This window comes from Streptomyces sp. NPDC001933, from assembly GCF_042890955.1.
GTDB lineage: Bacteria > Actinomycetota > Actinomycetes > Streptomycetales > Streptomycetaceae > Streptomyces.
In genome coordinates this window covers 53,265-107,500 of sequence record NZ_JBIASS010000006.1, presented here as the reverse complement: position 1 = coordinate 107,500, position 54,236 = coordinate 53,265, and the positions used below count along the sequence as shown (strand labels likewise).

At 71.7% G+C, this 54,236-nt stretch carries 59 protein-coding genes (2 of these 59 cut by a window edge); 22 read left to right on the top strand and 37 right to left on the bottom strand.

Translation table 11 applies throughout. The annotated features are described in order from the left end of the window. From ACFYY7_RS16910 to ACFYY7_RS16895, 4 genes are all read right to left on the bottom strand, one after another. Nucleotides 1-1,940 carry the 5' portion of an FUSC family protein gene (locus ACFYY7_RS16910; RefSeq protein WP_388662223.1) on the bottom strand. The gene continues 37 nt to the left of window position 1, outside the view, so 1,940 of the gene's 1,977 nt are visible here — the first part of the coding sequence; its start codon is at nt 1,938-1,940; the stop codon falls past the left edge of the window. A gap of 23 nt (nt 1,941-1,963) precedes the next feature. Further along, nucleotides 1,964-2,215: a DUF2630 family protein gene (locus ACFYY7_RS16905; protein WP_266731475.1), complete on the bottom strand. Its 252-nt coding sequence runs from the start codon at nt 2,213-2,215 to the stop codon at nt 1,964-1,966. A 40-nt stretch (nt 2,216-2,255) separates the two neighbouring features. Beyond that, nucleotides 2,256-3,206, bottom strand: coding sequence for an NADP-dependent oxidoreductase (locus tag ACFYY7_RS16900; protein WP_388662221.1), 951 nt, complete (start codon nt 3,204-3,206; stop codon nt 2,256-2,258). Between the two features lie 113 nt (nt 3,207-3,319). After that, nucleotides 3,320-4,264, bottom strand: coding sequence for a hypothetical protein (locus ACFYY7_RS16895; RefSeq protein ID WP_388662219.1), 945 nt, complete (start codon nt 4,262-4,264; stop codon nt 3,320-3,322). A 118-nt stretch (nt 4,265-4,382) separates the two neighbouring features. On the opposite strand from ACFYY7_RS16895, the gene ACFYY7_RS16890 reads away from it, so the two are divergent. Further along, nucleotides 4,383-4,793: a hypothetical protein gene (locus ACFYY7_RS16890; RefSeq protein ID WP_388662217.1), complete on the top strand. Its 411-nt coding sequence runs from the start codon at nt 4,383-4,385 to the stop codon at nt 4,791-4,793. A 110-nt stretch (nt 4,794-4,903) separates the two neighbouring features. On the opposite strand, the gene ACFYY7_RS16885 is transcribed toward ACFYY7_RS16890, so the two are convergent. The 3 genes from ACFYY7_RS16885 to ACFYY7_RS16875 all read right to left on the bottom strand — a co-directional run bounded on the left by ACFYY7_RS16885 (nt 4,904) and on the right by ACFYY7_RS16875 (nt 7,251). Further along, the gene (locus ACFYY7_RS16885; protein WP_266731481.1) at nt 4,904-5,329 is read right to left on the bottom strand and encodes a universal stress protein; all 426 of its coding nucleotides are present in this window, start codon (nt 5,327-5,329) and stop codon (nt 4,904-4,906) included. Between the two features lie 120 nt (nt 5,330-5,449). Next, a complete protein-coding gene (locus ACFYY7_RS16880) occupies nt 5,450-6,121 on the bottom strand; it encodes an FMN reductase (protein ID WP_388662215.1) in 672 nt (223 codons plus the stop codon). A 5-nt stretch (nt 6,122-6,126) separates the two neighbouring features. Next, nucleotides 6,127-7,251: an LLM class flavin-dependent oxidoreductase gene (locus ACFYY7_RS16875; RefSeq protein WP_388662213.1), complete on the bottom strand. Its 1,125-nt coding sequence runs from the start codon at nt 7,249-7,251 to the stop codon at nt 6,127-6,129. A gap of 172 nt (nt 7,252-7,423) precedes the next feature. Here ACFYY7_RS16875 and ACFYY7_RS16870 point away from each other — a divergent pair, with 172 nt between their 5' ends. From ACFYY7_RS16870 to ACFYY7_RS16855, 4 genes are all read left to right on the top strand, one after another. Next, complete coding sequence (locus tag ACFYY7_RS16870) at nt 7,424-7,564, top strand: DUF6126 family protein (protein WP_388662658.1); 141 nt, start codon at nt 7,424-7,426, stop codon at nt 7,562-7,564. Between the two features lie 9 nt (nt 7,565-7,573). Then, nucleotides 7,574-9,244, top strand: a complete 1,671-nt coding sequence (locus tag ACFYY7_RS16865) for a hypothetical protein (RefSeq protein WP_388662211.1) — start codon at nt 7,574-7,576, stop codon at nt 9,242-9,244. A 113-nt stretch (nt 9,245-9,357) separates the two neighbouring features. Then, the gene (locus ACFYY7_RS16860) at nt 9,358-9,768 is read left to right on the top strand and encodes a VOC family protein (RefSeq protein ID WP_388662209.1); all 411 of its coding nucleotides are present in this window, start codon (nt 9,358-9,360) and stop codon (nt 9,766-9,768) included. A gap of 139 nt (nt 9,769-9,907) precedes the next feature. Beyond that, a complete protein-coding gene (locus ACFYY7_RS16855; protein WP_388662207.1) occupies nt 9,908-10,384 on the top strand; it encodes a nuclear transport factor 2 family protein in 477 nt (158 codons plus the stop codon). A gap of 155 nt (nt 10,385-10,539) precedes the next feature. Here ACFYY7_RS16855 and ACFYY7_RS16850 read toward each other — a convergent pair whose 3' ends face one another. Both ACFYY7_RS16850 and ACFYY7_RS16845 read right to left on the bottom strand, forming a co-directional pair. Then, a complete protein-coding gene (locus ACFYY7_RS16850) occupies nt 10,540-11,595 on the bottom strand; it encodes an NAD(P)-dependent alcohol dehydrogenase (RefSeq protein WP_388662205.1) in 1,056 nt (351 codons plus the stop codon). A gap of 288 nt (nt 11,596-11,883) precedes the next feature. Then, nucleotides 11,884-12,390: a DUF6624 domain-containing protein gene (locus tag ACFYY7_RS16845; RefSeq protein ID WP_388662203.1), complete on the bottom strand. Its 507-nt coding sequence runs from the start codon at nt 12,388-12,390 to the stop codon at nt 11,884-11,886. A 413-nt stretch (nt 12,391-12,803) separates the two neighbouring features. Here ACFYY7_RS16845 and trpS point away from each other — a divergent pair, with 413 nt between their 5' ends. Next, nucleotides 12,804-13,865 carry a tryptophan--tRNA ligase gene (gene trpS, locus ACFYY7_RS16840; protein ID WP_388662201.1) on the top strand — a complete coding sequence of 354 codons (1,062 nt, stop codon included), beginning with the start codon at nt 12,804-12,806 and terminating at the stop codon, nt 13,863-13,865. Here trpS and ACFYY7_RS16835 read toward each other — a convergent pair. Further along, nucleotides 13,859-14,449, bottom strand: coding sequence for an exonuclease domain-containing protein (locus ACFYY7_RS16835; RefSeq protein ID WP_388662199.1), 591 nt, complete (start codon nt 14,447-14,449; stop codon nt 13,859-13,861). The genes trpS and ACFYY7_RS16835 overlap by 7 nt on opposite strands. Nucleotides 14,450-14,617: 168 nt before the next feature. Here ACFYY7_RS16835 and ACFYY7_RS16830 point away from each other — a divergent pair, with 168 nt between their 5' ends. Further along, a complete protein-coding gene (locus ACFYY7_RS16830; protein WP_388662197.1) occupies nt 14,618-14,857 on the top strand; it encodes a hypothetical protein in 240 nt (79 codons plus the stop codon). 15 nt (nt 14,858-14,872) lie between these two features. Here ACFYY7_RS16830 and ACFYY7_RS16825 read toward each other — a convergent pair whose 3' ends face one another. The 5 genes from ACFYY7_RS16825 to ACFYY7_RS16805 all read right to left on the bottom strand — a co-directional run bounded on the left by ACFYY7_RS16825 (nt 14,873) and on the right by ACFYY7_RS16805 (nt 25,039). Next, a complete protein-coding gene (locus ACFYY7_RS16825) occupies nt 14,873-16,861 on the bottom strand; it encodes a potassium channel family protein (RefSeq protein ID WP_388662195.1) in 1,989 nt (662 codons plus the stop codon). 28 nt (nt 16,862-16,889) lie between these two features. Further along, complete coding sequence (locus ACFYY7_RS16820) at nt 16,890-21,866, bottom strand: DNA repair ATPase (RefSeq protein ID WP_388662193.1); 4,977 nt, start codon at nt 21,864-21,866, stop codon at nt 16,890-16,892. Between the two features lie 113 nt (nt 21,867-21,979). Then, nucleotides 21,980-24,130 carry a flotillin family protein gene (locus ACFYY7_RS16815; RefSeq protein ID WP_388662191.1) on the bottom strand — a complete coding sequence of 717 codons (2,151 nt, stop codon included), beginning with the start codon at nt 24,128-24,130 and terminating at the stop codon, nt 21,980-21,982. 92 nt (nt 24,131-24,222) lie between these two features. Continuing rightward, nucleotides 24,223-24,405 carry a hypothetical protein gene (locus ACFYY7_RS16810; RefSeq protein WP_388662189.1) on the bottom strand — a complete coding sequence of 61 codons (183 nt, stop codon included), beginning with the start codon at nt 24,403-24,405 and terminating at the stop codon, nt 24,223-24,225. After that, nucleotides 24,374-25,039: a hypothetical protein gene (locus ACFYY7_RS16805; protein ID WP_388662187.1), complete on the bottom strand. Its 666-nt coding sequence runs from the start codon at nt 25,037-25,039 to the stop codon at nt 24,374-24,376. The genes ACFYY7_RS16810 and ACFYY7_RS16805 overlap by 32 nt, the downstream gene beginning before the upstream one ends. Before the next feature lie 264 nt (nt 25,040-25,303). On the opposite strand from ACFYY7_RS16805, the gene ACFYY7_RS16800 reads away from it, so the two are divergent. After that, the gene (locus tag ACFYY7_RS16800) at nt 25,304-26,374 is read left to right on the top strand and encodes a PucR family transcriptional regulator (RefSeq protein ID WP_388662186.1); all 1,071 of its coding nucleotides are present in this window, start codon (nt 25,304-25,306) and stop codon (nt 26,372-26,374) included. A 300-nt stretch (nt 26,375-26,674) separates the two neighbouring features. Here ACFYY7_RS16800 and ACFYY7_RS16795 read toward each other — a convergent pair whose 3' ends face one another. Then, entirely contained in the window at nt 26,675-27,130 is a 456-nt protein-coding gene (locus ACFYY7_RS16795) for a tellurite resistance TerB family protein (protein WP_388662185.1), read from the bottom strand. Nucleotides 27,131-27,291: 161 nt separating this feature from the next. Between ACFYY7_RS16795 and ACFYY7_RS16790 the strand changes: the two genes are divergently transcribed. Together ACFYY7_RS16790 and ACFYY7_RS16785 are read left to right on the top strand one after the other, a co-directional pair. After that, nucleotides 27,292-27,786 carry a BlaI/MecI/CopY family transcriptional regulator gene (locus ACFYY7_RS16790; RefSeq protein ID WP_388662183.1) on the top strand — a complete coding sequence of 165 codons (495 nt, stop codon included), beginning with the start codon at nt 27,292-27,294 and terminating at the stop codon, nt 27,784-27,786. Between the two features lie 7 nt (nt 27,787-27,793). Beyond that, nucleotides 27,794-28,741, top strand: a complete 948-nt coding sequence (locus ACFYY7_RS16785) for a M56 family metallopeptidase (RefSeq protein ID WP_388662182.1) — start codon at nt 27,794-27,796, stop codon at nt 28,739-28,741. Here the strand turns inward: ACFYY7_RS16785 and ACFYY7_RS16780 are convergent. Further along, nucleotides 28,689-29,231 carry a nitroreductase family deazaflavin-dependent oxidoreductase gene (locus tag ACFYY7_RS16780; RefSeq protein WP_388662180.1) on the bottom strand — a complete coding sequence of 181 codons (543 nt, stop codon included), beginning with the start codon at nt 29,229-29,231 and terminating at the stop codon, nt 28,689-28,691. The genes ACFYY7_RS16785 and ACFYY7_RS16780 overlap by 53 nt on opposite strands. 118 nt (nt 29,232-29,349) lie before the next feature. Here ACFYY7_RS16780 and ACFYY7_RS16775 point away from each other — a divergent pair, with 118 nt between their 5' ends. Next, complete coding sequence (locus ACFYY7_RS16775) at nt 29,350-29,886, top strand: MarR family winged helix-turn-helix transcriptional regulator (protein WP_388662178.1); 537 nt, start codon at nt 29,350-29,352, stop codon at nt 29,884-29,886. Between the two features lie 7 nt (nt 29,887-29,893). Here ACFYY7_RS16775 and ACFYY7_RS16770 read toward each other — a convergent pair whose 3' ends face one another. From ACFYY7_RS16770 to ACFYY7_RS16750, 5 genes are all read right to left on the bottom strand, one after another. Beyond that, the gene (locus tag ACFYY7_RS16770; protein ID WP_388662176.1) at nt 29,894-31,159 is read right to left on the bottom strand and encodes a cation:proton antiporter; all 1,266 of its coding nucleotides are present in this window, start codon (nt 31,157-31,159) and stop codon (nt 29,894-29,896) included. Between the two features lie 2 nt (nt 31,160-31,161). Then, a complete protein-coding gene (locus ACFYY7_RS16765) occupies nt 31,162-31,632 on the bottom strand; it encodes a TrkA C-terminal domain-containing protein (protein WP_329820196.1) in 471 nt (156 codons plus the stop codon). A 209-nt stretch (nt 31,633-31,841) separates the two neighbouring features. Next, the gene (locus ACFYY7_RS16760; RefSeq protein WP_388662174.1) at nt 31,842-32,204 is read right to left on the bottom strand and encodes a hypothetical protein; all 363 of its coding nucleotides are present in this window, start codon (nt 32,202-32,204) and stop codon (nt 31,842-31,844) included. A gap of 303 nt (nt 32,205-32,507) precedes the next feature. Continuing rightward, nucleotides 32,508-33,044, bottom strand: coding sequence for a hypothetical protein (locus ACFYY7_RS16755; protein WP_388662172.1), 537 nt, complete (start codon nt 33,042-33,044; stop codon nt 32,508-32,510). Nucleotides 33,045-33,236: 192 nt separating this feature from the next. Next, on the bottom strand, nt 33,237-34,019 hold the full coding sequence (locus tag ACFYY7_RS16750) for a polysaccharide deacetylase family protein (protein ID WP_388662170.1): 783 nt from the start codon (nt 34,017-34,019) through the stop codon (nt 33,237-33,239). A gap of 337 nt (nt 34,020-34,356) precedes the next feature. On the opposite strand from ACFYY7_RS16750, the gene ACFYY7_RS16745 reads away from it, so the two are divergent. Further along, complete coding sequence (locus ACFYY7_RS16745; protein ID WP_388662168.1) at nt 34,357-35,403, top strand: hypothetical protein; 1,047 nt, start codon at nt 34,357-34,359, stop codon at nt 35,401-35,403. Between the two features lie 62 nt (nt 35,404-35,465). Beyond that, nucleotides 35,466-35,861 carry a nitroreductase/quinone reductase family protein gene (locus ACFYY7_RS16740; RefSeq protein ID WP_358942156.1) on the top strand — a complete coding sequence of 132 codons (396 nt, stop codon included), beginning with the start codon at nt 35,466-35,468 and terminating at the stop codon, nt 35,859-35,861. A gap of 59 nt (nt 35,862-35,920) precedes the next feature. Here ACFYY7_RS16740 and ACFYY7_RS16735 read toward each other — a convergent pair whose 3' ends face one another. The 3 genes from ACFYY7_RS16735 to ACFYY7_RS16725 all read right to left on the bottom strand — a co-directional run bounded on the left by ACFYY7_RS16735 (nt 35,921) and on the right by ACFYY7_RS16725 (nt 38,621). Further along, on the bottom strand, nt 35,921-37,381 hold the full coding sequence (locus ACFYY7_RS16735; protein ID WP_388662166.1) for a flotillin family protein: 1,461 nt from the start codon (nt 37,379-37,381) through the stop codon (nt 35,921-35,923). Between the two features lie 90 nt (nt 37,382-37,471). Then, a complete protein-coding gene (locus ACFYY7_RS16730) occupies nt 37,472-37,981 on the bottom strand; it encodes a hypothetical protein (protein WP_388662164.1) in 510 nt (169 codons plus the stop codon). A gap of 145 nt (nt 37,982-38,126) precedes the next feature. Beyond that, nucleotides 38,127-38,621 (bottom strand): peroxiredoxin family protein, encoded by a 495-nt coding sequence (locus ACFYY7_RS16725; RefSeq protein WP_388662162.1) that lies wholly within the window; start codon nt 38,619-38,621, stop codon nt 38,127-38,129. A gap of 98 nt (nt 38,622-38,719) precedes the next feature. Here ACFYY7_RS16725 and ACFYY7_RS16720 point away from each other — a divergent pair, with 98 nt between their 5' ends. From ACFYY7_RS16720 to ACFYY7_RS16710, 3 genes are all read left to right on the top strand, one after another. Then, the gene (locus ACFYY7_RS16720; protein ID WP_388662160.1) at nt 38,720-39,430 is read left to right on the top strand and encodes an alpha/beta hydrolase; all 711 of its coding nucleotides are present in this window, start codon (nt 38,720-38,722) and stop codon (nt 39,428-39,430) included. Nucleotides 39,431-39,512: 82 nt separating this feature from the next. After that, the gene (locus ACFYY7_RS16715) at nt 39,513-39,785 is read left to right on the top strand and encodes a DUF1876 domain-containing protein (protein WP_388662158.1); all 273 of its coding nucleotides are present in this window, start codon (nt 39,513-39,515) and stop codon (nt 39,783-39,785) included. Nucleotides 39,786-39,951: 166 nt separating this feature from the next. Further along, nucleotides 39,952-41,748 (top strand): SpoIIE family protein phosphatase, encoded by a 1,797-nt coding sequence (locus tag ACFYY7_RS16710; RefSeq protein ID WP_388662156.1) that lies wholly within the window; start codon nt 39,952-39,954, stop codon nt 41,746-41,748. Nucleotides 41,749-41,768: 20 nt separating this feature from the next. On the opposite strand, the gene ACFYY7_RS16705 is transcribed toward ACFYY7_RS16710, so the two are convergent. From ACFYY7_RS16705 to ACFYY7_RS16685, 5 genes are read right to left on the bottom strand one after another with little or no spacing between them, the layout of a single operon-like run. Beyond that, on the bottom strand, nt 41,769-42,617 hold the full coding sequence (locus ACFYY7_RS16705) for a GNAT family N-acetyltransferase (RefSeq protein WP_388662155.1): 849 nt from the start codon (nt 42,615-42,617) through the stop codon (nt 41,769-41,771). Nucleotides 42,618-42,659: 42 nt separating this feature from the next. Beyond that, nucleotides 42,660-43,283, bottom strand: a complete 624-nt coding sequence (locus ACFYY7_RS16700) for a hypothetical protein (RefSeq protein WP_388662153.1) — start codon at nt 43,281-43,283, stop codon at nt 42,660-42,662. Continuing rightward, a complete protein-coding gene (locus ACFYY7_RS16695; protein ID WP_388662151.1) occupies nt 43,280-44,590 on the bottom strand; it encodes an MAB_1171c family putative transporter in 1,311 nt (436 codons plus the stop codon). The genes ACFYY7_RS16700 and ACFYY7_RS16695 overlap by 4 nt, the downstream gene beginning before the upstream one ends. Nucleotides 44,591-44,642: 52 nt before the next feature. Beyond that, nucleotides 44,643-45,263 (bottom strand): toxin, encoded by a 621-nt coding sequence (locus ACFYY7_RS16690; RefSeq protein WP_388662149.1) that lies wholly within the window; start codon nt 45,261-45,263, stop codon nt 44,643-44,645. Nucleotides 45,264-45,269: 6 nt separating this feature from the next. Beyond that, complete coding sequence (locus ACFYY7_RS16685; protein WP_388662147.1) at nt 45,270-45,731, bottom strand: hypothetical protein; 462 nt, start codon at nt 45,729-45,731, stop codon at nt 45,270-45,272. 724 nt (nt 45,732-46,455) lie between these two features. Between ACFYY7_RS16685 and ACFYY7_RS16680 the strand changes: the two genes are divergently transcribed. Together ACFYY7_RS16680 and ACFYY7_RS16675 are read left to right on the top strand one after the other, a co-directional pair. Next, nucleotides 46,456-46,659, top strand: coding sequence for a cold-shock protein (locus ACFYY7_RS16680; protein ID WP_093547863.1), 204 nt, complete (start codon nt 46,456-46,458; stop codon nt 46,657-46,659). 265 nt (nt 46,660-46,924) lie between these two features. Further along, nucleotides 46,925-48,379 carry a DEAD/DEAH box helicase gene (locus ACFYY7_RS16675; RefSeq protein WP_388662145.1) on the top strand — a complete coding sequence of 485 codons (1,455 nt, stop codon included), beginning with the start codon at nt 46,925-46,927 and terminating at the stop codon, nt 48,377-48,379. A gap of 62 nt (nt 48,380-48,441) precedes the next feature. On the opposite strand, the gene ACFYY7_RS16670 is transcribed toward ACFYY7_RS16675, so the two are convergent. The 5 genes from ACFYY7_RS16670 to ACFYY7_RS16650 form a co-directional block, all read right to left on the bottom strand. Further along, nucleotides 48,442-49,206: an SDR family oxidoreductase gene (locus ACFYY7_RS16670; RefSeq protein ID WP_388662143.1), complete on the bottom strand. Its 765-nt coding sequence runs from the start codon at nt 49,204-49,206 to the stop codon at nt 48,442-48,444. 355 nt (nt 49,207-49,561) lie between these two features. Then, complete coding sequence (crcB, locus tag ACFYY7_RS16665) at nt 49,562-49,936, bottom strand: fluoride efflux transporter CrcB (protein ID WP_388662142.1); 375 nt, start codon at nt 49,934-49,936, stop codon at nt 49,562-49,564. Continuing rightward, complete coding sequence (locus ACFYY7_RS16660) at nt 49,933-50,301, bottom strand: DUF190 domain-containing protein (RefSeq protein ID WP_388662140.1); 369 nt, start codon at nt 50,299-50,301, stop codon at nt 49,933-49,935. The genes crcB (ACFYY7_RS16665) and ACFYY7_RS16660 overlap by 4 nt, the downstream gene beginning before the upstream one ends. Then, nucleotides 50,298-50,708 carry a fluoride efflux transporter CrcB gene (gene crcB, locus ACFYY7_RS16655; RefSeq protein ID WP_388662139.1) on the bottom strand — a complete coding sequence of 137 codons (411 nt, stop codon included), beginning with the start codon at nt 50,706-50,708 and terminating at the stop codon, nt 50,298-50,300. Before crcB (ACFYY7_RS16655) ends, ACFYY7_RS16660 begins: the two co-directional genes overlap by 4 nt. Nucleotides 50,709-51,028: 320 nt before the next feature. Beyond that, entirely contained in the window at nt 51,029-51,484 is a 456-nt protein-coding gene (locus tag ACFYY7_RS16650; RefSeq protein WP_376418727.1) for a carboxymuconolactone decarboxylase family protein, read from the bottom strand. Nucleotides 51,485-51,720: 236 nt separating this feature from the next. Here ACFYY7_RS16650 and ACFYY7_RS16645 point away from each other — a divergent pair, with 236 nt between their 5' ends. Continuing rightward, nucleotides 51,721-52,116, top strand: a complete 396-nt coding sequence (locus ACFYY7_RS16645) for a hypothetical protein (protein ID WP_388662136.1) — start codon at nt 51,721-51,723, stop codon at nt 52,114-52,116. Between the two features lie 61 nt (nt 52,117-52,177). Here the strand turns inward: ACFYY7_RS16645 and ACFYY7_RS16640 are convergent, their stop codons facing one another. Then, entirely contained in the window at nt 52,178-52,369 is a 192-nt protein-coding gene (locus ACFYY7_RS16640; protein ID WP_388662134.1) for a hypothetical protein, read from the bottom strand. Then, nucleotides 52,366-52,539, bottom strand: coding sequence for a hypothetical protein (locus tag ACFYY7_RS16635; protein WP_388662133.1), 174 nt, complete (start codon nt 52,537-52,539; stop codon nt 52,366-52,368). The genes ACFYY7_RS16640 and ACFYY7_RS16635 overlap by 4 nt, the downstream gene beginning before the upstream one ends. Before the next feature lie 106 nt (nt 52,540-52,645). Between ACFYY7_RS16635 and ACFYY7_RS16630 the strand changes: the two genes are divergently transcribed. The 3 genes from ACFYY7_RS16630 to ACFYY7_RS16620 all read left to right on the top strand — a co-directional run. Next, nucleotides 52,646-53,482 carry a helix-turn-helix domain-containing protein gene (locus tag ACFYY7_RS16630; RefSeq protein ID WP_388662131.1) on the top strand — a complete coding sequence of 279 codons (837 nt, stop codon included), beginning with the start codon at nt 52,646-52,648 and terminating at the stop codon, nt 53,480-53,482. Then, nucleotides 53,479-53,694, top strand: a complete 216-nt coding sequence (locus tag ACFYY7_RS16625) for a DUF397 domain-containing protein (RefSeq protein WP_388662129.1) — start codon at nt 53,479-53,481, stop codon at nt 53,692-53,694. Before ACFYY7_RS16630 ends, ACFYY7_RS16625 begins: the two co-directional genes overlap by 4 nt. Nucleotides 53,695-53,758: 64 nt before the next feature. Beyond that, nucleotides 53,759-54,236, top strand: the 5' end (the start) of a protein-coding gene (locus tag ACFYY7_RS16620; RefSeq protein WP_388662127.1) for an alpha/beta hydrolase. Its footprint extends 1,028 nt past the window's final position; only the first 478 of its 1,506 coding nucleotides appear in the window; the start codon lies at nt 53,759-53,761; its stop codon lies beyond the right edge, outside the window.

Genomic DNA, 54,236 nt, shown 5'->3' with positions numbered 1-54,236 from the left:
ACCTCCTGGCGCAGCGGAGCGAGTACGCCTTCCTCGTCGCCCGGAAGTTCGGTGCGCACCTCCACCAGGACCTCGCTGGCCCGTATCCCCTCGGCCAGCTCCCGCAGCTGCCGCTGGACCTCGGCGACCTCGGCCGGTGGCGGCTCGGGTGCTCCGTGGTTGACCCGGACCCGGGCCGCCGTCGTCGCGTCCACGATGCGTTCGACCGCGACGACCAGCGGCCACCAGGCGGCGGCCCGGGTGCCGACCGGGGGCGGTTCGGTCAGGGCCCGCTGGAATTCGGAACGTACGACCGACAGGTCGCGGTAGATCCGGCGCCGGGCCCGCACCCGTTCCGCCCGGTCGCCGGAGCCGCCCGGCTCGAACGCGCACGCCACGTAGTCGGCGATGTCCGCCACCGCGTCCGCGAGCCGGTGGCCGACCCGTACGTGCCAGCTCTCCGGCCACAGCAGATAGCCCGCCACCAGCACGATCGCGCAGCCGATCAGGCTGTCCAGGAAGCGCGGCCAGACCAGGTGGAAGCCCTGGTGGTTCAGCAGGTCGGACAGGAGCAGGATGACCGGGGTGATGGCCGCGGTCTGGAAGGCGTAGCCCTTCGCGGTGAGCGCCGGGATCAGCGCGGCGAGCACCACCATCACCGGCACGTCCCACCAGCCCACCGGCACCGCGGCGAGCACCGGTGCGGCGATCACGAGCCCGGCAGCCGTGCCCACCGATCGCAGCACGGCCCGCGAGAACACCGAGCCGAAGTCCGGCTTGAGGACGAACGTGACGGTCAGCGCCACCCAGTACGAGCGCGGCACCGGGATCAGCGAGGTCAGCGCCTGGGCCAGGCCGATGCAGAGGGCGAGGCGCAGCCCGTACCGCCAGGAGGCCCCGGAGAACAGCACGTCGCGGGTGGCCCGCCGGATCCGTACCCCGAGCACGGCGGGGCGGCCGAGCCGGTCGTCGACGTTGTACGGGTCGGGGTCGGCCTTGTGCACCACGACCGCCGCGTGCCGCAGGGCGCTGTCCACCGCACGGGTGGCGGGTGAGTCCGGTGCGGGCAGGGTGAGTTCGGGGCGGCCGGTGCGGCTCTCCTCGACGGCGACGGCCAGTTCGCGTACCGCCGCCGGGATCTCGTCCGGGAGCCTGAGCCGGCGGACATGGACGGCGGGGGCCGCCTCGACGAGCGGGATGACGACGTTGAGCTGGGCGAGCAGCCGCACCATGGCGTTGCTGCGGCCGTGGTAGCGGGCCCGGCGGGCCAGGATCAGGTCGTATGACGTGTTGAGGGACTGGGTGACGGCCTGGCGGCGCTCCTCGTACGCGTCGGTGCCCGCGGCGGCGAGCAGGTCGGCGACCGTGAGGTAGGTGTCCGCGACCGCGACCCGCTCCGGGAGCTTCCGGCGCAGCGGCCAGGCCAGCAGGGTCAGGGTGAGTACGAACAGGCCGCCGACCGTGAGCAGCAGCGGCGCCACCCACCAGGGCTGCGGCATCGGGAGTCCGGCACCGACCACCGCGTTGAGCAGGAGCAGCAGCCCGGACACCGAGGCGACCGCGCCGATCGTCGACATCATCCCGGAGACCAGGCCGACCAAGGTCAGCGCGGCGACGGCCCCCCAGCCGGTTCCGTACACCAGCGTGCCGAGCATGATGCCGAGCGCGCCGAAGAGCTGCGGCACGGCGATGTTGAGTATTCGCATCCGGTACGCGTCGGCGGTGTCGCCGATGACGCCGGAGAGCGCGCCCATGGAGACGAGCGCGCCGTACGCGGGGCGGTCCAGCGCGAAGCCGACGGCGAGCGGTGCGGCCAGGGAGACGGAGGCGCGGGCGACGCCCGCCCAGGCGATGGGCGTGGACGGCTTCGGGCGCAGTCCGCTCAGCAGCCAGGGGGGTGGCGCCAGCCATGGGGGTGGCGCCGTCCGCCGCCGTCCGGATCCGGTCTCCGTGTCGGTCAACGCGTCCCCCCTCGGTCGTGCGTTCAGCTCCGGTAGCCCTCGACCTCGTCGGCGGGCCGGACCCGCGCCTCGGACGGATCTTCGCCGTACTCGCTCAGCGCCCGGCGCTGTCGCATCAGATCCCAGCACTGGTCGAGCCGTACTTCAACGGTACGCAGCCGTGCTTTCTCTTCCTCGCTGAGGCCCATTTCGCGGGTGGAGCGGTCGCGCAGGCTCCGTTCCTCGGAGATGAGTCCGCCGATCTCGTCGATGATGTCGTGTTCCCGGTCGTCCATGACGTCTCCTTCGTGGCGGGGGGAGAGGGGGCGCAGGGGGTCAGAGCACGATGACGGTCTTGCCGCGTGCGCCGCCCGTCCGGTTCCGGTTGAGGGCCTGCGGGGCCTTCTCCAGGGGGAGCTCGATGTCGACGGGCACCCGCAGTACGCCTTCGGCGGCGCCCGCGGCCAGGACGTCGAGCAGGACCGGGGTGGGTTCGAGCCGGAAGTCGATACCGGTCACGCCGGGGGGCAGGGCGGCCCCGGAGGCGATGCCGCGCGTGGTGAGGGCGATGCCGCCGCCGCGTACCAGGGCGGCGTGTCCGGCGAAGGAATCGGGGGTGGTGGAGACCAGGTCGACCAGTGCGTCGACACCGTCCGGGCAGTTCTCCCGTACCGCCGCCTCCAGCGGCCGGTCGGTGATGTCGATCGTGACGGCGGCGCCCAGCCCCGTCATCCGGGTGTGCTCGTCGCCGCGCACGGCGGCGATCACCCGTATGTCGCGGGCGGAGGCGAGCTGGGTCAGATAGCTGCCGACGCCGCCCGCCGCACCGATGACCAGCAGGGTCTCGTGGCCCCGGAACACCGCGATCTCCAGGATCTGGGCGGCCGCCATCCCGGCGGAGGGAAGCGCGGCCGCGGCCCGCAGGGGGAGGCCGGGCGGTACGACGGTGATGGCGGAGTCCTGAGGCACGGACACGTAGTCGCAGTACGTGCCGCTGCCCGCCGCGTTCGGCCGGGCGACCCGGCCGAAGACCTGGTCGCCGACCCGGAACCGGTTCTCGCCGCTGCCGATCATGTCGACCCGGCCCGCGAAGTCCACCCCGACGACCACCGGGAACACGCGCGGTGCCGGTCCGTCGTCCGGGGAGCCCTGCGCGGCCTGCCAGTCGGACGGGTTGAGTGCGGCGTACTCGATCCTGACCCGTACCTCTCCGGCCTCCGGTTCGGGCTTGGGCATCTCCACCAGTGCGGGGTCGGCCCGGAACGCGCCGACGGCTATGGCTCGCATGCGGAAGACCTCTCAGTCGCCCCCGATCCGGCAGTCACGAGAACCACTCTTCCCCGGCCCGCCCGCCGCCGCATGTCGAGCGGAAAAGACCCCGCGGAGCCCCGCGGACCGGGTCATTCCGGACCCGGCCGCCCCAGCTTTCCCGGCCGTCCCACCTCGCCCCGGCCCACCCGCTCCCGTCCCCGCATCCGCACCCACCCCCGCACCAGCCCCGTGCACAGGGCCACCGCCAGTCCCACGGCGAACACCGCCCACACCGTCGTGCGCAGCGAGCCCGTCAGCGCGTCGTACACCGCCGCCGCCGCCCCCTCCGTCTCGCTGTCCGGCAACTCGGACAGCACCCGGTCGCGGGTGTACGCGAGCACCGCGCGCAGTACCAGCGCCCCGAGCGCGAAGCCGAGCCCTGCCACGGCGGTGGCCGAGAGCGCGGCGGGCCAGGAGCGCCTGTGCCCCGGTCCGCCGCCGCGCAGCCAGGCCACGGCCACGGCCAGGACGGCGACCACGAGCGTGGCCACGGCAGGCCAGATGCTGCCGGTCCGCAGCAGACGGAAGGTCTGGCGCAGTTGGTCGGCGCGGTCGGCGGAGATGAGCGTGATGTCGGTGTGCTGGACCGGGATCCGGTCGGCGAACGGCACCCCGTTCTCCTCCAGGTTCTGCTTGACCCGCTCGGTCACGGGGGCCAGATCGATGGTCACGGCCTCGCCGGTGTTGCCGTTCAGGGCGGCGGTGACGGCCTCGTGGGCGGTGCGGTTGGCGGCGTTCCAGGCGTCCTGGAAGGCGTCGGTGGTGGTGAAGGACAGCACCGCCTGGCGCAGGAACTCCCGCACGGTGTCCTGGAGCGGCCCGGCGTCGATCTGTTTCATCGCCCCGTCGGTGATGAGGTCGGTGACGGTGCTCTGCACATCGGGGTCGGAGGCGAGCGGGGCCACCGCGTCGACGTAGCGGTCCGTGTTGTCGATCTCCAGGTCCACCCAGGCGGACAGCGCGGCGACCGGTACCAGGACGGCGAGCAGCACCACCAGTACCACCGAGAGAGCCGCCGAGAGATACGTCCGCACCCGTCCAGGGAATCCCGTGCCGGGGCGGCGCGCCCCGGGCCGTACGCCATCCGAGTTGCCGGGTGGCGCGGCCGGGTGTGCCCTGGAAGGAAAAGGAGCCACGGAAGGAGACCCCCGCATGTCCACACACGCGGCAATGCCGGCCGGCGGACGGACCCGGCCGAGGTCACACGCACGCGGGCACAGCAGGAGCTCCTGGGCCGTTCCCGTCACGCTGGGCGCGGCGTACGGCCTCTACGCCTCGTTCATCCTCCGCAACAACGGCGCGAGTGCCGGCCGGCAGTTCTGGTACGGCCTGATCACCGCGGTGGCGCTCGCCGCCCTGTGCTTCGTGCTGGGCCGGATCCAGCACACCATGCTGCCCCTGGTGCGGGCGGCGGCCTACGGCGCGCTGACCGCGGCGGCGATCGGCCTGCTGGTCGGACTGACCGATTCGAGCGTGCTGCGGTCCGCGGCGCTGGGGCTGTCGGTCGGCCTCGGGATGTTCATCAGCACCTTCTACATCTACTACACGCACGAGAAGACGTGAGTCCGTACGGTCCCGTACGGACACGAGGGCGGGCCCGCACACGTTCGTGCGGGCCCGCCCTTTCGCGTTCTCACGCCCGACCGGAGACGGTCACGCGTCACGTACGACGGTCACGCGTCGCGTACGACCGTCACCGGGCACGGTGCGTGCTGGGTGACATGGAGGCTGACCGAGCCGAGCAGGGTCGCCTTGAAGCCGCTGTAGCCGCGCGCCCCGACGACCAGCAGGTTCGCGCCCTTGGCGCGGTCCAGCAGGGACTGGGCCGGGTTGCCGATCACCACGATCTTGCTGACCGCCGCCGCGCCCTCGGCGCCCAGGGCCTCCTCCAGTGTCTCGTTGAGGGCCACGGTCGCCACGGCCTGCGGGTCGAAGTCCTCCGGCATGCCGGGCATCATCGACGCCCAGCTCGTCGCGGGGTACTCCCAGCTGTTGACCGCCTCCACCGTGTCGCCGGTCAGCTCCGCCTGGCGTACGGCCCAGTGCAGCGCCTTGACCGACGACTCGGAGCCGTCCACGCCCACCACGATCCTGCCCATCCCTGCCTCCAGCTCGGTTCGGCTCAGTGCGCAGAGGCGCCGTACGTACCGGAAACCCCGCACGGCGCATCTTTCGTGCCAACTCTAATCAAACCGGACAGGGACGCAGGAGGTGGGGCCTCAGTCCAGGCGGAGGTCGGCGAGCTGCTGCTCGAACGGCACGACCTCGTCGTCCAGCCCGAGGGTCCGCCGCGCCCCGGACGCCGCCCGGCCGCCCGTGATCATGGCCGCGAGCTCGCCGCCCGCCCGCCGGATGCGGGACGGCAGCCCGTCGGTGTACTCGTCGCCGGACGAGCCCCAGTCCTCCGACGCCGCGTACACGGACGTCGGTACGACGGTGGCCCGCAGGTAGGCGAAGAGCGGGCGCATCGCGTGTTCCAGGACCAGCGAGTGGCGGGCGGTGCCGCCGGTCGCCGCTATGACGACCGGCTTGCCGGTCAGCGCCGTGTTGTCGATCAGGTCGAAGAACGACTTGAACAGCCCGCTGTACGAGGCGGTGAACACGGGCGAGACGGCGATCAGTCCGTCCGCCTCCGTCACCTCCTTGACCGCCTCGTCCAGGGCGGCCGGCGGGAAGCCGGTGACCAGGTGGTTGGCGATGTCGACGGCCAGGTCGCGCAGTTCGATCACCCGGACCTCGACCGTGCGGTCCTGCTCGGTCAGCAGCCGCTCACGGGCGGCGCCGGCCAGCCGCTCGGCCAGCAGCCGGGTCGAGGACGGGCTGCTCAGCCCGGCCGATACGGCGACGATGCGCAGGGGCTCGGTGGCGAAGACGTTGGACGTGTTGGACACGGCGGTCAGGCCTCCTTCGTGGCGGCAGTGGCGGCAGTGGCAGAACTGGCGGCATCGGCGGTGCGGGCGGCGACGGCCGGGTGGACGGGCGCGGAGTCCGGGACCCCGGCCGGGCGCAGCGCGGCGAACTCCTTGCGCAGCACCGGGACGACCTCCTCGCCGAGGATGTCGAGCTGCTCCAGGACCGTCTTCAGCGGCAGCCCCGCGTGGTCCATCAGGAACAGCTGGCGCTGGTAGTCACCGACGGCGTCCCGGAAGGACAGGGTCCGCTCGATGACCTCCTGCGGGGAGCCGACGGTCAGCGGGGTCTGCCGGGTGAAGTCCTCCATCGAGGGTCCGTGCCCGTAGACCGGCGCGTTGTCGAAGTACGGGCGGAACTCCCGTACCGCGTCCTGCGAGTTCTTCCGCATGAACACCTGGCCGCCGAGGCCGACGATGGCCTGCTCGGCGGTGCCGTGCCCGTAGTGCGCGTACCGCTGCCGGTACAGGTTCACCATCTTCGCGGTGTGCTCGATGGGCCAGAAGATGTTGTTGTGGAAGAAGCCGTCGCCGTAGTACGCGGCCTGCTCGGCGATCTCCGGCGAGCGGATCGAGCCGTGCCAGACGAACGGCGGGACGCCGTCCAGCGGGCGCGGGGTCGCGGTGAAGGACTGCAGCGGCGTACGGAACTTGCCCTCCCAGTCGACGACGTCCTCGCGCCACAGCTTGTGCAGCAGGGCGTAGTTCTCGATGGCGAGCGGGATGCCCTGCCGGATGTCCTTGCCGAACCACGGGTAGACCGGACCGGTGTTGCCGCGGCCCATCATCAGGTCGACGCGGCCGTCCGCGAGGTGCTGGAGCGTCGCGTAGTCCTCGGCGATCTTCACCGGGTCGTTGGTGGTGATCAGCGTCGTGGACGTGGACAGGATCAGGTTCTCGGTGCGGGCGGCGATGTAGCCGAGCGTGGTCGTCGGCGAGGACGGGACGAACGGCGGGTTGTGGTGCTCGCCGGTCGCGAAGACGTCCAGGCCGACCTCTTCCGCCTTCTGCGCGATGGCGAGGGTCGCCTTGATCCGCTCGTTCTCGCTCGGCGTCCGGCCGGTCGTGGGGTCGGTGGTGACGTCTCCGACGGTGAAGATCCCGAACTGCATGGCGCCCGCCTCCAGAACTAGATTTGTTGAACGTTGAACTATGTGAACACACCCTACAACGGAGCACCCCCCTGACCTATTCCGCGCTCCCCGAAGGAGCTCCGGACCGGTGCGTACCCTGGACGCGGCGCGCGGACCAGGCACGGACCGTGCCCGGACGGAGAGCGGGACTGTGAGCGGGAGCGGCGGCGAGAGCGAGCGCTGGAAGGAGCGCGGCGTGGCCCTGCGCGTCTTCGTCTACGCATTCGCCACGCACCTCTTCGCGGGCTTCATCTGGATCCTGTTCTACGTCGGCGAGCACGCGAAGAAGTAGTGAAGTGAAGTGAGCGGGGCAGGGGTGGGGGCGGGGAACATGGGCGGCGTGGACGGCGTGGACGGCGTGGACGGCACGGACAGCACGGCACCGGCGCGCCTGGAGGCGGTGCTCGCGGCGGACGACATCTGGAGCGCGCTGTTCGCACTGGCCGAGGACGCCCCGGCGGGCCTGCCCGACGCGATCGGGGCCCGCTACGGCCGGGCGGCACCGGCCGAGCGGCACCACCTCACCTGGCTGCTGGGGGCCCTCGGCGAACCGGCCGTCCCGGTGTTGCTGCGCCTGCTGGCCGAGAGCGGCGGCGACGGCGCGAAGGAGCTGCTGGGCACGGCGGTGCAGCGCAGGCTGCGTATTCCGGCGGCCGAGCTGCACCGGCTCGCCGAGGAGCTCGGCGCGGTGGAACCGCTGGTGGACGCGATGGGGCTGTCCGAGGACGCGGGCTTCGCACCGTTCCTCGGCGGGCTGCTGGACCACGAGCGCCTGAGCGGGCGCGCGGCCATGGCGCTGGGGCGGCTCGACGCCCGGGAGTGGACGGTGCCGGTCGCGGAACGGCTCCCCGGCCTGACCGGACTGCGGCACGGCGCCTTCGTCGTGGCCCTGGAACTGCTGGACGACCCGGCCGCGATACCCCACCTCCTGCGGGAGCTGGAGACGAACCGGGAGCCCGCGGGCGACGTGCACCACGCCCTGGTCGCCCTGACCGGCCGGCACCCGCTGCTCCCCCTGGATCCTCCTGACGGCGACCACGGCAGGCTGTTGCACGGCATCTGGTCCGAGCGCCGGCCGGACAGCCCGGTCCCGCCGTCGGTCGGCCCGTTCGCGCTCGACTCCCCGCGCCACGCGCGCTTCACCGTCGAGGACGGTCGGGGCAGGATCCGTATCGACTACGACCCGCCCGCGCCCGGTACGTCCTGGCCCCGCTGGGACAAGTCCCTCCGGATCGACGGCGAGCGTGTCTATCACGTCGGCTCGGACTGCGGTACGTGCGAGACGACGATGACCCTCCTCGGCTGGCCGCCCCGGACGGCCCGGGAGGGCGCGGACCGCCTGCGCACCGCACTCGCCGACGTGGACGGCCTGGGCTCCGGCGTCCTCGACGCGGCCGCCCCCCTCATCGCGGAGCTCCCGACCGGCCACTACCGCGCCCACCTGACCGACCTCGCCCTGGAGCGGGTGACCGACCCGGCGGCGTCGTGGTGGGTCCGGCGCCGCGAACTGCGCGAGGACGCCGAGCCGTACGCCACGGAGGCCCCCCTCGACGACGACTGGCCGGGCACCGCCCACTTCCAGCTGCGCGACCCCGTCCCCGGCGAGACCCCGACGTACGGCGCACTGCTCCCGTCCCAGCCCCTGGACGCACTCGACGCGGCCACGGTGACCCGGTACGCCTCGGCCATCACGGCAGGCCGCCGCCCCGCCGCCCTGGCCCTCGCCTGGGTGGAGGACGTCTACGTGCAGGCCGAGTACCCCGAACGCTTCCTGGCGGCCGCGGTCCTGGACGGCCACCACAAGCTCGCCGCCTACGCGGCGGCCGGTGTACCAGCCAGGGTCCTGCTCCTGTCGAGGGCGGAGGACAACTGGGGCCCGGAGACGGGCTGGAGCAAGGCGTTCGACGAGGTGCTGGGGCAGTTGCAGGACGGTGGGCAGAGGCGCGGCGCACCGCGGGACGGACCGATGTAGGACAGCCGAAGGAGGCGCGGCCCGCCCCGGGACCGATGCCGCCCGGCCCCCGTCCGCCTACGCTGCGGGCCGGGCACGCGCAGGGCGTGCCGCCGCCAGGCAGGAGCCCCGCCGTGCCGTTCACCGGACAGACCCACATCCGCATCGCCCGCCCGTCCCGGGACCTGGCCGCCGCCGAACGCTTCTGGGCGGACGGCCTCGGGCTGAACGTCCTGTACCGCGCCGACGCGGAACGGGAACCCGGCACGCACGACCTCCTGATGCTGGGCCACCCGGACGCCCCCTGGCATCTCGAACTCGTCCACGGCGGCGACCGCCCCGCCGACCCCCGCCCCACCGACGAGGACCTGCTCGTCCTCTACCTCGACGGTCCGGTACCGGAGGAGATGGTGGACCGCCTGGAGGCGCACGGCGGAAAGCGGGTCCCGTCGCCGAATCCGTACTGGAACGAGTGGGGTGTCACCGTGGAGGACCCGGACGGGTACCGCCTCGTCCTGTGCCGGCGCGGGTGGAGCAACGCCTGACGGTTTCGCGTTCCGGGCCGCGGTCGCCGCCGAGCCCGGTCTTGCCGCGCCCGGCTCCGACGTGCCTGGTCTCTGTGCACAGGACGCGCAGGGCCAAGTGCCTTGACCTCAAGTGTGCTTGAGGCAGGAGCCTTCTTTCATGAACACCACAGAGATGCAGCGACAGTTGCGCGCCCTGACCGACCGGGCCGAGATCACCGACCTGATGGACCGCTACCTGCGTTCCCTGGACGACGGCGTCTTCGACGAGGAGTGGGCGCGGGCGTTCCACACCGAGGACGTCACCGCGGAGATGCCCATCGGCGCAGTCCACGGCCGTGACGCCCTGCTCGCGCACATCCGGCGAGGAATGGCGTTGTTCGACCGAACGGTGCACCTGGGCACCAATGCCGTCATCGAGATCGACGGGGACCGGGCCACCGCCCGGGGCGCCCAGTTGAGCACCCACGTCCTGGCGGACGGCTCGGGCGGCCTCTTCATCTCCGCCGGTCATGCCGACAACGAACTGGTCCGGACGGCCGACGGCTGGAGGATCTCCGCCTCGGCGCTGCGCGTGGTGTGGATCCGGGGCGCTCCGCCACGGCTGCCGGAGGAACTCGCGGCGGCTGTCGCCTAGTTGAAATGCCCTGGCCGAGAGGGCTCACCGCTTCGCGCCGCATGTTCCCGCACGCGGGTGACGCGGCTTCGCCACTGGGCCCCGGGCACAAGACCCGGCGCCGGGTTTGACGACACGATTACGTGCCCCGTGCCCCGTGCACTGCACTGCCTGGTTCAGGCGTCGAAGGTGACGACGGCGCGGCCGCGGAGGGTGCCGTCGTGCAGTGCCTTGTACGCTTCCTCGACCTTGGCGAAGGGGAAGAGTTCCACGTTGTTCTGGATGCGTCCGGTCTCGGCGAGCGTCAGCACCTCCTGGACATCGGCGATGCTGCTGCCCTGGAAGTTGAAGACTTCGCCGTCTCGGGGCAGTCCGCCGTACCAGGGGGCTTGGAGGCGGCCCATGGCGGCGCCGATGAGGCCGTACGCGCCTGCGGGACGGACGGCGGCGGTGCCGGTGGCGATGGTGGCGTCCACACCGACGAAGTCCAGCACCGCGTCGGCTCCGTACCCGTCCGTGAGCGCGCGGATCTGGTCGGCGGTCTGCTCGTTGGTGCCGACCAGCGTGTTGTGCGCACCCAGCTCTCGGGCCAGCTTCAGACGGGCCTCGTCGGCGTCGACGGCGATCACGTTGGCGCCGGTGAGCAGGCGAAGGTACTGCACCGCGAATGCGCCGAGGCCGCCCGCGCCGATGACGACGGCGGTACCACCAGGGCGGATGCGCGGCGCCGCGCGGCGCACGGCGTGGTAGGAGGTGGCTCCGGCGTCGGTGAGCGGGCCCGCGGTGCGCGGGTCGAGGCCGTGCAGCGGCAGGAGCGCGCGCAGGTCTTCGACGAGGACGTATTCGGCGAGGCCGCCGTCGCGGCCGAAGCCGCGCCCGGCGGTTGCGTCGGGGCAGTTGTTGTCCTGGCCGCGGACGCAGAACGAGCACGTGCCGCAGGAGGCGGGAGAGACCAGTGCCACCGCGTCCCCGGGGGCGAAACCGGTGACGCCGGGACCGAGTTCGGCGATGTGGCCAGAGGTCTCGTGGCCGAGGGCGAAGGGCATGCTCCAGCCGATGGCGCGGCCGGTCTCGGCGGGCATGGCCAGCATGGTGAAGTCGGAGTGGCACAGCCCGCACCCGGCCACCTTGACCAGGACCTGGCCCGGCCCCGGTGTCGGTACGGGAACCTCGACGACTTCGGCGGGGTGTTCCCATTCAGGAATGCGGTAGGCCTGCATGGTGCGGCTCACGGCGGTCACCGTCCTCATTCGCCATTTGTTCGCTGCTGTCTGAATCGATTCGACCGTAGCCCAGGTCTCCGCGAGCAGTACCCGCTGCCGAGGGTGAGAAATACGGTGTGGCAGGACCCCGCGGCCGGAGGTATAGCGCCCCTTTCCGCCGCTCCGGCCTCGGGGTGACCGCCATCGTCCCGGATGCAGATGCGTTGGCACCCGTTGCGCCACCCGCCACACTGATGCGATGGGGAGACAGCGCCAACCAGTTCCTATGGCCACTACCGATTCACCGATGACGGGGCGTCAGGGCGTCGCGAACTTGGCGACGTACTCGTCGAAGGGCTCGATGCCGACTTCTGCACGGAGTTCGTCCATGCGCTCGGGCTCTTCGCAGGGCCACGGAACGGGTGCCCCGCCCGTCACACCGGCGATCTGAGTGCCGTAGACCTGCTTGCGGCCCTCGTTGACCAGCGTGCGGTCGCGCAGAAAGGCCAGCTCGCGCGGACCTGCCGACCCTGCCGCCACCGCCTGCTCCATCAAACGGAGGGCGCGCCGTTGGACGTCGAGCTGCCGGTCGGCGTGCTGAGCGATCAGCCACGCCGCGCGTGCGGCCTCCTCGCCGACCAGTTCCGCCGTCGGCCAGCCGTACTCGTGCATGATCTCGCCGAGCCGGTCGCCGTGCAGTGCGGTGAGCCGACGCCATGCCAACTGCTCGGCCGGGTCGTCGCTGTTCGCGCGGATCGAGCACTGGTGATCGGCCGCAGCCATGTCCGCGAGTTCCGCAGCCAGCGCGGCAACATCGTGCGCCATTCTCGACTCCCTTGAGACGTCGGTCCGTTGTGCTTCTAGACCGCAACCCTAGAGGCGCATATCAGGCGTAAAGATCATTCCGGAGAACGGTGACAGGCGCCTCCCCGCGCCCGGATAATGGATATGTGCCCGGAGCCGGCGGGTCGCCTGCCCTGGCTTTTGGGGGTACGGGGCGCGGCGCGGAGCCGGAAAGGTCGTGTGGGCGGAGTTCGGTTCGGTTACGCTCGGGTCATGACCTCCGTACTGTGCCGAAACTGGTGGCGCTCCTTCTAGGAGCGGCCGCCTCCCCTCTGCACGGAATCAGGGCCGTTCGATATGGACGGCCCTTTTCTCTGCCCTCGTACGGGTGCGGATGCCGGTGATCACGGCGGGCCGTCCTCCACGCAACCAGCACTCGCGAGGAGACAAGACCGATGAGCACAGCCACAGCCACAGCCTCAGCCGCAATCGCCGCAAGCACCGCCGAGCTGGAGGCGCGGATCCGGCAGGCCCCGCAGAAGTTCCGGGTGATGACCGGGGACCGGCCCACCGGGCCCCTGCACCTCGGGCACTACTTCGGCACCCTCCACAACCGCGTCCGGCTCCAGGAGCTGGGGGTGGACGTGTTCGTGATCATCGCCGACTACCAGGTGCTCACCGACCGGGACGTCGCCGACCGGCTCGGCGAGCACATGGAAGGGATGCTGCTGGACTACCTGGCCGTCGGGATCGACCCGGCACGTTCGACGGTCTTCAACCACAGCGCCGTGCCCGCGCTCAATCAGCTGATGCTGCCGTTCCTGAGCCTGGTCTCCGTCGCCGAGCTGAACCGCAATCCCACGGTAAAGGACGAGATCGCGCACTCCCGGCAGTCGGCCGTCAGCGGGCTGATGTTCACGTACCCCGTGCACCAGGCCGCCGACATCCTGTTCTGCAAGGGGAACCTGGTGCCGGTCGGGCAGGACCAGCTGCCGCACCTCGAAGTCACGCGGACCGTCGCCCGGCGCTTCAACGAGCGGTACGGGGCGGTCTTCCCGGAACCGGAGGCGCTGCTCTCCGACGCGCCGCTCCTCCTCGGCACCGACGGCACCAAGATGAGCAAGAGCCGGGGCAACTCCATCGCGCTGGGCGCCGACGCGGACGAGACCGCCCGGCTGATCAAGGGTGCGAAGACGGATGCCGAGCGGCACATCACGTACGACCCGGAGAACCGGCCCGGGGTGTCCTCGCTGGTGCTGCTGGCGGCGCTCTGCCTGGGACGGGAACCGCACGCCGTGGCGGAGGAGATCAGCGGGGGCGGTGCGGCCGCGCTCAAGCGGACCGTGACCGAGGCCGTCAACAGCCGGATGGCGCCGATCCGGGCCCGGCGGGCGGAGTACGCGCGGGACATGGGGTACGTACGGTCGGTGCTCCGCGCCGGGAACGAGCGCGCCAACGAGATCGCGACGGCGACGCTGGAGGAAGTGCGGGGGGTGATGGGCGGCGCGCTTCAGTAGTGCGTCTGCCCGTCAGCGGTGGCCTCCGGCCAGGCGCCCCGGGCCGCCACGTCCAGGATCAGCGCCGCGATGTTCCAGGCGTCGTCCGCGCCGCTGTGGTGGCGGCCCTCCAGGGGGAGGCCCGCCACCTTCAGGGCCTGGGCCATGCCGGGGCGTTTGCGCAGGCCGTGGGCGGCGGTGAAGGGGAGCTTGGCGTTGGTGTGGCGGCGGCCGAAGGGGTACCGGGTGCCGGTGGCCCGGCACTGGCGGGTGAACTGGTTGCGGTCGTAGTCGCCCCAGCTGGCCCAGGGCCGGGTGCCCGACCGGTGCTCGGAGGCCAGCAGGCGGCAGGCCTCGGCGAAGGACACCCCTGTGTTCACCTCGGCCTGGGTGAGGCCGGTCAGCTCGGTGCAGAAGGCGCTGACCGTGGACCGGGCGGGCCGGACCAGGATCCGGTGGCGGGCGAGCCTCTCGGCCGCGCGCAGGTCGACGACTGTCAGGCCGATCTCGATGATCTCGCTCACCGCCCCCGGGGGCGGTTGCCCGTCCCAACAGGTCGCCTCGATGTCGATCACGTTGAGGAGGTCGGGGGCGTCGGTGTCCATGGGGGCAGGGTAGGGGGGAGGGGAGCGCAGGGCATGCGGATTTCGGTCGTCGGCCGGACCTGTGCCGGCACGGTCGGGTGAAGGGCGGGCGGGCCGTGGTGTGCCGCCCCGCCGAGGACCGGGCGGCGGCATAACGTGCCTGGCTCCGACGAGACCTGGAGATTCCCTGTGCGGCACGTTCTTCTTGCCGGTGCCTGCCTCGCGGCCGGCGGCATTCTGCTCCTCGCGCCCTCCGCGCAGGCGGTGGGCGACGACACCGGAGGAGAGCCGCAGCACCACACCGTCATCATGTCGAACGAGGAGTTCGAGCAGCTGTACGGACATGAGGCGGCACGGGCGCCGGAACCCGTGGATGGGGTTGCATTTGTCCTGCCCGCATCCGGCTGGGGCGCCGTCGCCTTCCGGTGAGGCCGTGCGGGGGCCTCACGTCCCCGGGGTCACCCGGCGCCGTCCCCGTAGCAGTTCGGCCAGGCCTCGGCGGGTCGCGGCGATGACCACGCGGTCCTCGGGGCGCAGTACGTACCCGGGGTGCAGGTCCCAGACCAGGCCGGACTGGTTGTCCGGGGAGAGCGGGGCCAGGTCCGGGCGGCGGTCGCCGGGTGGGGTGGCGTCCAGGGCGAGGACCCGCCAGGCGCCCGCCCGGAACGCCTGCTCCACCGTGTGGCCCTCCAGCTGCCGGTGGCCCGCCACCTCGACCGCGGCGAACAGCATCACCTTGCGCTCGACCGGGATCGCGCCCAGGATCTGGCGGCCCATCATGGCGACCGCGAAGGCGGGGGCGGCCAGATGGGAGACGGAGCGGGAGCGGGTCACGGCCTGGGGGTGGGCGGTGCGCAGGGTGCGGTAGACGGCGGTGGCGAACTCGTCGTCGTACAGCCGCAGTGCCACCCGCAGGTCCGGCTTGACCGAACGGGCGTAGAGGGCCGCCTCCAGGTTGGTGGTGTCGGCGCTGGTCAGGGCGAGGAGGGCGCGGGAGCGCTGGATCTTCGCCGCTTCCAGGACGCCTTCCTGGGTGACATCGCCCAGGACCACCGGTACGTGCAGCCGGCGGGCGACCGGGATGCCGCGCGCGTCCGGGTCGTCCTCCACGCACACCACCGGTATGCCGAGTTCACGCAGCCGGACGAGTACCCGGGTACCGATCTTGCCGAGGCCGAGCAGCACCACATGGCCGGACAGGCCGCGTGGCGGGCGGCGCAGCGAGGAGGCCGTGCGGAGCGATCCGAAGGCCTCCAGGACACCCGCGACGAGGAGCGGCAGCAGCATCAACCCGGCTATGCCGGAGAGGAGTTGGATGATCTGGCGGGCCAGCGGGTCCCCGGTCGCCGGGTCGCCCATTGCGAAGAGGTCGAGCAGGGTGAGGTAGGTGGCGTGCAGGGGGTCGTCGCCGGTGGTGAGCGTGGAGGCGATGGCGAGGCCCAGCACGGCCAGGCCGACGCCGAGCGCCGACCAGCGCAGCCGTCGCGAGAAGACCTGGCCGAGTGGTGCGCCCCGGCCTCCCATCCGTGGCGGCGGTCCGGGCGGGCCGGCCTGGCTGACCGCCTCCAGGACCACCGTGCCCCGTCCGGTCGCGGCGGCCACCTGTCGTTCGTCGGGCAGCAGCCGGGGGCCTTCGTCGCCGCTGCTGTCGGAGCCCTCGGTGCCCGCCGGGTCATGGGTGGTGGAGGAGAGCAGGGCGAGGGTGCACAGGCCGGGGTCGGCGATCTGGCCGCCCTCGGGCGGGGTGCGTTCGGCGGCGCGCAGCAGCAGGCCCTCCGCCTGGATGACCTTGCTGGAGCCGGTGAGGACGGTGGCCGCGAGGGCGGGGGCGGCGGTGTCGGCGTCGGAGAGGACGGTGGTGGAGGCGTCCAGGGCGGCCCGGTCCAGGCCGGGGGTGGCGAGGGCGGCGGCCTGGTCGAGCAGCGTCTCCAGGTGCTGGCCCAGCTTGCGGTTGTAGAGCCGGATGACCAGCCGGAGGCGGGGGTTGAGGCGGCGGGCGGTCAGCGCGGCGCGGATGTTGCGCTCGTCGTCGTCGTACACCAGGGCCAGGGCGGCGGCCGAGGCGACGCCCGCCTCGTCGAACGCCTCGTCGGAGGGCTCCGCCGCCTCCAGGATGCGGACCGGGTCGACCCCGGCGTTGGTGTCGTCCCCGAGCGCGTCGGCCCCACCGCCTCCGCCGTTGCCGCCGTTGCGGTTCATCGCCGAGGACATGCGGCCGAACAGTGCCGACGCCAACCCGCGTCCGGTGAGGGGGAGTTCGGGGCGACGGGCGTCACGGCCGGGCGGCAGCAGGAGGGTTACCCGCTCCCCGTACACGTAGCGCAGTTCGACGGCGAGGCGCCGGGCCAGTGCGTCGTCGCCGCATACGACCATGTGTCCGCTGAACGGGGAACGTTGGGGCTGCTGGGGAAGTGGGGGCACGTGACCCAGCATGCCTTGTTCCTCTCCTCCGGGAGCGCGGTCAGTGATCTTCTGTCGGTCCGGCGGGCGAAGGCGCCGCGTGGCGGGCCTGCGGGTTGGTGAGCAGATGGCGCGGGTCCGCGACCCGGACGATCGCCGTCTCGACCGCCGCGATCCGGTCCGCGAGCAGCCCCAGCGCGGCGACGGCCCGGGTCATCGGGTCGCCGTCCGGGCCGCCGAGGGCCTGGGTGCGGACGTAGGAGGCGGTGATCGCGGACCAGCGCGCGGACTGTTCGGGGGTGAGCCGGCCGCGCAGCGCGGCGAGCTTGAGCAGGTTCGACTCCGCGCCGGTGGTCAGTGTCTGGGCCTCGCCCGTGTAGTGGTCGTCGATGACGTCGGACAGCTCCGCGTCGTTCATCACCGGCACGATCCGCTCGGCGATCTTGTTCATGTTGCGGTACGAGCCCTGGAGCCGGAACGGCGGCTCGGTGCGCGTCGCGTCGGTCTGCGCGGCCGAAGCGATGTACGCGGCGTTCACGGCCAGGACGGTGTCGCGTGCGGTCAGCAGATGGCGCAGGACCGCGACGATCCGGTCCACCTCGGCGGGGGCGTACGGGTGCTCCAGCCGGTCCGCGCGCGCCGCGCTGTCGCCGGAGGCGAGCCGTACGAACAGGGCGAGGTCGTCGCGGGAGCGCCCGGCGAGCGGTGCCAGCACCGGGTTGGCGGTCAGCGCGTTCTCGACGAAGCTCAGCGCGAAGACGTCGTCGCGGCCGCTCAGCACCTCGCCGAGGTTCCACACGTCGGCCCGGTTGGCGAGCATGTCGGGGATCCGGAACCGCTCGCCCGATTCCGTGTACGGATTGCCCGCCATGCACACCGCGAACCGCTTGCCCCGCAGGTCGTGGCTGCGCGGCTCGCCGTCCCGCACGCCCTCGATGCGGCGGGTGGCGTCGCAGAGCGGGATGAACTTCTGGAGCAGTTCGGGCGAGGTGTGCTGGATGTCGTCGAGGTAGAGGAGCGTGTTGTTGCCGGACTCCAGCGCGAAGTTGATCTTTTCGATCTCCTGGCGGGCGGTCGCGGTGCGGGCCTGGGCCGGGTCGAGCGAGGTCACGTCGTGGCCGAGGTTCGGGCCGCTGATCTTGACGAGGACCAGGCCGAGCCGGTCGGCGACGTACTCCATCAGCGTCGTCTTGCCGTAGCCGGGCGGCGACACGAGCAGCAGCAGGCCCTGCGAGTCGGTGCGCCGGTCGGCGTCGGCGGTGCCGAGCTGCTTGGCGAGGCTGTCCCCGATCAGCGGCAGGTACACCTCGTCGAGCAGCCGGTTGCGGACGAACGCCGACATGACGCGCGGCCGGTGGTCGTCCAGCCGCAGCCGGGCCCGTTCGGTGTTCACCAGTGCCGTTCGCCGGCGCTGGTAGGCGCGGAAGCCGGGGACCATCGCGGTACGGAACTCGGCCGTACGGGCGAGGAGTTCGTCGATCCGGACGGTCAGTGCGCCCCTCTCGACGCGTGGGTGTGTGCCGAGCAGGCCCTCCACCCGTGCGGTCAGCGGGGCCTCGCAGTCGTACCGGCCGAGCACCGGCTCCGGGCAGAGCTCCACGGCGACGGCCTCCGCGAGATCGCCCGCGTCGATCGCGGTGCCGCTCGCGGTGGCGTACGAGGTGAGCCAGCCCTCGACGAGCTGGCGGCGGGCCGGCAGGTCGTCGACCAGTGCGGCGAGATCCTCGTCGTACGCCGAAGTGCCCGTTGTACGGCGGAACTTGTCCAGGAACGTGCGGACGGCGGCGCTGGTCACGAAGCCGGCCGGGCCGCTCGTCAGCTCCTCGAAGAGGTACGCGGCGACGGCGGACGGGTCCTCGGGCGTGTCCGCCGCGGCCTCGCCGCCGATGACGGCCGCCCACTCCTCCTGAAGGGCGTCGACGGCCGGGGCGAGGCCGAAGGTCTCGCGGGCGCGGGCCAGCGAGCGGGCCCGCCGGGTCCATGAGGTGCGCCGCGTCTCGTCCGTGCCGTATGCCCAGAAGAGTTGAGCGGTTGCCCGGACGGCGGGCGGGCAGCGCAGCAGGCCGGCCCCGGCGTGCAGCCGCAGCAGGGCGGTGAGGATCGCGGTGGCGTCCTCGTCGTGGACGCCGCGCTGATAGCCCTCGTCGTATGCGGCGGCGGCCGACTCCCGTACCAGAGAAGTGAGTTCGGCTGGGGTCAGGGCGGCGAGGGTGTCCGCGCCCCGCTCGTCGAGGAGCCGGGCGGCCAGGTGCTCGGCCCGGTAGACCCGCGGGGACTCGGAGGGGAGGGTCTGCTCCCAGTACGGGCGGGTCGCCTCGAACTCCGGGTCGGTGACCGGCGCCCGGTAGTCCGTGCCGGTGAGCGCGAAGGCGAGGCGGTCGCCGTGCGGGACGAGCGTCAGGTCGAAGGGCTGGGTGTTCACCGCGAACCGGTGCCAGCCCAGCCGGATCACGGCGCCGCCGTCCGCGTACAGCTCACTGCGGTCGCGCAGCGCCCGCCCGGCCTCCTGGCGGGCGGCCAGCAGCTGCCCGTCGAGCTCCTCGGCCCGCACCGGATCGCCGAGTTCGCGCAGCTCATCGGCGGTGCGGCGGATCTTGGCAGCCATCGGGTCGGAGGCCAGGAAGGTGTTCACGGCGTCCAGGTCCGGCAGCGCGGTCAGCCGTCGGGAGACCGTCTCCAGGACCCGGGCCGCCGACTGGGCCAGCCGCTCGGCGCGCCGGGCGCGGGCGTCCTGGAGGGTCTGCTTGCGGGCCGAGAACGCCTCGTACACCTCCGTGCGGCGCTCGGCCAGCTCGGCGAGGAAGTCGTCGAACTCCGCGAACCGCGACTCCAGGTTTTCCAGCTGGAGCAACAACTTGGAAAGTTGATCATCACAGGCGTCCGGGGTGCCCGCGGCGGCGATCGCCCCGGTGACGGCCTGCCCGAGCAGCGCGAACTCGGCTGCGAACTCGGCGCGTCCCTCGTGGTCCAGGAGTTCGCGGCGGCGGGCTTCGAGCGTGGCGCGGGCCCGGTTGACCCCGCCGAGCACCTCGGCGATCCGCTCCAGGATCGAGGTGCGGACAGTCGTGTCCCCGATGTCGAGACCGGCGACGACGTCCGTGACGGTGCTCAGTCCGTCCGTCATCCCGTTCAGCCGCTCGCCGAGCGCCGCCGCGTCCGCGACGGTGGCGAGTTCGGACGCGGCGGCGGTCAGAGCGGCGATGGACTCGTGGTAGCCGGTGAAGGCGTCGTCCCGGCCGAGGAAGGCGACGGCGCGCTGTGCGGCCGATTCGAGGTCGGCGGCGGTCGCGGTGGAGAGTTCGGCGATCCGCTCGGTGTCCGCGTACCGCATCTCGGCCAGCGTCGCCAAGTGGCCGTGGGCGCGGCGCAGTTCGGTGAGCTGGTCCACCCAGGCGGCGGCCGAGCGGGGGGCCTCGCCACGGATGCGGCGGACGAGCGCGGTGAGCCGTTCGGCTGTCTCGTCGAGCGCTTCGGCGGCCTGCCGGGTCAGCTCCCGCACGGTCTCGAACTCGGTCAGGACCTGCTCGGCGGTGGCCTTCAGTTCCGCCAACGGGGCGGCGAGTTCGCCGAGTTCGGCGTCGGTGAGCCAGTGGTAGCGGTCGGTGGCCCGGGTGCAGTCCGCGACCAGCTGCGCGTACACGGCGGCGGTCGGGGTGGTCTCGGCGGCGCTGTGCGCGAGCGCCAGGCAGTCGGAGATCCCGCGCACCAGATCGGCGTTGCCGACCCGGGCCAGCGGGCCGGTGCCGGCGGGGCGGGAGGCCGCGTGGGTGTCGGAGACGTACGGGGTCCGCCAGCGCTGCAAGGGGTGGACCCTGGCCGGTTCGTCGCCGGTGGCGGTGGTGCGCAGCAGGACGAGGGTGCCGTCGTCGAGCAGGGCGTGGCCCCGGCCCTGGAGCGGGGTGGCGACCTCCTGCCGGATCAGGTTGTAGGGCAGCAGCAGTGCGCGGCCGTCGTCGGGGGAGCGGAAGACGTAGAGGACGTCCTCGCCGTTCGGGGAGCGGACCGCGCCCTCGAAGACCGGGCCGGTGAGGGGCTCGGCGATGTCGAAGGTCTTGGCGGTGCCGGTGGTGAGGTAGTAGCCGCCGGGGAAGATGATCCCCTGGTCCTCCGGGAGCCGGTGGCAGGCCGGTCCGATGCCGTCGAGCCGCAGCACGGTGCCGAGCAGCGAGTTGAAGACCAGGTACCGCCAGGACTCCTCGTTGTACGGGCGGACGCGGAGCAGGACCAGCGGCCCGGTCGTGGCGTGCTCGACCTCCGCGTCGGCGAGCGACTGGAGGGGTTCGGCGACCGGCTCCCGGTAGATCCCGTCCGGGGTGTCGGTGTCGTTGACCGTCTTGACGGTGAGGGTCCCGCCGAGCGTGTCGACGTAGAGCGCGGCGCTGTCCGGGCCGTCCCCGCCCACCGCGATGTGCGGGTGCCGGCCCAGCACGTGCGACTCGCGCCCGGCGGCGGTCCAGGTGAAGTCGTGGGAGGGCGGGAAGACATGGTCGCGGTCGCCGCGCGCGTCGAGGAACGCGCCCGGCGACCCGTCCGGGGCGAGCGCCCAGCGCAGCACCCGGATGCCGTCCGCGCTCTCGCCGGTACGGAAGACGGCGAGCAGCTTTCCGTCCACCAGGCGCAGCCGCAGCAGCCGGGCGTCGCGGTAGTAGCGGTGCAGCGCGGTGAACTCGCGTACGAAGTCCTCGTCGGCCAGCAGGCCGCCCGCGACGGGCGACCCCAACTCCGGGCCGTACAGGGCGAGTACGTCGGAGAGCTCGGCCGGGTCCGCCGCTCCCGGGCCCCGCTCGAAGCCGAACAGCAGCTGCCCGCCGACGGCCACCAGGTCGCGGGGGACGGCCGCGTGGCCGGTGCGGATCTGCTCGGTGCCGGTGAGCCGGAGCTCGGTCGAGCCGAACTCCTCGATGCGGCGCGCGTTCAGTTCCTCGGCGCGGCGCGCGAGTTCGGCGGCCCGGTCGCCGAGCCGGCGGCGCAGCACGTCGTACGTCCCCGCGTCCACGGGGCCGCCGGTGGGCGCTGCGGGCGTGGTGTCGGTGTCCATGCGTACGACTCTCCCTGCGAGGTGTTGCGAGCTGCGTGGTGGTGCGGGGCGGGTGGTGCGGGGGTGCGGACCGTCCGGCGGTCGGGTCGCTCGCCGGACGGTCCGGTTCCGTCCTACGCGACCGGCGCGGACCCGTTCCGCGAGACGGGTACGGCGGTGGCGTCCGCCGCCCCCGTCGCCGCGGAGACATCCGGCCCGGTCAGCACCGAGACCGGCTGGTCGGCGAGGCCCAGTTCCTTCGCGGCGGCCAGCAGCTGCTGGACCTGCCCCGAGGAGACCCCGGTTCCCGGCGCCTTCATCATCCGCATCAGCAGCGCGGACACCGTCAGGTTCTGCACATCGCCCGTGGACACCGACCCGAGCACCCGGGTCAGGTCCTCCGTGAACGACGAGGTGCCGTTCAGCCACGGACCCGCGAGGGCCTGCGCGGTGTCCGAGTTCTTCACGAACCCGTCGAAGCTCTTGCCCATCGAGACGGCCGAGACCAGCCGGTCGAAGAAGACCGACTCCCCGCCGACGATGTCGATGTCGGCGTTCTCCAGGCCGGTGGCCAGCACCGTGGCCTGCGCCTCGGCGACCTGCCGCTGCACGTCGAGGCCGGCCAGCCGGATCTCCTTCTCCGCGGCGAGCCGCAGCCGGTACTCCTCGTGTCCGCGCGAGGCGTCGTCCAGCGCCGCCATCGCGGCCGCCTTCTCGAGGAGGCCCGCCGCTTCGGCCTTCAGCTTCTCGCCGATCATCGCCGCGTCGGCCGTCGCCTGGGCCTGGGTTCCCTCGGCTGCCGCGAGTGCCTTGAGCCTGGCCCCCTCCGCCTCGGCCCTGAGCCGGGCGGACGTGGCCTCGGCCTCGGCGAGACCGGCCTTCTCGATGACATCCGCCTCCGCCTCACGGACCTGGATCTCGGCGAGGCCGGGCGCCGCGGACTCCGCCTGGATGCCCTCGGCCAGCCGCAGCTTCGCCTGGGCGTCCAGGTCCGCGGTCTTCAGCCGGGCCTCGGCGAGCGTCAGCTGCTCCGCGGCCAGGTGGGTGGCCGCGGCCTCCGCCGCCTCGGCGGCCTTGATGTCCTTGACCAGCTTCTCCTGGGCCTCCGCCTCGGCGGCGATGATGACCGACCTGCGGGTGCGCTCCGACTCCTCGACGGCCCGCAGCGTCTTGATCGACTCCTCCTGCTCGGCGACCGTACGGTCCACCGCGATCCGCTCCCGGATCACATCGGCGACCTCGCGGCGCTCGGCCTCGACCTCCTTCGTCGCGGCGATCCGGTTCAGCTCGGTCTGCCGCTCGCGCCCGATGACCTCGATCAGCCGGTCCTTCTCGATGCGCTCGTTCTCCACCGCGATGACCCGCTCACGGTTCTTCTGCGCGACGGCGATCTCCCGGGCCTGGTTCTCGCGCTGGATGCCGAGCTGCTCCTCGGTACGGATGAACGCGGCCTGGGCGCCGAGCCGTTCCTCCTCCTGGACCTTGGCGGTGGCGGCCTCCTCGCGGGCCCGCAGCGTCTCGACCTCGCGGCGCTGCTTGATCTCGGCCTCGGCCTGCCGGCGCTCCAGCTCCAGGATGGTCTCCCGGGCGTCGACGTCCTGCCGGGTGATCTCCTTCTGCTCGGTGCGCTGGAACTCGTTGGTGCGTACGTGCTCGATCGCCGTCAGCTCGGTGATCTTGCGGATGCCCTGCGCGTCCAGGATGTTGGCGCCGTCGAGCTGCGTCATCGGCGTCTGCTCAAGGAAGTCGATCGCGGCGTCGTCGAGGTGGTAGCCGTTCAGGTCGGTGCCGATGACCCGGATGATCCGGTCCCGGAACTCCTCGCGCTTGGTGTACAGGTCGACGAAGTCCAGCTGCTTGCCGACGGTCTTGAGCGCCTCGGCGAACTTCGCGCCGAAGAACTCCTGGATCGCCACCTTGTCGCTGGCCCGCTCGGTCCCGATGGACTGGGCGACCTTGATGACGTCCTCGACGGTCTTGTTGACCCGCACGAAGAAGTTGATGTGGATGTCGGCGCGGATGTTGTCCTGGCAGATCAGGCCCTCGCGCCCGGTACGGCGGATCTCGATGGTCTTCACCGAGATGTCCATGGTCTCGGCCTTGTGAAGGACCGGCAGGACGACGGCCCCGGTGAAGGTGACGTCGACCTTTTTGGTCTTGGAGATGATCAGCGCCTTGCCCTGCTCGACCTTGCGGAAGAGCCGGCTGATGACGAGGAGCAGGGCGACGGCGATGAGCAGAACAACGGCTACGAGCACACCGAAGCCCAGGGTGATGGCATCCATGACAGTCCTTGCGGCTGGTGAGGAAGATGGTGAAGGAAGAGGAGGGTGCGGCAGCGGCCCCGGCGGCGGGCGGCCGGACGGCGGGCGACCGATCACACGGCGGCGACGACGCGGCGGTCGGTCCGGCCCACGCGGACCGGGCGATTCGAGTGGGCCGCGCTGTCCGCGCTGTCCGCGCTGTCCGCGCTGTCCGCGCTGTCCGCGCTGTCCGCGCTGTCCGCGCTGTCCGGGTGGTCCGGGCGGTCAGCCGGTGCGGCGTGGGGTGCGGCGCGCACCCGTGCGTGGTCGTGACGTCGGCGGGCCCGGGTCCAGCGCCTTGTCGTAGGGCGAGACCCAGAAGAACTCGCCCTCGTCGTCGTACGCGTACAGGAGCCCCGCACTGCCCGCGGTGAGGACCGGGCCGTCCGCCGGAGCGAGCAGCCTGACCTGGACGATCGCGGTGGAACCGTCGTCCGCGGTGACCTCGGCCTGGCCGAAGTCGGAGCTGACGGAACCGGTACGGACCGTGCAGACCCGGCCCAGGAAGTCCTGCCGCGACGGCGGCGGCTCGTCCGGGAAGCGCCGGCGGAAACAGCGCACCAGGACCCGCAGCACGGCCCAGCCGAGCAGCAGCGCCCCGGCGAACACGCCGCAGGCCAACGCGGCCCGGGTCAGGCCGGTGGTACCGCCTCGGTGCACCAGGACCGTACCGGTGAGGCTGGTGAACCAGCCGACGACGACCATCACGGACACCGAGACGGTGACCGGCACCCCGCCGATCCCGGCCAGGTCGGTGTCGAGGTCGCCGTCGAAGGAGTGGTGGTCGGCCGCACCGACCAGCACCAGGAGCCAGAAGAGGACGACGACGGCCAGCGCCGCGCCGAAGAGAACGGCGGGAAAGGCGGTCGCTGCGCTCAGGAACTCCTGCATCCGTCCAGCCCTTCTCCTGCTGGGCGGCCGGTGGTGACTCCGCTGCTGCGGCACCGCGTGGCGCGGTGCCGCAGCAGCCGGGTCGTTCCCCCGTGTCCCCCCGTGTTTCCCCCGGTTGGTGCTGCCCGGATCGTGTCATTAAGGGGCATGACGCCGCACTGCCGGAATCCGGCAATCTTTGCCCGTCCTTGATGCCGGGCACCGGCATCGGCCGGTATGCGTTGGGTGAGTGTCAACGTTGCGTCAGGACTGTGAGGAGAACGCGTGCCGGAGCCGGAGATCCCCGATGAGCTTCTGGCGGGATATGACCGCATCCTGACCGATGTGGCCACCACCGGCCGCCGGCTCACCCGTGACGAGCTGGACGACCGCCGCCTCCTGGGCCGGGAGGCCGCCGAGTCCGGGTTCCAGCTGCGCGCCATGGTCGTCCGCCACATCGCGGAGACCCGTACGGCCTGGCCGCTCGGCCCCGCGGCCGACCGCGCGGCCACGGATTCGGTGCTGGCCGCGGTCGAGCAGTTGGTGGATGCCTTCGCGGACGGTTTCGAACGGGCCCAGCGGATGACCGTGCGGCGCGAGGAGGCGGCGCGCCGCGAGTTCATCGACGACCTGCTGTACGGGCGCAGCGATCTGGGCCGGCTCGCCGAGCGGGCGACCCGGTTCGGGCTGCGACTCTCCCGCGCGCACGCGGTCGCGGTGGCGACGGGCCCGGAGGCGTACACGGAGACCGACTCCGTGCCGCGCACGGTCGAGGCGGCGCTGCTCGCCCGGTTCGGCGGCCGGAAGATCCTGCTCACGACGAAGGACGGGCGGCTGGTCTGTATCGCCCCCGGCAGTCAGCCCGACGTCCTGCGGTACTTCGCCAAGCAGTCGCACGCGGCGACGGACGGCGGCCGGGTCGCGGTGGGCCGCCCGCACCACGGGCCCGGCGGCGTGGTCCACTCCTACGACGAGGCGCTGGACGCGCTGGACCTGGCGGAGCGGATGGATCTGGACGATCCGGTGCTGTACGCGGCCGATCTGCTGGTCTATCCGGTACTGACCCGTGACCGGCAGGCGATGGCCGATCTGGTCCGCAGTCAGCTGGGCCCGCTCCAGCAGGCCCGCGGTGGCGCCGAACCCCTGCTGAAGACGCTCGCCGCCTACTTCGACGCGGGCTGTGTGGCCGCGGAGACGGCCCGCCGGCTGTCGCTGAGCGTGCGGGCGCTGACCTACCGGCTGGAGCGGATCCATCAGCTGACCGGTTCCGATCCGTCCGACCCGATGCACCGCTACACCCTGCAGACGGCGGTCATAGGCGCACAGCTGCTGGACTGGCCTGCCAAGGAGATCTGACCCGGCTGCGGGGTCCGGAGAAAGCTGCGGGGTCCGGAGAAAAAGGGTGGCCGGGGGTGCGCAAGGGGGAGTCGCGCACCCCCGGCCTGCCGGGCGCCGGCCGGTGGTCAGTCGGCAGCGCTTGTTCCGGCGGTTCGGGGCGCCGTACCGGGCAACCGGTGCGGCGGACGCTCGAACGGTTTCACAGCTCGAACGGTTCTACGTGTTCTACGGCCCTACGCGCCGCACGGCCCTACGCGCCGCACGGCCCTACGCGCCGCACGGCCCTACGTGCCGCACGGCCCTACGTGTCGGGCGGTCCTACAGGTCGAACTCGTGCGGCGGGAGGTCGAGCGCGAAGCACGCCTCGCGCACGACGGCCTGCTCCGACTTGTCGAAGTCGCCGTCGGCGCCGCCGATGACGATGCCGATCTGGATGACGGCACGAGCCTCGGCGGGCTTCTTCTTCGCCTTGCCGATCTCCTGGAGCACGCTGACCTTGCCGAACGCGAAGTCGGCGGTGAGCTTGTTCACGTAGTCGTTGAAGCGGCGCTGGAGGTCGTCCGCCGGGAAGTTCTGCAGGACCTGGTTGGAGGCGATCAGCGAGGCGACGCGCTGGCGCTCGGACGGGTCGATGGAACCGTCGGCAGCGGCGACGAGGGCACACATCGCCATGCTCGCGTCGCGGAACGCCCCGCTCTTCAGGTCGTTCTTCTTGGCTTCCAGCTGCGACTGCATCGACGAGGCGGATTCCTTGATCCGATCCCACAGTGCCATGACGTCTCCATACGTTGCTTGCGTTGCGTTGCCGGATGAAGTCCAACTCTACAGACGTGTAGAAGTTAGCAGCAGGGGCGCCCGCTGTGTTCCGGAAACGGCGGTAAGTAGGATGCTGCGACGCCGCAGCCGACGCGGCTTCGCAGAAGGGCGGACCCCCGATGGACTCGGCCAGGCCCGGCCACCGCCCGGACAACGAACCACCGTGCGACGGAGTGCCCGCCCCTGCGGAAAGCCCGCGGCTGCGCAGGCGCGGGCAGGGCGAACTGGAGGCCCAGGTCCTCGCCGTACTGCACTCGGCGAACGGTCCCGCGACCGCCGGCTGGGTCCAGGAGCACCTCGAAGGCGACCTCGCGTACACCACCGTCATCACGATCCTTTCCCGCCTCTACGCGAAGAAGGCCGTGACCCGCTCCCGCGAAGGCCGCTCCTACACCTGGACCTCGGCCTCCGACGAGGCCGGTCTCGCCGCCCTGCGGATGCGCCGGGTGCTGGACGGCGAACGCGACCGGGACGCCGTGCTCGCCCGCTTCATCTCGGCCCTCTCCCCCGGTGACGAGGAACGCCTGCGCGCCCTGCTGGCGAGGGCGGACGCCCCGAATCACCAGGGCGACCCGGATGATCCGGTCAACCCCCGTGACACGGAAGGGCTGTAGCCCACCGATGGGTGTCTTCGTCTGTCTGCCGCTCGTGCTGCCGCTGACCGCGCTGCCGATCGCGCGCCTGGCCGAACAGCATCTGCACCCCCGCAGCGCGACCCGGCTGCTCGCCGTCGTCGGCGCGCTGCTCGCCCTGTGCAGCACGCTCTGCCTGGGCCTGCTGATGGTGGTGGGCACCGCGCAGCTCCCGGGCAACCCGCTGCCGGACAGCTGGTCGGACCCGGAGGTGCGGGACGCGGTGCCGTACGAGGTGAAGGCGGGGATCGTCGCGATCGGGGCGCTGGCGGCGGTGCTCGGGGCGTGCGGGTGGACGGTGTTCCGCCATGTCCGGCTGCGTGTCCGTGCGGGCCGTGCGCTGGCCGCCGCGCCCTCCGTCGTCTCCGGCGACGTCGCGTTGCTCCCGGACCCGGAGCCGTACGCCTACGCGCTGCCCGGAAGTCCGGGCCGGGTCGTCGTCTCGACCGCGATGACCGAGTGCCTGGACGGCGGTGAGCGGCGGGCCCTGATCGCCCATGAGCGGGCCCATCTGGCCGGCCGGCACCACCGCTACCTGCTGGCCGCCCAACTCGCGGCGCGCGCCAACCCGTTCCTGCTGCCGCTGCGTACCGCGGTGTCGTTCAGCACCGAGCGGTGGGCGGACGAGGAAGCCGCGTGCGCGGTCGGCGACCGGAGGGTGGTGGCGGTCGCGGTGGGCAAGGCGGCGCTGTACTCGCACCGGGCGCCGGACGTCTCGGCCGGTCTCGCGGCCTTCGCGGCCCCGGCGGGCCCCGTGCCGCGCAGGGTCGCGGCGCTGCTCGCCCCGGTGCCCACGGTCCGGCTGTGGCCGCCGTCGTCGGCGCACGTCGCCTTCGCGGCGCTGGTCGCGACGGTGGGCACGGCGGCCTCGGCGCTGTCGTCGCTCAACGCGGCCGTGACGCTGGTGGGGATCCTGCGCGCGACGACCCCGCTATGAGCCGTACGAAGGGGATGGACTCGCCGGCCCGCCGGTAGCCGTCCGCGCTCCCGTCGGGCTCGTGCCCCAGGTAGGCGCAGAGCCGGTGCGCGAGAGCGGGGTGCCGTGCCGCGTACCGCGCCATCAGCTCGCCGCCCTCCTCGGCCGCCACGAACTGCGCGGTCACCACGTGGAACCGGCGGCCCGCCTGCACGGTGGCCTGCGGGGTACGGACCAGGTTCCGGTACCAGTCGGCCCCGGGCCCGAACCCGGACGCGACGGTCCAGCAGCGCCGCCCGTCCGTCACCGTCGACTCGACGACCTCGATCGTGGTGCGCCGGGCGAGCCCGGAGACCCGGCCGGTGTGGACGAGCAGCAGCAGCCGCCCCCGGAACAGCGGTCCGAGCCCCACCCGGAAGAGATGCGACGGAAGCCGTGCGGCCGTGCGCCGCCAGCCGGTCGGCAGGGGTGGGCGGTGCGGTTCGGCAGGGTCGGGGAGCTGAGGTGTCACTATGCAAAAGTTGCATAGTCCAAACGTTTGTGCCACCGTCCGGCACCCCTGTTCCGCACCGGGTGCCCGGGTTCCGGTACCGATTCGAGTACGGCGGGCCGGCACGGTACAAAGGGGCATGGCCGTGAGCGAACAGGCACCCGGGGACCGATCCCCGGACCGGGGCAGGGACGATGTCGACGAGGTGACCCGTGCCGTGCTGACGGCCTCCAGGCTGCTTGTCGCCGTCTCCGCCCGCTCGCTGGCCGCGGTGGAGGACCGGGTGACACTGCCCCAGTTCCGGCTCCTGGTAGTGCTGTCCACGCACGACGAGGCCAAACTCGTGACGCTCGCCGAAAGGCTCGGGGTGAACCCGTCGACCGCGATGCGCATGCTGGACCGGCTGATCGCCGCGGGCCTGGCCGAGCGGCGGGTGAACCCGGCCAACCGCCGTGAGACGGTGCTGCGGGTCACCCCCGGGGGCCGCCGGCTGGTCGAGGACGTCACGGCGGGCCGTCGCCGGGAGATCGCGGGCATCGTCGAACGCCTCGCCCCGGAGCAGCGCGCCGCCCTGGTCGACGCGCTGACCGCGTTCACCGCGGCGGGCGGCGAGCCGTCCGTGCCGGAGGACGGCACGGACGCGTACCCGCTGGGCTGGAAGCCGGACGTCCCCTGATTTCGCCTCAGTCGGCGGAGGGGACGAACTCCTCCTGAACGGCGGGCGCGGCGGGCTCGGCGGACGCCGTACGCGCCGCAGGAACCTCACCGCTTCCCTTTCCACCACTGCCGTCCCGGCCGCGCCACGCCTGGATCTTGGCGACGACGGGCTCGGTCCAGCGGGCGGTGAGCGGTCCGACGATGACGAGGATGAGGACGTACGCGGTGGCGATCGGCCCGATCCGGGGCTCGGTCGCCACGGCCAGTCCGGCGATGACGATGGAGAACTCGCCGCGTGCGACGAGCGTTCCACCGGCCCGCCACCGCCCGCGCGAACCGATTCCGGCGCGCCGGGCCGCGTACCAGCCGGTGGCGATCTTGGTGAAGACGGTGACGATCGCCAGCAGCGCCGCGGGGAGCAGCACCGGCGGGATCTCGGCCGGGTTGGTGGAGAGCCCGAAGAACACGAAGAAGACGGCGGCGAACAGGTCCCGCAGCGGCGTCAGCAGCTTGCGCGCACCCTCGGCGACCTCGCCCGAGAGCGCGATCCCGACCAGGAACGCGCCGACGGCGGCGGAGACCTGCAACTGCTGGGCAACGCCCGCCACCAGGACGGTCAGCCCGAGGACGACCAGGAGCAGCATCTCCGGGTTGTCCGAGGACACGGCCCGGCTGATCAGCCGGCCGTGCCGCAGCGCCAGATAGAGGACGAACCCGACGGTGCCGAGCGCGATGAGCAGGGCCATGCTGCCCCCGGCGAGGCCGACTCCCGCGAGCATCGCGGTGAGCAGCGGCAGGTAGACGGCCATCGACAGGTCCTCGATGACGAGCACGCCGAGGATGACGGGTGTCTCCCGGTTGCCCAGCCGTCCGAGGTCGGTGAGCACCTTCGCGATGACCCCGGACGAGGAGATCCAGGTGACCCCGGCCAGCGCGACCGCCCCCACGGGCCCCCAGCCGAGCAGCAGCGCGGCGACGGCTCCCGGGGTCGCGTTGAGTACGAAGTCCACGGCCCCGGACGGGTATTGGGTCTTGAGACTGGTCACCAGTTCCGAGGCGCTGTACTCCAGGCCGAGCAGGAGCAGCAGCAGGATGACGCCGATCTCGGCGCCGACGGCGGTGAATTCCTCACTGGCCCCGAGCGGCAGCAGCCCGCCCTCGCCGAACGCGAGCCCGGCCAGCAGATACAGCGGGATCGGCGAGAGCCCGATCCGCCCGGCGAAGCGGCCGATGATGCCCAGTCCCAAAATGACGGAGCCGAGCTCCACCAGCAGTGCGGTCGTGTCGTGCACGGTCAGCCCTCCGCGATGATCTCGGAGAGCGTGTCGACACCCTCACGCGTTCCGACGGCGACCAGGGTGTCGCCGATGGCCAGCCGGAAGTCCGGCCCCGGGGACGGATGCGCACTGTGCGTCCGCAGCACCGCCACGATCGAGGCCCCCGTCCGGGTCCGCGCCTTCGTGTCCCCGAGCAGCCGCCCGCCGTACGGGGAGCGGCTCCCGAGCGGGATGTGCTCGGTGACCAGGTCGATGCCCTCGGTGCGTACGGCGTCGATGGGCGCCGAGTCGATGAGGTGGGCGAGGCCGGTGGCCTCCTGCGGTGTCAGGGGTACCGAGAGCCGGCACGAATCAGGGTCGTCCTGGTCGTAGAAGCCGATGAACCGCCGCCCGTCGTGGTGGACGACGACGGAGATGTGCTGGCCCGACTCGGTCGTGTAGTCGTACTGCACACCGACTCCGGGCAGCGTGGTGCGGTGGGTTCCCATGGCTTCCTCCCGAGGGTGCGGCGGCTCTTGACGCACTTGGTAATCTCTTTATCTACGCATTACCTTATCGGGAGGGTTCCGCCGCCTCCGGCGCGCGGGCTGCCGGGCCCGCATCCGGCATGCCCGGATCGCCGTGATCCCGCTATGCGCGCGCGGCGGATTCCACGAGCCCTTGGATGCCGTCGAGTACGCAGGTGAGGCCGAAGGCCTCAGATGCGGACACTCAGCCGCAGGTCAAGCAGGTGGCGTAGACGAGCCGAGGCACCGCGAAGGGTTCCGAGCCTCCTTACCTCGTCCACCTCGAGCTCCGGCCGGTCGGCGAGAGCGAGTACGGCGGCGTAGGGCCGCTCGCCCTCATCGAGCTTCGCTGCAACGGCTTCGAGGACAGCTCGAAGAACGACAGGGTTTGCACCGGGATGGTCTGCCAGCAGGCGAAGAAGCTTGTTGTCATTCCATGCGCTGTCGCGGGCCGTGCTCAGTTCCTGGAGGGCTTCGGGCGGGGTGTGGGGATTGGTGGCCAGGGCTTGCCAGACGAAAGGGTACGGACATTTCGCGAGGCGCTGCAGGACCAAGCCGTCTCTCTCGGCACGTGCCAGTGCGAGGTGGTCCGCAGGCGTGGGCACGAGAATGGCCTCTCAAGACGGTCGAAGCCGTCATCCTGTCACTGGACCTTCGTCGCAGCGGACTCCGGGCCGGTCATGACCTACCTGCCTCGACCATCACGAGCGGAAGGCGCCGCCGTTGCGCACCGACGCCGGTACCGAGAGCGCTCCGGGTACCGGCGTCAGTCGTTGGTCATGCTGCGTGCGCCACCGGGGTTCGGGCGCCTGGGCGGCCATGCGGCCGCCGCGCCGCGTGTGGACCGGCGGGTCGGGTCAGACCGTCGGGGAGGCGGAGAAGTAGGTGTTCCGGTAGCCCTTGCCGTCCCCGTCCCAGTTCAGCTGGATGAAGCCGTCTGCGAGGTATCGGCCGCTGCCCGCCTTGTACTTGAGGACTCCGGTGGTGTAGCTGCCGTTGCCGTTGGTGTCGCCGTGTTCGAGCTTGTTCTTGATGCCCGTGTAGTTGGCCGACTTCACCACCGGGTCGGCGCCGCTTGCGGACTTCTTCACCTGGAGATGGAAGCGAGCGGCATCGAACTCCTCCGGCCCGTCCACGAACCAGGCGGGTCCGTCCCACTTCACGGAGGCGTAGGTCGAGATGTAGCCACCGGATCGCTTGGCGCACAGTTTGACATCGAAGTCGAAGTTGTCGCCGTATATGCCGCCGTAGGTGGGATTGTCGACGGAGTGGCTGCTGGTCTTGCAGTGATAGCTGGTGTCGGCGGAGGCCGTGCCCGCTGTGCCGAGGGTGGTGGCGCCGAGCGCCAGGGTGGCGATCGCCAGGGTGGCGAAGGTGCGGGAGGTCCTGCTCACAGAAGTGCTCCTAGGAGTGAGGGTGCGTGGGATCCGCGGAGCGTACCAATGGCGGCGGACACCCCCGCCGGCAAAATCGACTGCCGCCGGGGGCCTGCGGGGGTACGCCGTGAATGCCCCTTGCTCCGGTGCGCATTTCGCAATGCACACCGTTCATTCGAAGAGAAGTCGACTACTTGCGGGGCGCCGCGCTCACCGCACCGGGAAGCCGTAGGAGTATCCCTGCTGCTTCAGCCAGGGCAGGATCTCCCGCAGGGCGGCCAGGGTCTGGGAGCGGTCGCCGCCCGCGTCGTGGAAGAGGACGGTCGGGCCGTTGGAGATCTCGCGCTTGACGGTGGCCACCATGGTGTCCACGCCGGGGCGCTCGAAGTCCTTGGAGTCGACGTTCCAGCCCAGCGGACGCATCCCGCGGGACGCGGCGAGGTGGCGGCTGTACGGGGTGAAGGCGCCGCCCGGGGCACGGTAGTACTGGGGGCGGACGCCGCCGGAGGCCTTGGTGATCATGCGCTCGGCGTCCAGGATCTGCTGGGACTGGTACGCCTCGGACTTGGAGTCCATCGCGGTGTCGTGCGAGACCGTGTGGTTGCACAGCCGGTGCCCGTCCGCCACGACCGCCTTGACGAGGTCCGGGTGCGCCTGGGCCTGCGTTCCCACCATGCAGAACGTGGCCTTCACACCGTTGTCCTTCAGCAGTTGCAGCACCTGCGGAGTCCAGGTCGGGTCCGGTCCGTCGTCGATGGTGATGTTGACGCCGCGGGCGCCGCGGTCCGAGGCGTGTGCGATCTCCTCCGCCACCTTGGTCACGGGCCCGCCCTGATGGCGGGCGTCCGGCACCGAGACGGGTGCTTTCGGCTGCTCCCCTGCGGTGGTGTCGGCCTGCGCGGTCCACACCGAGGTGGCAGCGGCCAACGCCGTCACTCCGAGCGCGGCCCCCAGAAGCCGGCTGTGCCATCCCCTTCCCTTGTGCTTCGCCATGTCCGCCCGCCCCTTTTGCTGTCTCCGCCGATGCCGTGCATCCATGAAGACATACGAACGCCCGTACGGGATCCCTCTGTTACCGATCGCGGACGAATCCGCAGGAGATCGGCGACAGACGGAGGGGGCCCAACGGTCGTGAGAAGGTGCCGGAGTTGGGGGGAGGGATGCCCTTTATGCGAATTCTTGGTTGTGGCGCGGCGGGTTGAATTCATACGGTACCGTGATCGCGTCATCACGCTCCGTGTGTCCCTGGGTGCATGGAGCGGCCCCCGGCGGTGTTAGCAGCACCATTCCGAGGGCCTTCACCACGAGTGGAAGACAAAGGTCCACCGAGATGCTTTGGCATGTTATCGCGCCCTCTCGGCGCTACACGAAGGCCTCGCACGACGTCGTGCGCCATCCGCGTCTGAACAGTGACGCGAAGATGCTTCTCCTGTACGTACAGGGGCTTCCCGAGGATCAGGCCGACAAGGCGCTCAGTGAGCACGCGAAGAAGTTCGGGATCACCGGGCGGGCGTATCAGAAGGCCAAGGGGCAGCTGATCGAGAACGGGTTCGTGCACGAGTGGAAGCGGCAGGGGGAGCGCGGATTCTGGGTGACCGACCAGCTCTTCGCGAATGTGCCGCTGACGGCTGAACAGGCTCACGCGGTGCGGAACGACAGGGTCGGCGGGGGTGGTGCCCCGTCTGCTCCTGCGGGCCCGGTTTCCCGTCCGAGTGCGCAGTATCGGGCCGTCGGGCGGCCGGTGGGTCGGGCGGTCGGTGGCTATGAACCGGTAGATGAAGAACCTGGGGAGAACTACTCCCACCCACCCTCCGAAGAGACCGAAGGGCGCGAAGAGGCCGAAGAGATCGAAGCCTCCGAGGCGCCCGAAGTCGTTGAAGGGGAGCGGGTGTTGCTCTCGTTGCGGCATGCGAATCCGCAGCTGCACCTCGGGGTTCGGGAGGCTCGGGGGCTGGCCGAGGCCGCCGGGGAGTGGATCCGGCGTGGTGTGAGTGCCGCGGATCTGCGGCGGGCGTTGAGCAGTGAGCTGCCCAGGGACGGCGTACGGTCCGCCGTCGGGTTCCTGCGTCACCGGCTCGTCCAGAAGCTACCGGCGCCGGTTGCCGCCGCTCCGGTTCCGCCTGTCGCGCCCCCGCCCCCGCCCCTGCGGGACTTCGTCGTCTGCGAGGGCGAGGGCGATGAACACGTCTTCCGTCCTGTCGGGGACGAGACCATGTGCGGGCCGTGTGCCCGTGAGGCCAGCTGGGCCTACTGGGCCGCCCGGCGGGTCGAGATGGAGAACGAACCCGATCCGCTGCCGTGGCGGGAGCGGATCGCGGCGATCATCGGGGGTGAGCAGGGGCGGGAACGAGGGCCAGGGGTGGCAGCGGGGGCGTAGCTTCGTAGCTTCGTAGGGTCGCCGGCACCGTCGTCGGCGGCTACGGGCGGAAGGGGCGCGCGGTGGCGGGCTTTCAAGATCTGAAGTTCCGGGCGGTCACGTCGCTCCAGCGGCATGTCGTGAACCCGCTCGCGAGACGGTCGAGGTCGCAGATCCTGCTGGAGACGACGGGGCGGACCTCCGGGCTGCCGCGCCGTACCCCGGTCGGCGGTCGGCGGGTGGGTCAGGAGTTCTGGCTGGTCTCGGAGTTCGGCGAGAAGTCGCAGTACATCCGCAACATCCGGGCCGACCCCCGGGTCCGGGTCCGTCTCGCGGGGCGCTGGTACGACGGGATCGCGCATCCGCTGCCCCAGGACGACGCCCGCGCCCGGCTCAGGACGCTGCCGCGTTACAACAGTGCTGTCGTGCGGGCGGTGGGTGCGGAGCTGCTGACGGTGCGGGTGGATCTCGATGGCTGAGCCCTCCACACGCCCGGGTGGCCACAGACCACCCGGGCACGTGAAGGCGGTCAATCAAATCAGTCGGTGATCTCGATCTTGCCGTTCTGGGCGTTGCTCGCGACGGTGTTCGCGGCGGTGGGTTCCGGCTGGGCCGGGACCTCCGCCCTGGGGGCCGCGCCCTTCAGGTTCTTCAGCAGGGCGGCGAGGTCGACGCCCGTGGTGGAGCTGAGGAGTTCCATGCCCTGGGCGACGTTGTCGGTGACCGTACGCGACAGCCGGCTCGCGCCGTCCGTCGAGATCACGGTCATCTTGTCGATGGCGCTCAGCGGCTCGGACGCCTTGGCGACGACCTGCGGCAGCACCTCGACCAGCATCTGGAGCACGGCCGCGTCGCCGTACTGCGCGAAGGCGTCCGCCTTCTTCTGCATGGCCTCGGCCTCGGCCGCACCCTTCGCCGCGATGGCCGCGGCCTCCGCCTCGCCCTCGATGCGTACGGCGTCGGCGAGCGCCGAGCGGTGCAGCTTCTCGCCCTGACCGGTCAGCCGGGAGCGCTCGGCGTCCGCCTCGGCCTCCTTGACCTGGGCGATCCGGCGGGCCTCGGCCTCCTGCTCGGCCTGGTAGCGGGCGGCGTCGGCGGGCTTGCGGACCTTGGTGTCGAGCTCTCGGTCGGTCAGCGCGGCCTGGCGCTGGGCGACCTTCTCCTGCTCGGCGAGGACTTCCTGCTGGCGGGCCGCCTCGGCGAGCGGGCCCGCCGCGTTGGCCTTGGCCGCGGCGGCTTCCGTCTCGGCCTTGATCTCCGCCTGCTTGAGGTAGAAGGTCCGCTCGGCGATGGCGATCTCCTCGGCGGCCTTCAGCCGGGCCTGCTCGGAGGCCCGCTTGGCGATCGCCTCGGCGATGTCCGCCTCCTGCTTGGCGCGGGCGGCCTCCGGGCGGCCGAGGTCCTCCAGGTAGGAGCCCTCGGTGGTGATGTCCTGGATCTGGAAGGCGTCCAGGATCAGGCCCTGGCCGGAGAGGCTGGCCTCCGCCTCCTCCGCGACCTGGCCGGCGAACGCGGCCCGGTCCCGGATGATGTCCTCGACCGACATCCGGCCGACGATGGCGCGCAGCGCGCCGGAGAGCACTTCCTGGGTGAAGCCGACGATGCCGTCCTGCTGCTGGAGGAACCGCTGGGCCGCGGCCCGGATCGCTTCCTCGCTGCCGCCGACCTTGACGATCGCGACGCCCTCCAGGTTGGACTTCACGCCGCGCAGGGTGACGGCGCCGCGCACCGCGATCGGGATGTGCCGGCTGGAGAGGTCGAGGGTGAACTTCTGCTGGACGAACGGGACGACGAAGACGCCGCCGCCGACCACGACCTTCTGGCCGCTGTTGTCGATGCTGGTGCGGCCGGTCACCGGGTCGGTGGACTTCTTGCCGCGGCGGCCGGTGATGATGAACGCCTCGCTGGGCCCGGCGACCTTGTAGCGGGTGATGACGACGAGTGCGAGCAGCACCAGGAGTACGACTACTCCGGCGACTGCGGTCACGACTGGGCTCATATGGTGTCCCCCCTGCCTCCCTGCGGGGACGGCAGTCTGGTTTCGGGCACCGTGTCGCCGCGCGGCACGGCGTCTTGGCTTGGGCGGTGGTCAGCGTTCGACGGGGCGGACCGCGACCGAGGTGGCCGACAGCGCGGCCTCCACCCAGATCTCGGTGCCGCGTTCGACCGGCGCCGCGCTCTTCGCCGCCAACTTCACGGGCTGGCCCGCCAGTTGCAGCAGGACCTCGCCGTATCCGTCGGCCGGGATGGCCGTGACGACCGACCCGGAGGTCCCGACGAGATCGTCGCTGCGCGGGGTGACGCTGGTCTGGTCCCGCATCAGGGCCCGGCTGAACTTCCAGGTCAGCCAGGCCGCGACGAGCCCGGCCAGCACTCCTGCGGCGGTCGCGACGACCGTTCCGGCGCCGGTGGTGCCGAGCACGATCGCTCCGCCGAAGCCGAGCATCGAGAGGAACCCGGCGATGACCGGGAGGGACAGGAGGCCGTCGAAGAGGCCGTCCAGCACGCCGCCGAAGAGGCCTTCGAGGACGCCGTCGAAGATCAGGGACAGTACGAGCAGAACGATTCCCGCAATGCCGAGACCGAGAAACAAGGTCACCTGGTCACCCTCCCCGATTCCCGGGATCCCCGATCCCCGGGACCCCTGATCCCCGATGCTCGAAATGCCCCGAACATTTCCGTCGAACTGGCTGGATGATCCCATACGTACCGGCCCATGGACACTGCCGGGTTCCGGCAATCTTTTACGCGTTCTTGATGCCGGAGAGCTGCTCGGTCAGTTTGGCCGCCGACTGGAACGTGGCGCCGAGCAGCGCGACGTGCTTCCAGCGCAGCACCCCGTCGGGCCCGATGAGGAACACCGAGCGGCGCACCCCGATCCCGGGCGCCGCGACGCCGTACGCGTGGGCGGTCTCCCGTCCGGTGTCCGCGAGCAGCGGCATCCGCAGGCCGTGGGCGCGGGCGAACGACTCATGACTGTCCACACCCTGTGGACTGATCGCCCAGACCTCCGCGTCGAGCTCGCCGAAGGCCTCCAGGCCCGAGGAGTACGAGCAGAGCTGCTTGGTGCAGACGGCCGTGTTGTCGCCCGGGTAGAACGCGAGGACCACGGACCGGCCGCGCGCCTCGGAGAGGGTGTAGTCGCGGCGTTCGAACTCCTCGCCCTCCTCGCCGGTGAGCAGACCGCCCGGCAGGGTGAAGTCCGGGGCGGGCAGGCCGAGTTGCGGTGACGATCCCATGTCGTTTCCTCCGTGGTCCCGGCGCTGCCGGGTTTTCCGTGAGTGTGTCCGTACAGCATGCTCGGTACGGGTCCGGCTCCCGCACCAGGAGGTAGGCAATGGCACGACCGCCGTCCGAGCGCCGCCCGTCCGCGGCCGTGCTCCTGCTGCACGGCGGGGCGGAGACCGGCCTGGCCGCGCCGCCGCCCGGTCCGCTGAACCTGCCCGCCGTACGGATGCGCCCGTTCGCCCGGTCCATCGCCGGTGCGACGGGCGGCGGCCCCGGAGGCGTTCTCGTACGTACCGCCCGCTACGCCCACCGGGGCTGGAACGGCCCCCGTGAGGACCCGCTGCACGACGCCGTACGCACCCTGGACGCGCTGCGCCGCGAGGCGGGGGACATTCCGGTGGTCCTGGTCGGCCACTCGATGGGCGCCCGCGCCGCCCTCCGCGCGGCCGGTCATCCGCTGGTGCGCGGGGTGGTCGGCCTCGCCCCGTGGTGTCCGGACGACGACCCGGTCGACCAGCTGGCGGGCCGCGACATCGTCCTGCTGCACAGCACCCGGGACCGGATCACCAGCCCCCGCGCCTCCCAGCGCCTCACCGCCCGTGCCCGGCCGGCCGGTGCCCGCTCCTGCCTGGTCGCGATCCGGGGCAGCGACCACGCGATGCTCCGGCGCGCCGGACAGTGGCACGCGCTGACGGCCCGGATCGTTGCCGGGCTGCTGGGGCTGGGCCCGCTCCCCGGGCCGGTCGGGGCCGCCCTCGCGCTGCCGCCGGACGCCCCGGCGGTGCACGGCACCCTCGACCTGGACCTGCTGGGGGCGTGACGGGGCGCGCCCACGGACACGCCCCCGGCGCCGTGGTGCAGGGGCGGGGGAACGGGCGCACCCTGGTAGGGAGGTGATCGTCATGGTGATGACAACCGTCGGATGGCACATCGAGCTCGAATTCGACGAGGACACCCACCGCACCCGCGCGGCCGCCATGGTGCGGCTTCCGGACGGGACCGAGGTGCGGGCCCACGGATACGCGAGCCGCCATCCTTCCGACAAGAACCAGCCGAGAGTGGGCGAGGAGATCGCGGGAGCCAGAGCGCTCAACGAACTGGCGATGAAGATGCTGACGAAGGCGCACGACGAGATTGACGAGGCTTCCGGCCGGACCTCGCACCCGCTCAGCTGACGCGGGGACCGGGGCGCATGGTGCGGGGCCGGGGCGTACGTGCCCCCGGCCCGCACGGAGACCGACGGCCGGAAAAGGGACGCCCGGCTGCGGATGCGCGGCAGGGCCGGGCGGCTGACGATTGAGGGCGGGCCGCGGGTGTTCCGCGTCCGCCCAGGAGGTTGACGTGCAGGCCGATACGTACGCCGGCGGCCCCGCGCCGTTCGACCCCAGCGCCCTGGCCGCGCTGGTCGACGGCACGATAGCCGGGGTGGGCGTGCTCGACACTGCGCTGCGTTATCTGTACGTCAACCCCGCCCTCGAACGGCTCAACGGCGTCCCTGCCGCCGAGCACCTCGGGCGCACCGTCTCCGAGGTGCTGCCCGGGGTCGACGCGCGCGAGGACATGATGCGGGCGGTGCTCGCCGACGGGAAGTCCCGCGAGATCACGTCCAGCGGATTCACCGCCGGGGCCGCCGCGGTCCGGCGGTACTGGCACGGGGCGTACCACCGGCTGGAGATCGACGGGCGGATCGTGGGGCTGGCCGGGATCGTGCTGGAGGTCATGGCCTCGGACCAGGGGCAGCGCGAGCTGGAGCAGGCCCGGCGCCATCTGACGCTGCTCGACACCGCCGCCGGCCGGATCGGCACCACGCTCGACATGGACACCACCTGTGCCGAACTGGCCGAACTCGTCGTGCCGGGGCTGGCGGACATCGCGACGGTCGAGGTGTTCCCGCCCGATGTCGCCGCGCCGGTCCGGCCCGCACCGCCCGGTGTGCTGAGGCTGCGGCGGGCGGCGCAGCGGTCCGTGCCCGCGCTCCGCGACGAGCTGGCCGGTTTCGGGCTGAGCGGCGAGTACATCGACTACCAGGAGGGCGCGGCCGTGCAGCGCTGCCTGGCGGCCAACCAGCCGGTCGTGGAGAACCTCACCACCGACGAACAGCTCGTCCGCTCGGCCCCCGGCCCGGAACGGCTCGCCGCCTACCGGGCCCTCGGGATGCACTCGGCGGTCATCGTGCCCGTCACCGTACGCAGCGGCCCGCTCGGCATCCTCGGCCTGATCCGGGCGGGCGACTCACCGGTCTTCACGGACGAGGACGTGGTGGTCGCCCGGGAACTCGCCGGACGGGCCGCCGTCGATCTCGACCACGCCCGCCGGTACGCCCACGAGCACACCATCGCCCTGGAGCTCCAGCGCTCCCTGCTGTCCGAGCCGCGCCCGCCGCACCCGCACATCGAGATCGCCACCCGCTACCTGCCGGCCGACCGGAGCGTGATGGTCGGCGGCGACTGGTTCGACGTCATCCCGCTGCGGGACGGGCGGCATCTCAAGGCGATGGGCGATGTGATGGGGCACGGGGTGGAGGCGGCGGTCGCCATGAGCCACTACCGCTCCCTGCTGCGGATGTTCGCCGACGACGATCTGCCCCCGCACCGCATCCTGGAACGCCTGGACCAGCTGGTCGAGCGGTCCGGTCTCGACCGGGCGGCGACCTGCCTGCTGGCCGTCGTCGACCGCTTCGGCGGGGCGTGCGAGGTGGCCAGCGCCGGGCATCTGCCGCCCGTGCTGATCGATCCGCGGGCGGGCACCAGGGTGTGCGACGAGATGGTGGTGGGGCCGCCGCTCGGCACCGGGTTCGGCGGGTACCGGACGACGCTGGTGGAGTTCGACCCGGGCACGGTGCTGTTCCTGTACACGGACGGGCTGGTCGAGCGGCGCGGTGAGGACATCGACGCCTCGGTCGGCCGCCTGAAGGAGCTGACCCTGCCGGCCGACGGCAGCCTGGAGGACCTGCTGGACGACGTCCTCGAACGGTTCGGTCCGGGGGCCGAGGACGACATAGCGGTGATGGCCTCCCGCTCCCGGCCCCTGAAGCCGCAGCCGGACCCGGGCCGGAAGCCGGAGCGGGAAGCGTCCTGCACCGACCCGGGCCGGAAGTTGGAACCGGGGCCGGAGCCGGATCTGCTCGGTACCTCCTGACGCCGTTCGGACGGGGCGCGTCAGCCCAGTTCCAGGCTGGTGATGCCGAAAAGTCCGCCGTGGTCGATGTCCGGAGCCGGTCCCGTGTACATCCGGGCGGTCTCGAACGACGGGTTGAGGCCCAGCTGTTCGGCCAGGCGCACGGCCGCCGGGTTGACGTCCGGCACGTCGACCGCGACCGGCACACCGGGATCGGCCGCCGCCAGCGCACTGACCAGGGCTCCGGCCACCTCGGGCGATTCCGCGTACACGGGGCCGATCCGGGACGACGTACGGCAGGGCCGCAGCACGGCCAGGCCGCACAACTCCCCGTCGCGGACGGCGGCGAGCGAGGTACGGGTGGGGTGGGCGATCCACGGCGCGAGGAAGCTGTCGCGGTCGGCCGGGAAGAAGCGGCGGTCGTAGGCGGCGAGCCGGTCGAAGGGTACGGATCGGCCGTCGACGAGCTCCGTACCGGCCGGGGCGGGCAGGCCGGCGGGCGGCAGGCCCTCGTAGCGCATGTTCGTCCACACGGAACGGAAGCCGGACTTGCGGTAGTTGGGCTGCTGGGCCACCACCCCGTCGAGGCCGACGTTGCGCCCGTCCAGCCGTGCCATGCCGGCCCGCCAGAGCTGGATGCCGTACCCCTGGCCGCGCAGGGGCGGGCGGGTGAGGTAGAAGCCGAGGAAGCCGAAGCCGGTGCCGTAACGGACCACGGAGACGCAGGAGACCGGTTCCCCGTCGAGCCGGCCGATCAGGAAGCCGCGCGGATCGGTCGCGAAGAAGGCGTGACGGTCGGTCAGTCCGGGGTTCCAGCTCTCCTCGTGGGCCCATTCGGCCAGCATCGTGAGGTCGTCGGCGCTTGCGTTGGTGATCTCGAAGTTCCGCACGGGGCACCTGTACCCGCCTGATCCACCGTTCCAACGGAGGAATCAGACAAACAGGAACGCGCCCGCCGTCGCGGCCCCCAGCGCCCCTCCGGCGACCGTCTGGGCCACCGAGTGGTACCCGAGCGCGACCCGCGACCAGCACACGGCGACCGTCATCACGTAGCCGAGCAGCCACCACGGAGAGTGGACCGCGGCGAGCAGGGCGACGACCGCCGAGGCGACCGCGGCGTCCACCGAGATCTTCCAGACGGTGTTGACGGCCAGCAGGACCACGGTCATCGCCCAGAGCGCGAGCATCGCCGCGAGGATGCCGGTGGGGGCGTGGCCCAGCACCATCACCACCGAACCGGTGCCGATGGAGCCGAGGATGACGAAGAAGATCGGCGCCCGCTTGGTGCGGTCGACGACATGGCGGTCGCCCCAGGTGCCGCGCCCGCGCTCCCATTCGATGTACCCGGCGGGTATGAGGCCCGCGCACAGGGCGCCGAGGAATCCCCAGAGCAGGCCGGTCCAGTGTCCGGCGGCGGCCAGGCCGATGCCGAGCATGCCGATCAGCAGGACGTTGCGCGGCTGGAAGACGTCGGTGACGGTGCGCGCGGCGGCGTTGTCCGGTGTCGTGGGGGTGTCGGTGGTGGCGGGGGTGCTGGGCGTGTCTGTGGAGGTCATGCTGTCTCCTCGGTGGAGGCCGTGCGGGGTGCTGCGGTTGCGGTGGACGGGCCGGGAACGGCGGCGGGCAGGGCGGCCGCAAGTACCTGCGCGGCCCGGTCCTGCGGGACCGTCCGGTAGGCGGTGGCGACCCGGACCAGCCAGGCCACCTCGCCGTCCTGGTCGGTGGCGTGCTGGGTCTCGACCGCCGCGGCGGTGGAGGCGGACGTCCCGCCGTTCTTCGCGGTGAGCGCCGCCTTGATCCAGTACGCCTCGGCGAGCGGGCCCGCCCGCTCCGCGTCGGTGACGCCGTCCGCGGCGGCGGCGTCCTTCGCGGCCGGGAGCAGGGTGTCGGGCACGTAGTGGCGCAGCTTCTCCACCGCGTCCGCGATGTCGGCGGCCCAGCGGTCGATGCGCAGGTCCGCGGGGGTGCCGAAGCGGGTGAGCTCGCGGGCCAGCGAGGCCGGGGGGTCGAAGGGCTGCTCGGGGAACGCGGTCATCAGCTCGCGCCAGAGACCGTGCAGCTTGACCTGGGCCCGCCAGAGCTTCGCGCGGCGCTGCCCCTTGCTGAGGGCGGGGACGGAGGCGCCCACGGCGAAGAAGGCGAACAGCACCACCTGCGCGGCCTCGGTGATCTCGTCGAAGCGGAGCGCGAAGGACTCGCTCGGGGTGTCGATGACGCTGACCCACAGGAACAGGGTCCGGCTGACGGTGTAGCCGACCCCGATGAACATGGCGAACGTCATCATCCCGAGGCCCACCCGCAGATGACGCAGCCCGGCACCGGCGGTGGCCAGCGCCCACTGGTACGCGCAGACGGCGGACGCGGCACCGAGGTAGAGGTAGAACACGCTCATGTACAGCGTGGCCCCCCACTGTCCCGCGTGGTCGGCGACGAAGCGGTCCGAGGGGACGGAGCGGTCGACGACCGTGAAGAACAGCACCGTCAGCAGGATCAGCGTGGCGATCGATGCCTTGGCCGCCACCTGCTGGATGGCGCGGGCGAACCGTACGTGGCGCGGGACGGCGCCGCCGTCGGGGTACTGGCCGTAGATCGCGACGATGTAGCTGAGGATCGCCAGGATCGCGATCGTCGCCGTGTAGTGCTTGATCAGGACGGCGAGGTCGGTGACGGCGCTGTCGTTGAGCGCGATGCGTACGGCCCGGGTCTTGGTCCACAGGGCGGCGGCGAAGCCCGCGTAGCAGCCCCACAGGGCCCGGCGGCGCTTGTCTTCCTCGTCGCCCCACAGGGCGGCGGGCATGCGCCACAGGGCGACGGCCGTCATCAGGACGGCCACGAGATAGCCGGCGAGGTCGAGCGGGGTCACGGCGGAGTCCTCGGGGTGGGGGTGGGGAGAGGGACGGGGGAGCGTGCGGTGTTCAGGAGCGGCGGAACAGGCCGCGACGGCGGTTGGTGGCGACCGGGCGGGACAGGGAGTTGGCCAGCCGGCCCACCATGTCGTCGCTCGTCACGTCCATGGCCATGCGGGGGATGAGCGAGGCGCCGAACTCGGCCATGCGCTCGTCGTGGGTGTCGTACTGCGCGCGGGCCTGCACGGTGCCGTCCCCCGACCGGAGCGCGTCCACGATCTCGGCGGCGACCGGTGACGGCGGGGAGGGCGGGGACGGCGGGGGCTCGGTACCGAGGACCCGGCTGATCAGCGAGGTGTCGAAGACCGGCAGCAGGCGCCGCAGTTGCTCCGCGTCGAGGGAGGTGCCGTGGTCGAACCACTCGTGGCACAGCTCGTGCAGGATGACGTGCTGGGTCTGGTACGCGGTCGGCCGGCGGCGGTAGAGCACGAAGCTGGTCCCGCCGGTCTTCAGCCGCAGCCCGCAGGCGGCGTTGACACGGGCCAGCCGGTCGGGCACCTCGTGCAGAACGATGGTGCGGCCGCGGGCCGCTTCCATGTTCGCCACCAGTGCGTCGATGGAGAAGGGCGCGGGGATGGGCAGGTCGGCCAGCCCGGCCTCGCACTCCTTCCGTAGTTCGCGCAGCGACATGGAGATCTACTTCTCCGGCTCGCCGTGGACGCCGCCGCCTTCGGCCGGGCCCTGCCGGCCCTTGGCGTTCTCCAGCAGCGAGAGCGCGAACTGCAGCAGCTCCGGCGGGAGACCGTCCTCGTCGAGGCCGCGCCCGGCCACTCCGCTGATCTCCCCCGTACGCCGCATCGCGAGGAACTGGAGCCCGGCGACCACGTCGTCGACCACCTCGGACTCCTCCTTGAAGAATCGCCAGTCCACGCCGAAGCCCAGACCGAGCGCCTTGAGGATGTCCTCGGAGGGCTGAGTGACCTTGCCGGCCAGGATGTTGGAGAAGTAGCTGTGCGAGAGGGAGCCGCCGCGTTCCTTGACCAGATCGGCGAAGAAACGCCCCGAGATCTTCTGGCCGGGGAAGGTCTTCTCCACCATGTACTCGACCTTCTGCTGCAACGTCCGCAGCTCCGGCGTGCGTTCCTCGGCGCTGTCCATCCGGCCCCCCCACGTATCCGCTCCCGTGCGATCGAGGTTCTTCACGGTCGTTGATTCGGTCAACGGGCTCGTACTGTAACGAACCCTGACGCGTCGTTCTCAGTGCGGTGGGCGCGGTACGGGAACGGGCTTGCGTAAACACGCAACGTCACTGTTAACTCGAAAAAACACGAGCAGGGGACCACGAGGGGAGTCCCCTGCTCGTGAAATCGACGGGTTCCGTGTGAATTCACCACGGACAAAAGGTGCATGACGCACATACATGATGTGCGGACATGGGTGTAGCCCTTCACGACGGGGGATGCGTGAAGGGCTACACATGCATTATGACTGCTGGTCAGGCCGTCATCAACTGTCCTCCGGAGCGGCGTGTCCGGGATAGGGGCCGGATGAGGGGTCGGTGCGGGTGTCCGGTGGCGGGATCGCGGGTGTGCCGGACCGGTCGCGTGAATTTAGATTTGCGGCGGAAGTGAATTCCGCGCGATTTTAATTCGAATCCGGCGTCCCGGAATTACTTTTCCTGTGCGCTTGCTCCCGCCGTGTTATTCTGGAAGCAGTTGCAGTTGTGGTTCCCGAAGACTCCAAGTGCGCCCCTCGGCCCAATGTGCCGAGGGTTGCCCTGCTGTGTTTTCCGGTGCTTTTCCGGATGGGGTAATCATCGCGGCGACGTGGGGTCCGCGCCACGTGGATCCCCGAGAACTGCCCCCCATGAAGGAGACAAAATATGGCTACTGGCACCGTCAAGTGGTTCAACGCGGAAAAGGGCTTCGGTTTCATCGAGCAGGACGGCGGCGGCCCCGATGTCTTCGCCCACTACTCGAACATCGCGGCCACCGGCTTCCGTGAGCTCCAGGAAGGCCAGCGGGTCAACTTCGATGTCACGCAGGGCCAGAAGGGCCCGCAGGCGGAGAACATCACCCCGGCCTGATCCCGTCGCTCCGGCGCCGACGCGCTGAGACGACTTGCACGATCGGGGCCCGCACCTGAGGGTGCGGGCCCCGGTTCGCTGTCGTCCGCGCCGTCCGGCGCCCGCCCGAGCCGTTCCGGGCCACTCCCGGCGCGGCTCGTTTTTTCGCAGCCGGGCTCCGTCCGGGCTTCGTCCAGGCTTGTCAACGGCCCGTTCTTGCGATTCCTGCGCCGCCCGCCGCCGCAGCGAATTCCTCGATACGCGCCCTGTCGAGGAAGGGTTCCGTATGGACCGCGACCGCACAGCACGTTCGAACGACCGATATTCCCGTCCCCGTTCCGGCAGCCGCAGGCCCGCCCCCGTGCAGGGGGAGTTCGCGGCGCCGAAGACCATCACCCCGGCGCTGCCCGCGATTTCGGCCTTCGCCGAGCTGGACCTGCCCGAGGCGCTGCGGTCGGCGCTCACCGCCGAGGGCGTCACCACGCCGTTCCCGATCCAGGCGGCCACCCTGCCGAATTCGCTCGCGGGGCGCGACGTGCTGGGCCGCGGCCGGACCGGCTCCGGCAAGACGCTCGCCTTCGGCCTGGCCCTGCTGGCCCGGATCGCGGGCAACCGGGCCGACACCCGCCGCCCGCTGGCGCTGGTCCTCGTCCCCACCCGGGAACTGGCCCAGCAGGTCACCGACGCGCTCACCCCGTACGCCCGCGCGCTGAAGCTGCGGATGGCCACCGTCGTCGGCGGCATGTCGATCGGTCGGCAGGCCACCGCGCTGCGCGGCGGCGCCGAGGTCGTCGTCGCCACACCGGGCCGGCTCAAGGACCTCGTCGAGCGCCGCGACTGCCGGCTGGACCGGGTCTCCGTCACCGTTCTCGACGAGGCCGACCAGATGTGCGACATGGGATTCATGCCGCAGGTCACCGAACTGCTCGACCAGGTGCTGCCGCAGGGCCAGCGGATGCTGTTCTCGGCGACCCTGGACCGTAACGTCGACCTGCTCGTACGGAACTACCTGCACGACCCGGTGGTCCACTCGGTCGACCCGGCGGCCGGTGCCGTGACGACGATGGAGCACCACGTCCTCTACGTGCAGGGCGCGGACAAGTACGCCACCACGACCGAGATCGCGGCCCGCGACGGCCGGGTGCTCATGTTCCTGGACACCAAGCACGCCGTGGACAAGCTCACCGACCACCTGCTCGGCAGCGGGGTGCGGGCCGCCGCGCTGCACGGCGGAAAGTCCCAGCCGCAGCGCACCCGCACCCTGGACCGGTTCAAGAACGGGCAGGTCACGGTGCTGGTCGCGACGAACGTCGCGGCGCGCGGCATCCACATCGACAACCTGGACCTGGTCGTCAACGTCGATCCGCCGAGCGACCACAAGGACTATCTGCACCGCGGCGGCCGTACCGCCCGCGCCGGGGAGTCCGGCAGCGTCGTCACGCTGGTGCTGCCGGGCCAGCGCCGGGAGATGACCCGGCTGATGGCCGACGCCGGGATCACCCCGAAGATCGCCCAGGTCCGCTCGGGCGAGGCCGAGCTGAGCCGGATCACCGGCGCGCGGAAGCCCTCGGGGGTGCCCGTCGACGGCAGCGCGCCACCGGCGACGGAGCGCCCGCGGAGCGTGCCCTTCCGGGGCCGGGGCAGCGCCCCCACGAAGGCGGGCCGCTCACGCCGCTCCGACCTGCCCACCGCGGAGGCACTCGCTGCCGCGAAGCAGCGCCGCGCCAACCGCGGCGGGTAGCGCGCGACGTCCTGTCGCCCGGTCCGCAGCCCGCTGCCGGCGCTGCCCTGCCCGCGCCCCGCTCACCGGCCGCCCGCGACCCGCAGGACCGTCCCGGTCACGTAGGACGCCTCGCCCGACAGCAGCCAGGCGATGGCGGCCGCGATCTCCGGGGCGGATCCGACGCGGCCGAGCGGGATTCCGGGGACGGCCGCGTCCGCGCGGCCGGGATCGCCCGCCGTGGCGTGCATATCGGTGTCGATCATGCCGGGGGCGACCGCGTTGACCCGGATGCCGTCGGGCCCCAGCTCCTTGGAGAGCCCGATCGTCAGCGCGTCCGTCGCCGCCTTCGTGGCGGCGTAGTGGACGAAGTCCCCGGGGCTGCCGAGGGTGGCGGCGGCCGAGGAGACATTGACGATCGCGCCCGCCCCGCCGGCCGCCATGTCCTTCGCGGCCCGGCGGCAGCACAGCAGGTAGCCGAGGAGGTTCACGTCCACGACGCGGCGCAGCGTCTCGGCGGAGGTGTCGGCGAGCCGCCCGAGCGGGCCCGTCACCCCCGCGTTGTTGACCAGCCCGGTCACGGGCCCGAGCTGCTCGGCCACCGTGTCGAAGAGCCGTTCCACCCCGGCCTCCTCGGCGGTGTCCACCCGCACCGTGACGCAGCGCGCCCCGGCGGCCCGTACCGCCGCCGCGGTCCGCTCGGCGGCCTCGGCGTTGCTCACGAAGCCCAGGGCGAGGTCATGCCCGTCCCTCGCCAGACGGATACAGGTCGCGGCGCCGATCCCCCGGCTGCCGCCGGTGACGACGGTGACGGGGCGGGACGGAACGGTGGTGCTGCTGTCCGGCACTGGAGGGCCTCTCACTTCGCTCGCGGATCATGCGGTGCTTCGCGCGGTGCTTCGCGCGGTGCTTCATTCGGTATCCGGATACGCAGCGAATCACCGCGGGCGCCGGTGGATCAAGGCCACCGGCGCCGCGTACCCCGGCGCGGTGCCTGCTGTTGGAGTGGTGCCGGGTGACGGCACCGGCGTGGTGCCCGGCGCGGGGCGCAGGCGGTTGCCTAGCGTCGGCGTCTGACGGGCCGCTGTCGGCGCGAAACGGGTTGAATCGCCCGGCGCTCGGTGACGGTTCCTCCCCAACGGCGTTCCTCTGCCACCGTCTCGCATTGCGGTGGCAGGGGACGCCGACCGCAGGCCACAGCCCTTACGGCCAGAGTGCCCGCGCCAGTGCGACCCCGGCGAACGCCGCGCCCAGCCCCGCCGCCACACTCCCCACGACATTGGCCACCGCGTAGGACTTCGCACCGTCCTCCGCCAGCCGCAGCGTCTCGTAGCTGAACGTCGAGTACGTGGTGAGCGCCCCGCACAGCCCCGTGCCGATCAGCAGTTGCAGATGCGAGGAGGCGGCGCCGGCCGCCACCGCGCCGGTCAGCAGGCCCAGGACCAGCGAACCCGACACATTGATCGTGAACGTCCCCCACGGGAAGACGCTGTCGTGCCGGGACTGCACCGCCCGGTCGGTCAGATAACGGAGCGGCGCCCCGACCGCCGCTCCGACGATCACCAGCAGCCAGTTCAACGGCCCGGCTCCCGCCCCTGCTCCCGCTCGTCGCCGAAGCGCACGATCTCGCACTCGTCCAGGAAGGCCACGCCGCCGCCCGCGAGCAGTTCCCCGATGAGCGGCAGGAACGCCCTGATCCGCGCCTCGGTGTCCACGATCACGACCGCCACCGGCAGGTCCTCGCTCAGCGAGAGCAGCCGCTGCGTGTGGATCACCGACGAGGTGCCGAAGCCCTCGATGCCCCGGAACACACTGGCGCCGGACAGCCCGGCCAGGTGCGCCCGGTGCACGATCTCCGTGAAGACCGGCCGGTGGTGCCACCCGTCGGACTCGCCCACGAGAACCGTGAGGCGCAGGCCCCGTTCCGTCCCAGGCGTCGTCATGACTGCCTCCAGGCCAGCGCGCGGCGGGTCGCCCACACCGCACTCCATACCGCCGCGAGAGCCGCGAACAGCGTCAGTCCCAGATACCCCAGACCGGCACGGAGCCGGCCGCCGTCGAGCAGGCGCTGGATGTCCACCGCGTACGTCGAGAACGTGGTGAACCCGCCGAGCACCCCCGTACCGAAGAACGGCCGCACCAGCCGGTGTGCCGTCCACGCCTCGCTGATCACGACCATGAAGACGCCGATCACCGCACATCCGACGGCGTTCACGACCAGCGTCGTCCACGGGAAGCCGTCCGGGGCGGTGGGCCAGAGCAGCGCGGCCCCGTAGCGGGCGGACGCCCCGATCGCACCGCCGAGCGCGACCACCGCGACGACGGAACCTTGTGGGTTCGGGGCTCCCATGGGCGCTTTTCTCCTGCCTGCCGTACGCACCAGGCTATCGCCCGGAGGTCCGCCCGGCCGCTCACCCGAACGGTCCACGCGGCGCGCCGCCCCCGCCCCGGCGCGGGCGACTTGCCCCATGCGCGGAACCAGCGGAGCGGGCGCGAGGGCACCCGGCGAGAACGGACGAGCCCGCCGCCGGACCACCGGCGAGAACGGACGGGCCAACCGGACCATCGAGGGGCCCGAGGCATGGCTCGTCCGGGGGCCTTCGCCGGGCTCTTCGTACGGGAGACGGCACCGCCCGCGGACGGTCCCCTGCGCGGCCCCCGGTGCATGGCCTACCAGGTCTTGCCCGGGGGCTGCTTGGTGGTGACGTTGATGCGGTTGAACAGGTTCGTCAGGCCGATCGCGAGCACCAGCGCGGAGAGCTGCTTCTCGCTGAAGTGGCGGGCGGCCTCGTCCCAGACGGCGTCCGGCACCGGATCGGAACGGTCGCTGAGCCGGGTCGCGTGCTCCGCGAGCGCCAGCGCGGCCCGCTCGGCGTCGGTGAAGTACGGCGCGTCGCTCCAGGCCGAAACGGCGAACAGCCGCTCGTCGCTCTCCCCGGCCTTCCTGGCGTTGCGTACGTGCCCGTCGACGCAGAAGGTGCAGCCGTTGATCTGGCTGACCCGAAGACCGACCAGTTCGAGCGTGGTCTCCGGCAGCCCGCCCTTGCTGATGGCCTTGACCAGCCCCAGTACGGGCGGCAGGGCCTCGGGGATGATCTCGGCCGGGTTCTCGATACGTGCCTGCATGATGTCTCTCCTTCGCTGTCCGTCACGGTCGCGGCGGCGGTCGCGGTGGCGTTCTCGCCGCGCCCTCACTGCACTGACGGACGGCGGAGCGGAAGTGTGACGAGAGCGGCGTCCGGGATCCTCACCGCGCCCGCCGGAGCGAGCTGCGCAGCCCGTTCTCCTCGGCGGCCTGAAGCGTGTTTCAGGAGTGGAACCCGTCGAGGTCGAGAACCTGGTGGGTGGATAGAGTCGGCTGCATGGCCACACCAGTGCTTCAAGCAGTCGAGGCGGACGGGACGACCTGGGACGACCCGTCCGAGGAACAGCTGCACGACCTGCTTGCCGACATGAGTCTCGGATGCCGATTCGTCATCGTGCGGCGGCTCGATCTGGAACCCGCCGACCAGCACTACATGCAGGTCTACCTCAACGACGACCTGAGCTATCAGGTGGAATACCGCGAGGGAGGGCCGGACAGGCACTTCCAGGCATGGGTACCCCGCGGGCACGAGCTCTTCGCGGTGAAACCCGTGGCTGAGGTGCTCCAGGGCTGGGCCTGCGGGCGACCTGGTTGGCGGGAGGCTCTTTCCTGGGCCCCGTGGTCACCCGCGGAGTCATGCGCCCGTCACCACCCCCTCACAGCCACTCCTTGACGGCTGCGACCAGAACACCTGGTTCGTAGCGGACGGCCGGCTCCGGCCCGCGCCGGCTTCCTCACCGCGCCCGCCGGAGCGAGCTGCGCAGCCCGTTCTCCTCGGTGACCTTGGCCCGGAGCTGCCGTATCAGCGTGGAGTCCGCCGCTTCGCCGTCCCCGCCGGAGCGGCACCGCGCGCACTCGCAGGGCGGCCAGCGCAGCGGGTTGAGCTCGGGCAGGTCGGGTTCGGGTGCTGGAACTTGCTCGCTCATGCCGACCCCCGTTCCGCGCAGTCCGCCGTGTCGCGGTGGCGCCGGAGCAGCACCCGGCAGTCGGTCGCCTTGCTGTAGTCGTACTGATCGTTGGCGAGGGCCTCGGCCAGCCGGAGCTTCTGGCACTCGGGACAACAGCCTTCTGTTCCACGCCTGTTCTCGACGAACACAGACAACTCCTCTCCGTAGTCATTTCGCTACTGAGCGAGCTCAGATTGGCCTAGAGTCAGGGGTGCTTCAACTTGTTGGGTGCGAGCGAAAAGTCAGGTGAAGCCGTTGAACCGCAAGGAGTTGGACCCCGAGAGCAGTCCGGAGGCGGCCTTCGGCGCGCGCATCCGCAGATTGCGAGAGGAACGCGGCTGGAAGCAGGAGGAGTTGGCTGACCGGATGGGCTACTCCGGCACGCACATCTCCGCCGTCGAAACTGGTCGCAAGATGCCGACTCTTCGGTTCTCGCGCAACGCGGACCAGGTTTTCGGTACCGGTGAGACAGCCGACACATTCGAACGTCAGTACCGCGAGATCCGGCACGGTTCGCTGCTGGAGGGCTTCCCGCAGTACGTGGGCTACGAAGGGCGCGCGGCAGAGATTCGACTGTACGAAGTCGGGATCATTCCCGGGTTGTTGCAGACACCGGAGTACGCACGGGCGTTGGCGGATGGTGACGTGTGGCGCGGTTCCATCACGCCCGAGCAAGCAGGCGACCGCGTCTCGTTCCTGGCGGAGCGTCAAGCATCGCTGGTGCGGTCCCGGCCTCCTACGATCTTGGTGGTGATGGACGAGAGCTGCATCCGCAGGCGGGTCGGCGGGGACGGGGTCATGGCCGCCCAGTTCGACCGGCTGCTGGAGTTTGCCGGGCTGCCGAACACCGTGCTCCAGATTGCCCCGTTCGACATGATGGAGCGCCGCCCGTTCAACCTCCCGATGAACCTGCTGACGCTGTCGGACCTGTCCGCCGTCGCGTATGCGGAGTCCCAGATGCGGGGCCACCTGGAGCGCGATACGACCTTGGTGCTCCCCCTGCTGGCGTCCTACCATCAACTGCAGGCCGAAGCGCTGTCCCAGGCGGCATCGGTGGCCATGATCAACGAAGCGCGAAAGGGCACCCCGTGACGACCACGACCGAGTCTCCCCGCTGGTTCAAGTCTTCGTACAGCTCCAACGGCGGCAACTGCATCGAGGTCGCCGCCAACCTCGTCGTCTCGCGCGGCGTGGTCCCCGTCCGCGACTCGAAGAACCCCGGTGGCCCGGTGCTGAACGCCTCCGCCGCCTCGTTCGCCTCCTTCGTGGCGGGCGTGAAAGCCGGAGAGTTCGCCGGGGGCTAACCCCACCGCACACTGGCATGCCTCCCGGATGGGTTGAGGGGTCGCGCTCAACCAGCCTTGTGGCATGAGGACTTACGGGAAATCCGCCGCGTTCGTCGCCCTGTCCGTCACCGCCGTCGCCACCGTTCTCACCGGGGCCGCGACCCCGCGAGCCGCAGCCTCGGCCAACACCGTGCCCGCGCTCTCCTGGCGGCCCTGCGACACGGCCGGCGGGCCCGTCGGGCGGGAGTGTGCCGAGTTGCCCGTGCCGCTGGACTACCGGGACCCGGACGGCCCGCAGCTCTCGCTCGCGGTGACCCGGGTCCGCAGCGACCGGCCCGCCGCGCGGCGCGGGACGCTGGTGGTGATCGCCGGTGGTCCGGGTACCTCCGGGGTGCAGCGGGTGACGGAGAAGGGGGAGCGGCTGCGGCAGGCGACGGAGGGGCGGTACGACATCGTGAGCCTCGACCCTCGCGGGGTCGGCGGCAGCACGAAGGCGGGCTGCGGGCTCGAACCGGAGGACCGGGAGCTGGTGAACATGCGGTCCTGGCCCGCCGCCGACG

Bases quoted from the DNA above. Each gene is read 5' to 3' on its own strand.
- ACFYY7_RS16815 (WP_388662191.1), bottom strand. From the start codon at position 24,130: ATGGATGCCATCACCCTGGGCTTCGGTGTGCTCGTAGCCGTTGTTCTG.
- ACFYY7_RS16660 (WP_388662140.1), bottom strand. From the start codon at position 50,301: ATGACGACGCCTGGGACGGAACGGGGCCTGCGCCTCACGGTTCTCGTG.
- ACFYY7_RS16725 (WP_388662162.1), bottom strand. From the start codon at position 38,621: ATGGGATCGTCACCGCAACTCGGCCTGCCCGCCCCGGACTTCACCCTG.
- ACFYY7_RS16790 (WP_388662183.1), top strand. From the start codon at position 27,292: ATGGACTCGGCCAGGCCCGGCCACCGCCCGGACAACGAACCACCGTGC.
- ACFYY7_RS16875 (WP_388662213.1), bottom strand. From the start codon at position 7,251: ATGCAGTTCGGGATCTTCACCGTCGGAGACGTCACCACCGACCCCACG.
- ACFYY7_RS16745 (WP_388662168.1), top strand. From the start codon at position 34,357: ATGCTTTGGCATGTTATCGCGCCCTCTCGGCGCTACACGAAGGCCTCG.
- ACFYY7_RS16775 (WP_388662178.1), top strand. From the start codon at position 29,350: ATGGCCGTGAGCGAACAGGCACCCGGGGACCGATCCCCGGACCGGGGC.
- ACFYY7_RS16820 (WP_388662193.1), bottom strand. From the start codon at position 21,866: ATGGACACCGACACCACGCCCGCAGCGCCCACCGGCGGCCCCGTGGAC.
- ACFYY7_RS16690 (WP_388662149.1), bottom strand. From the start codon at position 45,263: ATGTCGCTGCGCGAACTACGGAAGGAGTGCGAGGCCGGGCTGGCCGAC.
- ACFYY7_RS16735 (WP_388662166.1), bottom strand. From the start codon at position 37,381: ATGAGCCCAGTCGTGACCGCAGTCGCCGGAGTAGTCGTACTCCTGGTG.
- ACFYY7_RS16700 (WP_388662153.1), bottom strand. From the start codon at position 43,283: ATGACCTCCACAGACACGCCCAGCACCCCCGCCACCACCGACACCCCC.
- ACFYY7_RS16640 (WP_388662134.1), bottom strand. From the start codon at position 52,369: ATGAGCGAGCAAGTTCCAGCACCCGAACCCGACCTGCCCGAGCTCAAC.
- ACFYY7_RS16825 (WP_388662195.1), bottom strand. From the start codon at position 16,861: ATGCTGGGTCACGTGCCCCCACTTCCCCAGCAGCCCCAACGTTCCCCG.
- ACFYY7_RS16720 (WP_388662160.1), top strand. From the start codon at position 38,720: ATGGCACGACCGCCGTCCGAGCGCCGCCCGTCCGCGGCCGTGCTCCTG.
- ACFYY7_RS16885 (WP_266731481.1), bottom strand. From the start codon at position 5,329: ATGGGCAGGATCGTGGTGGGCGTGGACGGCTCCGAGTCGTCGGTCAAG.
- ACFYY7_RS16650 (WP_376418727.1), bottom strand. From the start codon at position 51,484: ATGCAGGCACGTATCGAGAACCCGGCCGAGATCATCCCCGAGGCCCTG.
- ACFYY7_RS16795 (WP_388662185.1), bottom strand. From the start codon at position 27,130: ATGGCACTGTGGGATCGGATCAAGGAATCCGCCTCGTCGATGCAGTCG.
- ACFYY7_RS16645 (WP_388662136.1), top strand. From the start codon at position 51,721: ATGGCCACACCAGTGCTTCAAGCAGTCGAGGCGGACGGGACGACCTGG.
- ACFYY7_RS16890 (WP_388662217.1), top strand. From the start codon at position 4,383: ATGTCCACACACGCGGCAATGCCGGCCGGCGGACGGACCCGGCCGAGG.
- crcB (WP_388662139.1), bottom strand. From the start codon at position 50,708: ATGGGAGCCCCGAACCCACAAGGTTCCGTCGTCGCGGTGGTCGCGCTC.
- ACFYY7_RS16685 (WP_388662147.1), bottom strand. From the start codon at position 45,731: ATGGACAGCGCCGAGGAACGCACGCCGGAGCTGCGGACGTTGCAGCAG.
- ACFYY7_RS16900 (WP_388662221.1), bottom strand. From the start codon at position 3,206: ATGCGAGCCATAGCCGTCGGCGCGTTCCGGGCCGACCCCGCACTGGTG.
- ACFYY7_RS16785 (WP_388662182.1), top strand. From the start codon at position 27,794: ATGGGTGTCTTCGTCTGTCTGCCGCTCGTGCTGCCGCTGACCGCGCTG.
- ACFYY7_RS16675 (WP_388662145.1), top strand. From the start codon at position 46,925: ATGGACCGCGACCGCACAGCACGTTCGAACGACCGATATTCCCGTCCC.
- ACFYY7_RS16845 (WP_388662203.1), bottom strand. From the start codon at position 12,390: ATGGCGCACGATGTTGCCGCGCTGGCTGCGGAACTCGCGGACATGGCT.
- ACFYY7_RS16765 (WP_329820196.1), bottom strand. From the start codon at position 31,632: ATGGGAACCCACCGCACCACGCTGCCCGGAGTCGGTGTGCAGTACGAC.
- trpS (WP_388662201.1), top strand. From the start codon at position 12,804: ATGAGCACAGCCACAGCCACAGCCTCAGCCGCAATCGCCGCAAGCACC.
- ACFYY7_RS16750 (WP_388662170.1), bottom strand. From the start codon at position 34,019: ATGGCGAAGCACAAGGGAAGGGGATGGCACAGCCGGCTTCTGGGGGCC.
- ACFYY7_RS16805 (WP_388662187.1), bottom strand. From the start codon at position 25,039: ATGCAGGAGTTCCTGAGCGCAGCGACCGCCTTTCCCGCCGTTCTCTTC.
- ACFYY7_RS16680 (WP_093547863.1), top strand. From the start codon at position 46,456: ATGGCTACTGGCACCGTCAAGTGGTTCAACGCGGAAAAGGGCTTCGGT.
- ACFYY7_RS16715 (WP_388662158.1), top strand. From the start codon at position 39,513: ATGGTGATGACAACCGTCGGATGGCACATCGAGCTCGAATTCGACGAG.
- ACFYY7_RS16855 (WP_388662207.1), top strand. From the start codon at position 9,908: ATGAACACCACAGAGATGCAGCGACAGTTGCGCGCCCTGACCGACCGG.
- ACFYY7_RS16905 (WP_266731475.1), bottom strand. From the start codon at position 2,215: ATGGACGACCGGGAACACGACATCATCGACGAGATCGGCGGACTCATC.
- ACFYY7_RS16835 (WP_388662199.1), bottom strand. From the start codon at position 14,449: ATGGACACCGACGCCCCCGACCTCCTCAACGTGATCGACATCGAGGCG.